This window comes from Agathobaculum hominis (genome assembly GCF_014288055.1).
Lineage (GTDB): Bacteria > Bacillota > Clostridia > Oscillospirales > Butyricicoccaceae > Agathobaculum > Agathobaculum hominis.
Genome location: NZ_JACOPK010000009.1, coordinates 56,064 through 111,948, shown reverse-complemented (window position 1 = coordinate 111,948; position 55,885 = coordinate 56,064). Strand labels below are relative to the sequence as shown.

Here is a 55,885-nt window from a genome sequence, read left to right as displayed (position 1 = left end):
GCGGATACGGTCCGCTTCCGCATGAAAAAAGGCGACGAGGCCGACATCAGCGGCAACTATAACGTCTATGCTGTCAAGAAAACGCTGACCGCAGGCGATACTACGGTTAATGCTGAGGGCAATGAGAGCATCAGCAAGGCAACCTGGACGAAGAGCGGCTTTGCGTTCTCGCTGACATCGGAAAAGGGCCTGACCGACGCAGCTGTCATCGCGGCCGTCAAGTAAAGCTGCGCACTTGACATCCGGCCCCGCGCGCTTTATCATAAAGGATAAAGTAACTTGCGGGAGGCAGCTATGGTACGGGAAATCATGAAGGACGAGGTGTTCCTCGCGGAGGCGTCGGAAAAGGCGACGGCGGAGGACACGGAGATCGCGCGCGATCTGCTGGAGACGCTCGAAGCACACAAGGCAGGCTGCGTCGGCATGGCGGCGAATATGATCGGCGTGCACAAACGAATCATCGCGTTCGATAATGAGGGCAGCTATATGGTGATGTTCAACCCCGAGATCGTCAAAAAATCGGGCGCATACGAGACTGAGGAAGGCTGCCTTTCGCTCACGGGCACGCGGAAAACCCGCCGCTGGCAGTCGATCAAGGTGCAGTATCAGAACGAGAAAATGCAGATACGGCTCAAGACCTTCACCGGCTGGACCGCGCAGATCATCCAGCATGAAATCGATCACTGCAACGGCATCATCATATAAAAGGAAATGAAAAAAGCAGAAGAAAATGAAAAGGCACGCCAAAGGCGTGCCTTTTCGCGCCCTTCGGGCGCAGTCTCCTGCCGAATTTTGCCTTCGGCAAAACAGGCAGGACAGGCGCTCCGCAGAGCGCCGCATAAAAATCTCCAAGAAAGTCGGGGCGTGTACCTGACTTTCTTACCTCTGCCCGCGCCGTGGCGGCGCGGCCTCGTCCGCCGTGCGGACGAGAGGGGGTTATCGCCCCTGGTTTCTCCGGAACCGGGGGCGTATCTAAGGGGGACAGCGTCCCCCTTAGAAAGCGCGTCCGCGCACCTTAGCCCGGCGGCCAGGTCATATCACGGCCGGAGAGCACGTGAAAATGCAGGTGGAATACGCTCTGACCCGCCTGTTCTCCGATGTTGGAGACCACGCGGAAGCTGTCCATGCCCTTTTCCTTTGCAACTCGGGCAATGACCTCAAAGCAGTGCGCAACGATAGCACTGTTGGTCTCGTCTACCGCAGCGACAGACTTGATGTGCTGCTTCGGGATGACGAGAAAGTGGGTCGGCGCCTGCGGATCAATGTCGTTGAAGGCGTAGCAGATATCATCCTCATACACCTTGCTCGACGGGATCTCGCCGGCTGCGATTTTACAGAACAGACAATCCTCCATAGATGATCGCTCCTTTCTGAAAGTTCGGCATTGCCGCAGAAAAGCCTGCGGCAATGCCTGTTGATTTATGCCTTAGAGCAGCGCGTCAACGATGTTGTTGACCGCCTCGAGTGCTTCCTCGAGCTTTGCCGGATTCTTGCCGCCGGCAGTTGCGCTGTCCGGACGGCCGCCGCCGCCGCCGCCAACGATCTTCGCGACTTCCTTGATGATCTTGCCGGCGTGTGCGCCCTTCTTGACGGCCTCAGCGCCGCAGACGCAGAGCAGGCTGACCTTGTCGCCGTTTACAGCGGACAGAACAGCTACCATGTTGTCCTTCTTGCCCTTGATGTCGTCGCCCATCGTGCGCAGCATCTCCGGGGAGGCATCATCCAGCTTGGTCGCAACGACTTCAACACCCTTGACATCGCGCGAAACGTTGAACAGATCGACCATCTGCATCGCAGCGACCTTTGCGCCCATCTTTTCGAGCTTCTTGTTCAGGGCGCGCATATCGTTGATCTGCTGCTCGACCTTGACGACAAGCTCGTTCGGGTTGGTCTTGAGGGCGGCAGCCGCCTCGTTCAGAACAGCCTGACGCTCGTTCATCATCTGGAGGACAGCCTTGCCGGTAACGGCCTCGATACGGCGGACGCCGGCAGCAACGGAAGCCTCGCCGATGATCTTGAGCGAGCCGGCCTTTGCGGTGTTGTCGAGGTGAGTACCGCCGCACAGCTCGATGGAGTCGCCGGCCTGTACCACGCGGACGGTCTGGCCGTACTTCTCGCCGAACAGCGCCATAGCACCCTTCTTCTTTGCCTCGTCGATGGACATTTCCTCGGTAATGACCGGGCTGCCTGCCAGAATGGCATCGTTTACGAGCTCCTCGACCTTCGCCAGCTCCTCGGGAGTCAGCGCGGCGAAGTGGGTGAAGTCAAAGCGGATGTGATCGTTTGCGGTGTAGGAGCCTGCCTGCTCAACGTGGTCGCCAAGAACCTTGCGGAGCGCTTTCTGAAGCAGGTGGGTGGAGGTGTGCGCACGGCAGATCGCCTGACGGTAAGCCGCATCGACAGAAGCGGTAACCTCGTCCTCAACGGAGAGCTCGCCCTCGGTGACAACACCGATGTGCATATACTTGCCGTCCTTGGTCTTCTGAACGTCGGAAACGGTCATTGCGCCGTTCTTGCCGGTGATAACGCCGTGGTCGCCGATCTGGCCGCCCATTTCTGCATAAAACGGGGTGCGGTCGAGCACAACGGTGATCTTCTCTCCCTTGGCGGCCGCGCCGGAAACCTCGCCCTCGTTTACGATGGCAAGGATCTTTGCGGACTCCTCAAGGGTGTCGTAGCCGTCGAATGCGGTCTTGATGGACTTGTCGAGACCGAGATCCTCGCTCTGCCAGCCGAGGTCGCCCATCTTCTTGCGGTCCTCACGGGCACGCTCGCGCTGCTCGTTCATCAGGCGGTCGAATTCCTCGCGGCTGGTGGTCATGCCATGCTCCTCGAGAACCTCGAGCGTCAGGTCGATCGGGAAGCCGTAGGTGTCGTACAGCTGGAATGCGTCGGCGGCGGACAGCTCCTTGCCGTCGGAAGCCGCGATCTTGTCGTTCAGGATAGCAAGACCGCTGTCGATGGTCTTGTTGAAGCTTGCTTCCTCGTTCTCGATGACCTTGTGGATATACTTCTGCTTCTCGACCAGCTCGGGATAAGCGCCGCCGGACTCCTTGATAACGGTGGAGGCGACGTCGGACATGAACGGCTTGTCGATGCCGAGCAGCTTGCCGTGACGAACGGCGCGGCGCAGCAGGCGGCGCAGAACGTAGCCGCGGCCCTCGTTGGACGGGATAACGCCGTCGCAGATCATCATAACGGTGGAGCGGATGTGATCGGTGATAACGCGCAGGGAAATATCGGTCTTGTCGCTCTCGCCGTAGTGCTTGCCGGCGATCTCGGAAACCTTGTTCGTGATGTTGCGCACGGTATCAACGTCGAACAGGGAGCCGACGCCCTGTACTACGCAGGCCAGACGCTCGAGGCCCATGCCGGTATCGATGTTCTTCTGCTTCAGCTCGGTGTAGTTGCCGTTGCCGTCGTTGTCGAACTGGGAGAATACGTTGTTCCAGACCTCCATGTAGCGGTCGCAGTCGCAGCCGACGGTGCAGCCCGGCTTGCCGCAGCCGAACTCGGGGCCGCGGTCGTAGTAGATCTCAGAGCACGGACCGCACGGACCGGAGCCATGCTCCCAGAAGTTGTCCTCCTTGCCGAAGCGGAAGATGCGCTCGGGCGCGATGCCGATCTCCTTGTTCCAGATCTCGAACGCCTCGTCGTCGTCAACGTAGATGGACGGGTACAGGCGGTCCGGGTCGATGCCGACCCAGTCCGGGCTCGTCAGAAACTCCCAGCTCCAGTGGATCGCTTCGCGCTTGAAGTAATCGCCGAAGGAGAAGTTGCCCAGCATCTCGAAGAAGGTGCCGTGGCGCGCGGTCTTGCCGACGTTTTCGATGTCGCCGGTGCGGATGCACTTCTGGCAGGTGGTGACGCGGTGGCGCGGCGGCTCCTGCTCGCCGGTGAAATACGGCTTCATCGGCGCCATGCCGGAGTTGATGAGCAGAAGCGACGGGTCGTTCTGCGGGATGAGCGAAAAGCTCGGCAGGCGAAGATGACCCTTGGTCTCGAAGAAACTGAGGTACATCTCGCGCAGCTCATTTAAGCCTCTGTACTGCATAGGATTTATTCCTCCAAAAATGAATTAACGAAACTGAAAATGTATGAAAAACAAAAAAAGCCTCCGCCCGAATGTCAAGGGCGAAAGCATGCTTCCACGGTACCACCTTGATCTGCGCGCAGCAGCGCCGCGTGCATCTCAGCAATCCGGTATCGAGGATCAGACGGCCGGTTCAGCGCCGGCTGCTCGGAAGTGGCTGCTTTCCGCGCCGGACAAGGACTTGCACCGAATGTCCTCTCTCTATGGAACGGCGGATGGAAAACTCGTTTCCTCATAGCATTTTCGATATTGCATATCTATTATGACACCGAAATTTCGTATTGTCAACAGAAAAAACGAAAATCCGGCGTCCGAAACAGAGCTGGAAAATGAAAATTTTCCATTCCGCTTGACCGTTTGAGGTCAATTTTCGCCCCGAACCGGCATATATATGCAGGGGTATTTTCCTGCGGAAAGGAAGGAACTGAAGCATGAACACACAGTTCAAGGCGGCGCGGGCAGAAAATTACCGTGTTTCCGACCGCTCGGCGGCGGATATCCGCTATCTCGTCATCCATTTTACGGCGAACGACGGCGATACCGCGAAAAACAACGCGGATTACTTCGCAAGGGAAGCGCCGGGCGTGTCCGCGCACTTTTTCGTGGATGAGAAGGAGATCTGGCAGTCGGTGCGCGAAAAGGACATCGCGTGGCACTGCGGTACGAGAGGGATGTATTTCCATCCGTACTGCCGCAATGCGAACAGCCTCGGCATCGAGCTTTGCAGCCGAAAACAGGGCGAAAAGTATTATTTTGCGCCTGAGACCGTGAAAAACGCGCGGAATTTTGTGCGTTATCTCATGAAAAAGTACGATATTCCTCTCGCAAACGTCGTGCGGCATTATGATGTGACACACAAAAACTGCCCTGCGCCGTTCGTCGAGGACGCGGCAGCATGGCAGTCGTTCAAGGCAGGTTTGATCCAGCTCACAAAGGAGAAAAATATGACCGAAAAACAGGTAAAACAGCTGATCGCACAGGCGAAAACGGTTTACGATACCGCGGAAAGCGTCCCTGAATGGGGCAGAGGGACGGTGGATAAGCTGCTTTCGGGCGATTTTCTGCGCGGCACAGACGGGAAGCTCGCCCTCAGCGAGGAAATGCTGCGCGTGCTTGTCGTGCTCGATCGAGCGGGTGCGTTCGACCGCTGATCACGGCGTGTTGAGATCCCAGTCGATGGGCGTGAGACCGCAGCTTTTCAGATAGTCGTTGCACATGGAGAAGTGATGACAGCCGAAAAAGCCGTTGTACGCGGAGAGCGGGGAGGGGTGCGCCGCCTCGAGCACAAGATGCTGCGGCGCGGTGATGAGCCTGGCCTTGCTGCGCGCGTTGCCGCCCCAGAGCAGGAAAACGATCGGCTTTTCGTGATCGTTCAGCTTTTCGATGACATGGTCGGTGAACGTCGTCCAGCCGAGATTTTTATGGCTGTTCGCCTGTCCGGCGCGGACGGTGAGCGTGGTGTTGAGCATCAGAACGCCCTGCTTCGCCCATTTGGTGAGCGTGCCGTCCTTTGGCGGCTCGATGCCGAGGTCGCTCTTGAGCTCCTTGTAGATGTTCTGAAGGCTGGGCGGAACCTTGACGCCCGGCTGAACGGAAAAGCACAGACCGTGCGCTTGACCGGGGCCGTGGTAGGGATCCTGGCCGAGAATGACCGCCTTGACCGAGGAGTAGGGGGTCAGACGCAGTGCGTTAAAGATGTATTCCATCGGGGGATAGACGGTCTGCTCGGCGTATTCCTGCTTGAGGAAATAGCGGATGCGCTTGTAGTATTCCTGATCGAATTCACCGGCGAGGACCTCGTCCCAGTCGTTGTTAAAATGAACCATGGTAAAAATGTCTCCTGCTCTTTTTCTTTGCTTTAATGATAAAGCGGAAAGCATTGCTTGTCAAGAAAGACCGCCGCAAAGCGCCTTTTACTATACCGTCAGCAGAGGGTAAACCTTTCCGCCGATACAGCGGCTTGCCGCTGGAGGCGACTTTACGCTCAAAGTGAGCGTGGACAGTGTCCGCCTTCGGCGGCCGGGGGACGCCGTGCCCACGGCGGGGGGCAAAAGGGGGCAAGGGCACCGTATGGTTCCCTTGCCCCCTCTTGACTCCCCCAAACCCTCCTTTAAGCCGCGACGCCCTTCGGTTGCGCGGCTAAATGCGAGGGGCCCACAGGGGCGTTTGTTGCTCCAAGGGTATATCCTTGATGGAAGCGGAGCTTTTCGCAGCGCCAATCTAACGCCCTGCACTGTCTGGCCGCGCACTGTTATGCGCGGCGGATAACGCAAGTTAACCTCAGGGCATAACAGCGTTCCAAAATCTGCCCGACGCACGGAACCGAGCCCCCGTAACCCCCGTTTCGCTGCACATCTCCGATGTGTCAGCGCAAAGGAAGGTAAGGGGAGTCAAGAGGGGACAGGAAACCATGCCTGGTGTCCTGTCCCCTTTTGCCCCTGTCGGTGGGTACCGACAATCCCTCGCCGCCGAAGGCGGCCACTCTTCGCACCCTGAGATAGGGCGTTTTTCGCCTCCACCGGCTTCGCCGCTGTATCGGCGGAACCGCTTACTCTCGGCAGAGGGTGAAAATTTTCAAATTCTGCTTGACAAGGGGCGCGGTGTATGATATATTCTAACTGTACTAAGACACACAGTACAGTTAATACACCGCTTCGGCGATGAAAGGAAGGAGGCGCGCAGAATGGTAAAAATCGACTATCGGGACGGACGGCCTATCTACGAACAGGTGGCGGACGGCATCGAAGAGCTGGCATTGCGTGGGGCTTTGCCGGCAGAAACGCAGCTGCCCAGTGTGCGGCAGTTTGCGATGGAGCTTTCGATCAACCCGAATACGATCCAGCGCGCATATGGAGAGCTCGAACGGCGCGGCGTGATCTACGCCGCCAAGGGACGGGGAAACTTCGTCTCGGACGTGGGGGACAGACGCGAGGAGCGGCTGCGCGAGGTGAGGGCCGAAATGACGGCTCTCGCCGGCAAGGCCCGCTCGCTCGGTGCGGATGACGCGCAGCTGACTGCGTGGGTGACGCAGAAAGGAGAGGATAGCAAATGATCAAAGCGGATAACGCAACCAAGCGTTTTGACGACATCACGGCGGTCGATCACATCTGCGCGGAGGTTCAGAACGGCTCGGTCTACGGACTGATCGGCTCGAACGGCGCCGGCAAATCGACCTTCCTGCGCATGCTCGCGGGCATTCTGGCGCCGGATGAGGGCGAGGTCTGGATCGACGGAGAGAAGGTCTTTGAGAACACCGCGGTAAAGAACCGTTGTTTTTTCATCTCGGATGAGCAGTTCTTTTTCCCGAACAGCACGCCGCAGGACATGAAAAACTACTACCGTCGCTTTTACGACAAATTCGACGAGCAGCGCTACTTCAAGCTGATGAGCGCCTTCGGACTCGACGAGACGCGCAAGATCCGCACGTTCTCCAAGGGCATGAAAAAGCAGGTCTCGGTCATCTGCGGCGTGTGCAGCGGAACGGATTACCTGTTCTGCGACGAAACGTTCGACGGACTCGACCCGGTCGTGCGTCAGGCGGTCAAGAGCCTGTTCGCGGAGGACGTCGCGGAGCGCGGTCTGACGCCGGTCATCGCGAGCCACAACCTGCGCGAGCTGGAGGACATCTGCGACCATGTGGGTCTGCTGCATCGCGGCGGCATCCTGTTCTCGCGCGACCTCGACGAGATGAAGCTCGGTATGTATAAGGTACAGTGCATCTTCGGCGCACCGCTGCCCGAGGACGCATGGAACGGCTTCGACCTGCTCAAGAAGGAGCAGCGCGGCTCGCTCTACACCATTACCGCACGCGGCGAACGCGACGAGCTGATGGCGAAGATCAACAAGATGAACCCGACGTTCTGCGAGCTTCTGCCGCTGACGCTCGAGGAAATCTTTATCAATGAAACGGAGGTGGCAGGCTATGATGTCAAGAAGCTCCTCTTCTAAGGGACTGGTGCGCGACGGCGTGCGCCGCAGCCTGTGGGCGGTCGTTCTCTCGACGCTCGCATTCGTGGTTTCCATGCTCCTGCCCTCGCTGATGAATATGCAGCAGGCGCTGGAGAACCGCAAGGGTATGATTGTCGATGGCGCGAGAGCGTCTGAGCTTGCGCAGAGCTGGAAATCCAGTCTGGCGGACGCAGCGATTTACATCGGCGGCGAGAACGCGCTCGTAAAGCTCGCCGTTATCCTGCTTGCCGTTGTGGCCGGCACGGCGATGTTCGCCTATCTGCACGACAAGCGCAAGGTGGACTTTTACCACAGCCTGCCGGTTTCGCGCGAAAAGCTGTATCTTGTGAATTTCGTAACCGGTGCGGTGTGCGTTATCGCGCCGTATCTGGTGCTCCGCGTGCTGACGCTCGTGTGTGCGCACGCGATGGGCTTCGGAGAAGCGGTTTCTGTCGGTACGTACCTCGGTGTCATACTCTGCGACATCCTCTTTTTCCTGCTGATGTACGCGATGAGCGCACTTTCGACCATCCTCTGCGGCAACACGATTATCGCGCTGCTGCTTCAGCTGTGGGTCTATCTCGCGCCGCTCGCGATTCAGATGATGCACGAGGGTCTGCTGAGCCTGTACTGCAAGACCTACGACAGCATAAGCTACAGCGACCTGTTTAATCATCTGCGTCTCAGCCCGGCCGCCACCTATTTTATGGTCAACGGCGCGAACTACGGCTCCGGTCTTGCGGATAACTTCATCCGCGCCGGTAAGCCTGCGTATATGCTGCTCGCGGAGTACGCCGCGGCGGCGCTCTTTATCATTGCGCTCGGCGTCTTTGCCTTCCGCCGCAGAAAGAGCGAACGCGCGGGCACGGCGCTGGCGTTCCGTCCGCTCCGTCTGCCGGTCAAGGCGTTCATGTGCATCGTCATGGGCACGGCGTTCGCCATCGGCTTCCGCCTGATCGGCGGCAAGTTCTGGCTGTGGCCGGGACTGGTGTTCGGCACGGTGCTGTTCCACTGCATCATCGAGGTCATCTATGCGTTCGACCTCCGTGCGCTCGTCAAGCATCCGGTGCAGATGCTCGCCATCCTTGCGGTGACGGCGCTGCTCATGGTCGGCATGCAGAAGGACGTTCTCGGCTACGACCGCTGGCTCCCGGACGAGAGCAAGGTCGCGTCCGCCGGTCTGATCGACTACGGCGACTCCGCGGCGGAACTGACCGAAAAGGAAAATATCGCGGCGCTCTGCCGTCTGGCGGAAATCGGCCGCGAGGCGACGCTGAACGCGGACTCGAACGATACCGGAACCGCATTTCTGGAGAGCCATTCGCTGCAGTTTGCCATGCAGAACGGCACGGTCAAGACGCGCAGCTACAAGCTGCCGGTAAGCGAAGAGGTGCGCAGCCTGCTGAACAAGGTCTACGGCTCGTCCGAGTACAAGCTCAAATCCAGCTCGCTGTACGACCTCGACCTCGATAACGCCCGTGTCACCGACATGACCTTCTGCGTCAATCAGCTGAAGTACAACAGCGAGACCATCACCGACGGCGAAAAGGCCGCCGAAATCGTAAAGACGCTGCGCGAGGAGCGCCTGACCTACACCGAGCTTGCCAAGCCAGTCATGTCGTTCAACATTACGACCGACGCCGAAGCGAACAACTACGCGAACGGCATTGTGACCGACCGCGACGTCAAGACGCTTGCGCTCATCAAGAAGTATTTCGGCCTTGAGCCGCAGTCCATCGCCCCGGATACCGTGTCGCAGGTTGAACTGGACTTCTACGTTCCCGGCGAGGATACGTGGGTCGGCCTCAACGTGACCGACCGCGCGGACATCGCGGCGCTCCTCAAGGACGCGGTAGCGACCGGTACGATGCGGATGTATGGTAACAGCGACTTCTACGACCTGATTTCCTTCAAGGACAACGCCCGCGTAAACGTCACCCCGGCGGTGGGGGACGGCTGTAACTACTATGAGATATCCTACCCGTACGACAGCTTCCCGACGAGCATCGTTGAGAAGTACCGCCCGGCGGCGGAGAAGCTGGCAGCCGACCCCTACGCGAACGCCGCGACCGCAGACGGCGACATCATGGTGACGCGCTCGGACTCTCTCGGCTGATACTTCGTCAGAGTAACCAAACTGGAAGAAACCTGTTTGTAGAAAGTGCATAATAAAATCGGAGAGAGAAAAGATTTCGGTTCGGAAATGCTGAAAATACACGGATTTTCGAAAAACCACTTTTCTTTCTCCGGTTTTATGCTATAATGTAATCAGCAAAAAGGGGACTGCGGTATGGCAGTCTGTGAAAGAACTTCCCAGATTTACATTCAGGAGGAAATTACAATGACCAGAGGCATTCGCGTAAAGAATACGGACGACATTCAGAAGATCAACAAGATCGTTACCAAGTACGGCTTCGACATCTGGATTCACGGCAAGAGCGGCATGGTAGACGCCAAGAGCCTGCTCGGCATGTTCCTGCTCAGCCTGAACGAGCCGCTTCAGATCGTTCTCGAGGACGACGAGGATCCGGCAGCAGTCAAGGCTCTGTTCAAGGACCTGGCTGAGTACCTCGAGATCGACGACGAGGACTGATCCGGTTCCGCTGAAAGGCGAAATTTTCCCCCTGCTTTCCTGACGAAGGCAGGGGGTTTTCTTTTTCGCCGGAATGCGGTATAATAAAGGATAACAGCCGAAGGGGATCGCCTGCGGTGAACTCGGAAACGTGAGGACTTAAATGCATGAAAATCATGGTGATAGACGGAAACAGCATAATCAACCGTGCCTACCACGGCATCCGGCCGCTCTCCAATCATGAGGGCACGCCGACCAACGCGGTCTACGGTTTTCTCTCGACGCTCTTCAAGCAGCAGGACGAGGAACGGCCCGACCGCACGGTCGTATGCTTCGACGTAAAGGAAAAGACCTTCCGCCATCTGAAATTCGATACCTACAAGGCGACGCGCAAGCCGATGGACGAGGAGCTTGCCGTGCAGATGCCCATCGTCAAGGAGGTGCTCGACGCGCTCGGCATCGTGCGCTGCGAGCTGGCGGGCTATGAGGCGGACGATCTGCTCGGCACGATCAGCCGCCGCGCAAACGAAAACGGCGACGAATGCGTCATCCTCACCGGCGACCGTGACTCGCTTCAGCTGGTCGGCGGCGGAACGGTCGTGCGCCTGGTCAAGAGCGCCCTCGGCAAGACGACGTATACGAGCTACACGCCCGAGAAATTCCGCGAGGAATACGGCTTTGACCCCATCCGACTCATCGACCTCAAGGCGCTCATGGGCGACTCGTCGGACAACATCCCCGGCGTCAAGGGCGTGGGCGAGAAGAGCGCCAAGCAGCTGCTCGCGGACTTCGGCACGCTCGACGGTATCTATGAGCATATCGACGACGAGCGCATCAAAAAGGGCGTGCGCACCAAATTACAGGCGGACGAGCAGGGAGCGCGCGACAGCTACTGGCTCGCCACCATCGACCGGAATGTACCGCTCGAGCTGGACGTTGCGCATCTGCCCGAACAGAAGATCGACCGCGAGGCGCTGTACAGCCTGCTGACAAGGCTGGAGTTCGACCAGTTCATCCGAAAGCTCGGTCTGACGGAGGGTGAGGAGGCCGCCGCGCCGCGCCTGCCTGCACTGGAGCGCTGCACCATCGCCTCGGCGTTCGAGGCGTTCGGTCTCGTCGACTCGCTGACCGAGGCGGACCGCGTTTTTGTCCTTGCAGGGAAAACACTCGGTGCGCTCTGCCTGCTTTCCGGGGACACGGCGTATTTTCTGTATGCGGACGATATGGGGGACGCATGGAACGATGTGCTCGCGCGTCTGTTTGACGGCAGCGTGAACCTCGCGCTGCACGACGCGAAGGACATCATCAAAAATCTGCTGCTCCGCGGCATTGATCCGCGCGGCATCACGTTCGACACCGCTCTCGCGGCCTACCTCATCGACCCGGCGCAGTCGAGCTACGACCTGCCGCGGCTCGCGCTCGCCTGCGTGAACGAAATGCTTCCCGCGCTCGATCTGGACGATCCGGCGGCGCTTTCGCCGCTCGGCGGACGCGAGGAGACCGGCCGCTCTGCGGCGCAGTATCTCGCCGCGATGCGCGAGATCTTCCGCGAGATGAACGATAAGATCGAGCAGTTCGGCATGCGCCGGCTGTATTACGAAATTGAGCTGCCGCTCGAGCGGGTGCTCGCGGAGATGGAGAACGCAGGCTGCGCTGTCGCGCCCGATGCGCTGCGCACGTTCGGCGAACGTCTGGAAACGCGCATCCGCGATCTTGTGGATCAGATCTATCTGGATGCCGGCGCGGAGTTCAACCTGAACAGCACCCGTCAGCTGGGCGAAATCCTGTTCGAGCGGCTCGGACTGCCGGCTCCGAAAAAGACCAAGACCGGCTATTCGACGAGTGCAGAGGTGCTCGAGCGCCTGCGCGAGGACCATCCCATCATCGCACACATTCTGGAATACCGCCGCCTGACCAAGCTCAAGAGCACCTATGTGGACGGCCTGCTTTCCGTTGCGGACCCGAAGGACAACCGTATCCACACGCATTTTCAGCAGATGGTCACGGCGACCGGCCGCCTGTCCTCGACCGACCCGAACCTGCAGAACATTCCGGTGCGCACCGAGCTCGGGCGAGAGCTGCGCCGCATGTTCGTCGCGCCGGACAAGGATCATATCCTCATCGACGCCGACTATTCGCAGATCGAGCTGCGCGTGCTCGCGCATATCTCGGGCGACAGGCACATGATCGGCGCGTTCCGCACGGGACAGGACATTCATGCCGCGACCGCGTCCAAGGTATACCATCTGCCGATCGAGGAGATCACGAGCGCGATGCGCTCGTCCTGCAAGGCGGTCAACTTCGGCATCGTCTACGGCATTTCGGATTTCTCGCTCGCGCAGGACATCGGCGTGAGCCGAAAGGAGGCTGCGGCCTTCATCCGCTCGTATCTGGACAGCTATCCGGGCGTGGAGAACTATATGGAAACCATCAAGGAGACGGCACGCGAGCAGGGCTATGTAACGACGCTGTTCGGCCGCCGCCGTGCGCTGTCTGACATCAACAGCAAAAACTTCAACGTCCGCTCGGCCGCCGAGCGGATCGCGATGAACACGCCCATTCAGGGCACGGCTGCGGACATCATCAAGATCGCGATGGTGCGTGTGCGCGACCGCCTGAGGCGTGAAGGGCTGGAAAGCCATCTGATTTTGCAGGTGCACGACGAGCTGATTATCGAAGCGCCCCTCAAGGAGAAGGACATCGCCGCGCGCATCCTCACCGAGGAGATGGAGAACGCCTTTCAGATGGACGCGCCGCTCGTGGCGGAAGCCAAAAGCGGCATGAGCTGGTACGACGCGAAATAACAACGGACAAATATTTAGAAGGTAAGCAATATGGATCAGATCGTTTTTATCTGCACGGGCAACACGTGCCGCTCGCCGATGGCGGAAGGGTTCTTCCGCGCGCTGGGCGGCGAGGAAAAGACCGGACTTGCGGCGCTGAGCGCCGGAATGTACACCTCGGACGGTCTTCCGGCGAGCGGGAACGCGGTCACGGCCGCAGCTGAGCTTGGCGCAGACATCACCTCGCACCGCTCGCGCATGCTGACGCCCGAGCTTGCACGCGAGGCGAAATATCTCGTCTGCATGACGGGCGCACAGTATGACAACCTGTGCGCGGCGTTCCCGGACTGCGCGGACAAGGTGTTCACGCTCACGCCGGCCGATGTTTCCGACCCGTTCGGCGGCGATCTCGAAATCTACCGCCGCGCGGCGGCTGAGATCAAATCCGGCGTGCAGAGCATCATCGGGAGACTGGCAGGATGAACATAACGGAAATGCAGGAGAAGCATCTTCCTGCGCTTGCGGCGCTTGAAAAACAGTGCTTTCACGCGCCGTGGAGCGAGAAAATGCTGCGCGAGGAGCTTGGCGGCGGGATCTTCCTCGTCGCGGAGCAGGACGGGGAGGTGCAGGGCTATGTCGGCTGTCAGACCGTCCTGGACGAAGGTTATATCACCAACGTTGCCGTGTCGCCGGATTTTCGGCGGCGGGGCGCTGCGCGGCTGCTCATTGCGGAGCTGATCGCGCGGGCGAAGGAGAAGGGACTTGCGTTCGTCACCCTCGAGGTGCGCGAGAGCAACGCGCCTGCCATCGCGCTGTATGCCGGGGCGGGCTTTGCCCCGGTCGGGACCCGAAAAAATTTTTACAGCAATCCTGCCGAAAACGCGCTTTTAATGACGATAAACTTTGGATAACAGGAGGAATTGCCATGATGGAGCTTCGCTTTGTTGACGCAGAGAACACAGATTTTCACAGCCTGACCGCCAGACTGGATGAGTACTATTTTATGCTCGTCGGTGATGTGGAAAAACGCTACGCCAAATACAACCTGCCGCATCTGTTTAACTGCCGCATCGTTGCATACAAGGACGGTGCGCCTGCGGGATGCGGCGCGTGGAAGCAGATCGATGAAACGACCTTCGAGGTCAAGCGCATCTTCATCGCGCCGGAGTTCCGGCGGCAGGGTGTCGCGAGCGCGATCATTGCGGCGCTCGAACAGGACGCACGGGCGAACGGCTTCACGCACGCCATTCTGGAGACCGCGCGCACGACTGCGGACAGCGCCGCACTCTACACAAAAAACGGCTATCATGTGATCGACTACTACGGAAGCCCGGCAGGCGCTGAAAACTGCCTCTGCTTTGAGAAAAACCTGTAAACTGGAGTGAAAACCTTGAGAATACTTGCAATCGAGTCCTCCTGCGACGAGACGGCGGCCGCCGTCATCGAGGACGGACGGAAAATGCTGTCGAACGTTGTCGACACGCAGATCGCGACGCACGCGCTTTACGGCGGCGTCGTGCCCGAGATCGCCTCGCGCCGCCACATGGAGGCGGTCGTCCGCGTGACCGAGCAGGCGCTCGCGGACGCGGAGATGGATAAGCATGAGGTGGATGCAGTCGCTGCGACCTGCGCGCCGGGACTGATCGGTGCGCTGCTCGTCGGCGCAAACTTCGGCAAGTCGCTCGCGTTCGCGATGAACAAGCCGTTCATCCCGGTGCATCACATCCGCGGCCATATCGCCGCGACCTATCTGGCATATCCCGAGCTCAAGCCGCCGTTCCTGACGCTCATCGCCTCGGGCGGCCACAGCGAGATCGTCATGGTCAAGGACTATACCGAGTTCGAGATCCTCGGCGGCACGCGCGACGACGCCGCGGGCGAGGCGTTCGACAAGGTGGCGCGCGTGCTCGGCGTCGGCTATCCCGGCGGCCCGAAGATCGACGCGCTCGCGCAGAACGGCGACCCGAAGCGCTATAAGCTGCCCGACAGCCGCATCAAGGATGCGCCGCTCGATTTTTCGTTCTCCGGGCTCAAGACGGCGGTCATCAACCTCGCGCACAACGCCGAGCAGAAGGGCGAAACGCTCGACCGGGAGGGCCTTGCGGCCTCGTTCTGCACGGCGGTCGTGCATACGCTCGTGCCGCGCCTCGAGGAGGCGGTACATCAGACGCACGCGCGCAATGTGGTCTGCGCAGGCGGCGTCGCGGCGAATTCCTTCCTGCGCGCAGCGCTCTGCGACATGGCGAAGCGCACGCACACGCGGCTGTTCCTGCCGCCGCTTAAGCTCTGCGGCGACAACGCCGCCATGATCGGCGCGCAGGCGTACTATGAGTATCTCGCCGGCAACCTCGGCCACACGCTTCAGAACGCCTATCCGACCGCCGATATCGGACGCAATATCTGCGACCCGGCGTAGCTCCCGGATGACGGAACGCCCGGAAAACGGCGCAGCCGGAATGCGGACTGTCGGAAAAACGAAGTTTTTCGATAGACTAAAAGCGGATTTGTGAAATACGCCCGTAAATTAGGGTTTGCAAAAATCATAAAATGATGTAAAATAGAAGTGGTTTACGTCCTGTGCTTTGCCGCAGGGCGCGACCACTTCTGTTTTTTCATATTAAACTTTTGGGCACGGTGCGCCGCGGCGCATCGTGGAGAAGGCTGTGGAAGCCGCAACGACTGCCCTGAGATGAGAGGGCGGGGCGCAGAGCGAGGTTTCGTGCTGCGTCGGGACAAAAAGGAGCAATAGTACACATGGGTATGACAATCGCGCAGAAAATCTTAAAGGCGCATCTGGTAGACGGCGAGATGGTCGTGGGGCAGGAGATCGGCCTCAGGATCGACCAGACGCTCACGCAGGATGCGACCGGTACGATGGCTTATCTCCAGTTTGAGGCGATGGGCGTCGATCAGGTCAAGACCGAGCGTTCGGTCGCCTACATTGACCACAATACCCTGCAGTCCGGCTTCGAGAATGCGGATGACCACAAATACATCGGTTCTGTAGCCAGAAAGCACGGCATTTATTATTCCAAGGCAGGCAACGGCATCTGCCATCAGGTTCACCTGGAGCGCTTCGGCGCGCCGGGCAAGACGCTGATCGGCTCGGACAGCCATACCCCGACCGGCGGCGGCATCGGCATGCTCGCCTTCGGCGCGGGCGGTCTGGATGTTGCGGTCGCGATGGGCGGCGGCGCATATTACATTCCGATGCCGAAGATGGTCCGCGTCACGCTGACCGGCAAGCTGTCTCCGTGGGTCTCCGCAAAGGACGTTATTCTTGACGTTCTGCGCCAGATGACCGTCAAGGGCGGCGTCGGCAAGATCGTTGAGTATGCGGGCGAGGGCGTTAAGACCTTGTCCGTGCCGGAGCGCGCGACTATCACCAACATGGGCGCCGAGCTGGGCGCTACCACCTCGATCTTCCCGTCCGACGAGGCCACCAGGAAGTTCCTCGAGGCGCAGGGCCGCGGCGACGTATGGGTTCCGCTGGCTTCCGACCCGGACGCAGAGTACGACGAGGAGTACACCGTCGATCTGTCCGCACTCGAGCCGCTCGCAGCGATGCCGCATATGCCGGACAACGTAAAGAAGGTCACGGAGATCGGTGAGATCCCGATCAACCAGTGCTGCATCGGCTCGTGCACCAACTCTTCCTATTATGATATGATGAAGGTCGCGGCGATCCTCAAGGGCAAGACCGTCGACCCGAACGTTTCCCTGACCATCAGCCCGGGCTCCAAGCAGGTATTCAACATGCTCGCGCAGAACGGCGCGCTTTCCGACATCATTTCCGCCGGTGCGCGTATTCTCGAGTGTGCCTGCGGCCCCTGCATCGGCATGGGTCAGTCCCCGGAGTCCGCAGGCGTTTCCCTGCGTACCTTCAACCGCAACTTTGAGGGCCGCTCCGGCACGCAGGACGCGAAGATCTATCTCGTCTCCCCGGAGGTCGCGGCGGCGTCCGCTCTGGCAGGTCATCTGGTCGATCCGCGCACGCTCGGCGAGATGCCGGAGATCGAGATGCCTGAGCATTTCGTCATCAACGACAACATGATCGTAAAGCCGGCGGAAAATCCGGCTGAGGTCGAGGTCGTCCGCGGCCCGAACATCAAGCCGTTCCCGCTCGGCAAGGCGCTCGAGGCGTCCTATACCGGCAAGGTCGTGCTCAAGACCGAGGACAACATCACCACCGACCATATCCTTCCGGCCGGCGCGAAGCTGCTCCCGTACCGCTCGAACGTCCCGTTCTACTCCAACTACTGCTTCATCAACGTGGACAAGGATTTCCCGTCCCGCTGCAAGGAGCAGGGCGGCGGCATCATCGTCGGCGGCGCAAACTACGGTCAGGGCTCGTCCCGTGAGCATGCGGCGCTCGTTCCGCTGTATCTGGGCGTCAAGGCTGTCCTGTGCAAGTCCTTCGCGCGCATCCACAAGGCAAATCTGGTCAACTCCGGCATTATTCCGCTGACCTTCGCAGATCCGGCGGATTACGATGCGATCAATCTGCTCGACGAGATCTCTCTGCCGAACGTTCTCGAGGAAGTAAAGAACGGCGAGCAGGTCACGGTCGTCTGCGGCGGCAGGACCTTCAAGGCAGACTGCGAGGTCTCCGAGCGTCAGCGCCATGCGCTGCTCGCGGGCGGCACGCTGCTCTACGCGCGTCAGCAGGCGAACAAGTAAGAGCTGAAACCGGGGCGGCGGACAGGAGAGAATGTCTGTCCGGTCCGCCTTGACAGAATGACGTTAATTTGTTAAAATAATATCAATGCGACAGGAGGACAACCCAATGTCTATCGACCAGTCTGTTCTGGATAAATTTGAAGCAGTAGTAGAGAGCCAGCGCAAGCGTATCATGGATATGAAGGCGCAGGACGATTTTATTGATTATTCCAAGCTCGACAAGCTCATCATCGGCGTGTGCGGCGGCGACGGCATCGGCCCGATGATCACCGGCATGGCGCAGCACGCACTTGAGGTTCTGCTCGCAGACAAGGTAAAGGCCGGCAAGGTCGAGTTCCGCGTCATCGACGGCCTGACCATCGAGCGCCGCGCCGAGCTCGGCTGTGCGATTCCGCCCGACGTCATGGAGCAGCTCAAGCAGTGCCATGTTATCCTGAAGGGCCCCACCACGACCCCGCGCAAGGGCGATCCGTGGCCGAACGTTGAGTCCGCGAACGTTGCCATGCGCAAGGGTCTCGACCTGTTCGCGAACGTCCGTCCGGTAAAGGTTCCGGAGCTCGGCATCGACTGGACGTTCTACCGCGAGAACACCGAGGGCGGCTACGCTGTCGGCTCGCAGGGCGTGCAGATCGACGACGATCTGTTCATCGACTTCACCGTTGCGACCTCGCAGGGCTGCGAGCGCATCGCGCGTCTGGCCTTTGATTATGCGCGCAAGACCGGCAAGAACCGCGTTTCCTGCGTCACCAAGGCGAATATCATCAAGACCACCGACGGCAAGTTCCTTGATACCTGCCAGAAGGTTGCCGCAGAGTACCCGGAGGTTGTTTTTGACGACTGGTACATCGACATCATGACCGCAAAGCTGCTCGACGACAAGCGCCGCCGCGACTTCAAGGTCGTTGTCCTGCCCAATCTGTACGGCGACATCATCACCGACGAGGCAGCTGAGATCCAGGGCGGCGTCGGTACCGCAGGCTCGGCGAATATCGGCAAGCGCTACGCAATGTTCGAGGCCATCCACGGCTCTGCACCGCGCATGGTCAAGGAAGGCCGCGCAAAGTATGCCGACCCGTCCTCCGTGCTGCGTGCAGCCGTCATGCTGCTCGAGCATATCGGTGAGATCGAGCTGGCGAAAAAGCTCGACCGTGCGCTCGACATCTGCATGGTTGAGGAGCGCAAGGTCGTTGTGACCGGCCGCGATACCGGTGCGACCGCACAGGAGTTCACGGATTACGTTCTCGAGACGATCGCAAAGCTTTAATCCAAGTTGATAACAGTGGTGCGTGCCTTGCGGAGGGAGTTTGCAGGGCACGTGCGCATTCTCGGAAGCAAAGGAAGAAAATAACGAAGAGAGGGGAGAGACGGTGGAACACAGGCAAGAGGTATCTAAAGCGGTAATTCAGCGTTTACCGCGATATTATCGCAACATCTGCGAGCTGAAAGCCGAAGGCGCGCAGCGCATCTCCTCGCGCGCACTGGCCGAGCGGATGGGGCTGACGGCGTCGCAGATCCGGCAGGATTTCAACTGCTTCGGCGGCTTCGGTCAGCAGGGCTACGGCTACAATATCGAAAAGCTGCAGGAGGAGCTCGGCGCGATCCTGGGCCTGCGCGCAGGACGCACGGCGATTCTTCTGGGCGCCGGCAACCTCGGCCGCGCCTTGCTCAACAACTTCAATTTCTCTGCGAGCGGCTTTGAGCTGCTGTGTGCATTCGACGCCAGTCCGGAGCTGATCGGCCGCAGCTTTGGCGGCTATGAGGTGAGGGACGCAAAAGAGCTTGACCACTATATCGACGAACTCCACCCGGATGTTGCGGTGCTGACCATCCCGCGCGGCAACGCGCCGGCGATCGCGCGCAGTCTGGTCGAGCGCGGCATCCGCGGCCTGTGGAACTTCACGGGCGAGGATCTGCATCTGGAGGGACTCGGTGTTCCGGTCGAGAATGTACATCTGTCGGACAGCCTTATGACGCTGTGCCAGCTTGTCGGCATGGCTGAGGAGAACGAGGACTGAGACCATAAAACGAAAGGGAGAGCACGGAAATAGCTGTGCTCTCCCTTTCTTTTGCAGTTTACAGCAGATTGTTTCGAAACTGGGTGGGGGACTGGCCGGTTTTCGAGCGGAATGCCGCGATAAAATTGACCTCGCTCCGAAATCCCACGCGGAACGCGATCTCGCTGACCGAAAGGCCGGTCGAGTGCAGCAGCGATTTCGCCTCGTCGATACGGTGGAGCATGATATACTCATGCGGCGAAAAGCCGGTCGAGGCGCGGAAAATGCGCGAGAAATGCGATGTACTGAGGTTGACGTGCGCGGCGATGCTGCGGACCGGGAGCTCCTCGGTCAGATGGCTGTCGATGAAGCGCACAGCCTGCGCGACTGCGTCGTTTTCTGCGGGACTGTGCGCGCGCTGCGGCAGGAGCAGGCCGCACAGAATGCGGTACAGGGCCTGCGAGCGCTCGACCTCACTGGTTTCGCCGGTCCGCAGGCCGAGGATGAGCTGCGCAAGCTCCTGCTCGAGATGCAGCGCGGCGGCAGGCGTGAACACCTGTCTGCCACCGTGAAAGGCGATGATCTGCTCGAAAAATGCGCCCGAGTTCGCTCCGTCGAAGTGCAGCCAGAGCGCTTCTGCGTCACTGTGCGTGAAAAAGCGGTGAGGTCTGCGGCAGTCCACGAGCGCAGCCTGTCCGCGCTCGACCGAAAATTCGTGGTCGGTGCGGACGTACATCGTCCCGGCGCGCACATAGAGCAGATAGAAGTTGCGGTGGCTTTCGAGATGCGCGATCTCGCAGTTGTCGCGGAAATCATAATTTTCATCGTAGTAATAATGCCCGGCGCGCGTGATGTAGTAGAACAGTCCGCGCGCGACCGTGCCGGGGGTGGCAAAGAAGCGCTCTGAACGCGCGAGCACCCCGGCTTCTTCTGTGACCTTCATGACGGCAGCCTCCTTTTTGTGATTGCTGTCATTATAGCACAAAATATAAATAGATTGCAGTGTTTTGTTATTGTCAATGGCATGAATTTTCGGTAATATCTTAATAAGGAAACATCCGAAGGAGAATACGAGGGGTGCAGAAAGAAAAATCCTGCAAAACCCGTTCTTTCGCCGGATGGTTTGGGGGAATATGCTATGATAAAGGAAAAGACGTTTTATAAGTCGTTTATGATTTTAGCGCTGTCTCTGGCGCTGCAGAATCTGCTGACCTACGGCGTCAACATGATGGATACGCTCATGCTCGGACGTTACAGCCAGAACGCGATGGGCGGCGTCAGTCTGTGCAACCAGATCCAGTTCCTGCTCCAGATGCTGGTCGTCGGCGCGGGCGAGGGCGCGGTCGTTATGGGCTCGCAGTACTGGGGCAGGAAAAAGCTCGAGCCCATTCCGCACATCATCGGTGTGGCGCTGCGCTTCGGCGGCGCGCTCGCAGTGCTGCTGTTCATCCTCGTATTCGGCTGGCCGAACCAGATCCTGAGCCTGCTCTCGAACGACCCGGCAGTCATCGCGGAGGGCGCGAAATATTTCAGCATCATCCGCTATACCTACGTCATCTTCACCATCACGAATATCCTTGTCGCGTCGCTGCGTTCGATCGGCGTGGTCAGGATCGGCTACATGATCTCCGGCTCGACGCTCGTCATCAACGTATGCCTGAACTATCTGCTGATCTACGGCAATCTCGGCTTTCCGGAGATGGGCGTGCGCGGCGCGGCGTGCGCAACGCTGATCGCGCGCTGTGTCGAGCTGATCATCGTTATCTGGTTCCTCAAGTACAGGGAAAACGTGCTCAATCTCAATCTCCGCAAGCTGCTGCACATCGACACGAGCTATGTGCACGATTACATGAAGGTCTCGCTCCCGGTACTCATCAATCAGGCGCTCTGGGGCGTGGCGCAGATGGTTCAGACCGGTATTCTGGGTCATCTCGGCGGCGACGTTACGGCGGCGAACGCGATCTCGGTACAGGTCTATCAGGTGCTCTCGGTCGTCTGCTACGGCGCGGCGAGTGCGGCGGGCATTGTGGTCGGCCGCACGATCGGTGAGGACAACGAGAAAAAGCTGCATCCGCTCGTCACAACGCTCCAGGTACTGTTCATTTCCATCGGACTGTGCTCGGGACTTGCGATTTTCCTGCTGCGCGGCCCCATCCTTGCGGCCTTCGGCGGCACTCTGACCGAAAACGCCTACCGCCTGTCCCGTCAGTTCATGCTCGTGCTCGCCATCACCACGGTCGGCACCTCCTATCAGATGGCGTGCGATAACGGCATCATCCGCGGCGGCGGCGACACCGCGTTCAGCGCGAAGATGAACCTCGTCAGCATGTGGTGCATCATCGTGCCGTTCTCCGCGATGGCGGCGTTCTGGTGGAAGTGCCCTCCGGTCGCCGTGTTCTTCCTGCTGAAATGGGATCAGCTTTACAAGGCTATCCCGGTCGGCATCCGCCTGCACAGCTGGAAATGGGTCAAAAAAGTCACAAGAGTATAAAACCTTTGCAGGAGAGAGTGCAGACGCACATTTTCTCTGTGCTCTCTCCTGTCTCTCCTTAAACCTTTTTCGAAGACGCCCCAATGAATGCGGGCGTTTTTTATTTGCGCGTTTTTATCTTTACAAGATGGAAAAAATGGGGTAAGCTGAATACAGCCTGTCGATAAAGCCTTCAGTCGCGCAAGAAAAGCAGCAGCTTCGCGGCTGCATAAAAACCGGAGGCGTGTGCCTCAGTGTTTATACTTTCGGACGATTCGTGTCCTGCGTTCGTCAGAACACAGACTGACGAAAAAAAGAAGCTTTTCGACAGCATTAGGATGGATACTGCATAAAACTGCTGATGCGTTTTTGTGAAAAGGACTGAAAATTATGCTTGCATTGCGGCGCCGGTGGGCCGGCCTTTCCATACTGAACAAGGCGATCGTGCTCAGCTGCACGTTCGTCATCCCGATCCTGCTTGTAGTGGGTCTGCTCCTGAACGATTTTTACGCCTACCGCAAGGAAAGCGACCGCATTCTCTCGGAATATGTGCTGTGTACCGACTACATGGACGCGGTCGAAAACGAAATGTCGCTGCTCGGCGAAATGACGTTTGCGGCGCCCGGCTCGGTGGAGCTCGAGGACTACGCGGACGCGGTGCAGAACACGTCGCTCGTGTGGGAGCGGCTGCGGACAACGGCGAGCGCCGGAGGACGGGACGGCGAGGTGCTGCGGCAGGTCATCGGCCGCATGATGAAGAGCTACCGCGCGCGGCAGAAGATCTTCCTGACCGGCCTGCGCGGCGGAACGTTTGACGCGGACGAATATGAGCAGCTGCGCGCGCAGGGCGAATACCTCACGCAGTACGCCGACCGTCTGATGGATGACTTCCTCATGGAAGGCCGCGACAGCTATCTGAACCTCGGCAAGCGCTCGTCTTCGCAGAATATTGTGTTCACCATCGCGGCGGCGCTCGGCAGCGTGCTGTTCGCGGCGGCAATGTTGTACTATGCGCGCAGCCTGCTGCTGCCGGTACAGCAGATGAGCCGCGGCGCGCGGCGCGTTGCGGAGGGCGAATACGACATGGGCGATTTTCATTATGCACGAACGGACGAGATCGGCATGCTGGCGGATTCGTTCAACCACCTCAAGCATCAGGTCGCGCGGACCATCCATGCGCTCGAGGGCGAGGCGCAGCTGGAAAAATCGCTCCGCCATCAGGAGAGCGAGGCGGCGCGTCTGCGCCAGCTGATCGAGCAGAGCCGCTTCGCGCAGCTCCAGAGTCAGATCAATCCGCATTTTCTGTTCAACACGCTGCAAAGCATCTCAAACGTTGCCGGTATCGAACGGGCGAGCGTGACGGGCGATATGGTCGTGCGTCTTGCAAACTTCTTCCGCTATACGCTCGACCACGACGACAGCGTCGTAACGCTCGCACGCGAGGTCGACTTGCTGCGCGACTATATTTCGCTCCAGGAGCTTCGCTTCGGTGAACGAATTTCGTTCGAAATGGACTGCGACGCACGCTGCGACAGCTGCATGATACCGAAATTCACCTTGCAGCCGCTGGTGGAGAACTCGATCGTGCACGGCATGCGCTCGCGCGGCGAGGGCGGCCGCATCCGCATCGTGACACAGTGCGAGGGTGACCGCTGCGTCATCCGCATCACGGACAACGGCGGCGGCTTCCGGACGGGGAGCGCGGTTTCCGAGTCGGAAAAGAAGGGCAGACCGTCCATCGGTCTGAAAAACATCGCGGGGCGCATCGAGCTTTCGGGCGGCGCGTTCCGTATTGCAAGCTGCATCGGTCTGGGTACGACCGCCCGCATTATCCTGTCCATGAAGGGAGACGACCAAACATGATAAAGGTACTGATCGCGGAGGACGAGCCGCTCAGCTTACAGAATCTGACCGGCCATCTGCGCCGGCTGCTCGGTGCGGACGCCCTCATCGAGGGCGCGGCGAACGGAAGGGAAGCGGTGGACATGGCGCGGCGCATCCGTCCGCAGCTGGTGCTGATGGACATCGAAATGCCGGTAATGACCGGTCTGGATGCCGCGGCGATCATCCATGAGGCGCTGCCGGAGACGCATATCGTCTTTCTGACCGCGTTCGACCGCTTTGACTATGCGGTGGGCGCGATGCGCGCGGGCGGCGCAGATTATCTGCTCAAGCCGTTTGACTCCGCGCAGATCAACGCCTGCCTGCAAAAGCTCGGCCTGCTGACCGAAAAGCAGGAGCACAGGGAGGAGCGCTCGGAAAATCCGTTCTGCGCGCAGTTTTCGGTCTGGCTCGCCAATCATTACATGCAGGACATTTCGCTCGAGGAGGCGGCGGAGGCGATGGGCATGAGCTCGTTTTACTTCTCGCGCTTTTTCCGCACGGCCTACAACCGCACCTTCCTCGAATATCTGACTTCCTACCGCATCGAGAGAGCGGAGGAGCTGCTGCGGCAGACGGATATTCCGGTGCGCGAGATCGCGCCGCGTGTCGGCTACACGGACGCGAATTACTTCACCAAGGTGTTCAAGCGTCACTGCGGCTGTACGCCGACCGATTACCGGAGCCGGCTGTGATTGCCTCGGAAGGTTAAAATAACGGAAAAACATTGTGCAGAATACACAAAAAGACGGACGCAAATTTTTCGCTTGCCGTCTTTTTCCCTGTCATACTGCAAATATTTACGATACTACCCGTTTTGTCCTTTGATTTATAATAGGAGATGGAAAGATGAATAACAGCCTTCGGCGCGTGCCGGCGCTCCTGCTGCTCCTGCTGCTCTGCGGCTGCGGACGCGGCGGGGAGACGGCAGAAATCCGGTATTACCGCCTTGCGAGCGGCCAGAGCGCGAACCACCTCGCCAATCAGGCGTGCGAGCGGTTCTGTTCGCTGGTCGAAAAGGAAAGCGGCGGCGCGATACAGATCATCCCGAGCTTTGAAAACGAGCTCGGCACGGATGCTTCGGCGCTCGAGCAGTGCGTTTACGGCGGCATCGACTTCGTGCGCACACCGCTCTCGGCGGCCGCAGCCTATGCGCCGCAGCTTTCGGCGCTTCAGCTGCCTTATGAGTACACCTCGGATGAGCATCTGTTCCGCGTCCTCGACGGGGATGTGGGGGCGGATGCGATGGACTCGCTTGAGGAGCAGGGCCTGACCGGTCTGAGCTATTTCTACGCCGGATACCGCTGCTTCTTCACGACGGACAAGCCGATCACCGGACTCGACGACATGCAGGGCCTGCGGCTCGGCACGGAGGATTCCTCGCAGATGCAGCAGATCATCCCGCAGTGGGGCGCGGTGGCGGTAACGCTGCCGCCGGACGAGTTTGCGCTCGCCCTGCGCACCCACCGCATCGACGGCGCGGAAAGCACGCTCCCTACCTACGTGGACAGCGGCTATTACCTGCTCGCACCGTACTGGACCTACGACCGTCATTCGTACAATGCGGATGTGCTCGTGGCGTCCTCGGAGACATGGGCGGAGTTCTCGCCCGAGGAACAGCAGCTGCTCCTGCAGTGTGCGGCCGAGGCGGCCTCGTGGCAGCGCGCTCACTGGCAGGGTGCGGAGGTCAAGGCAATGCTGCGTGCCTCGCGCAGCGGCTGCTACATGGCTCTGCTCAGCGAAGAGCAGACCGAGCTGTTCCGCGATGCGGCGCAGCCGCTCTATGAACACCTTTCCGAGACACAGAAGGAGGTCGTGCGCCGGGTGCGCGCGCTCTCGGACGAATCCGACTGAGAAAACGCCTCTTTGTGTCCTACCTCTGTTCGATAACGCCCGAAGGGGAGGCGTTTCGATAGATATTCGAGGGGATGACCCCTCGGGGAAAAAGTGCAAGGAGGCTAAAAAAGATGAAAGTCAAGAGATTGATGGCAAGCCTGCTCTGCGGTGCGATCGGCGCAGCAACGCTCGGTCTGTCCGGCTGCGGCAGCGCGGCAGACAGCGGCATGATGGATGCGGCCAACGCCAACGCGGTAGCAGGAGGCAGCAGCGATCTGCCGGTCGTTACCTGGAAGATGGGTTCCACCTGGGGCGACGGCAACATCCACTTTACCTGTGACGAGCGCTTCTCCGAACTGGTAAGCCAGCTGACCGACGGCCGATTCACCATCACGAACTATCCGGAGGGCTCGCTGTGCGCAGCAAATCAGCTGTTCGATTACGTTCAGAACGGCACCATCCAGTGCGGCGGCGACTGGGGCGGCTACTGGAGCGGCAAGGATACCGCTTTTGAGCTGCTTTCCACCACGATGGATAACTTTACCGGCATGGACTACTATATCTGGATCACGCAGGGCGGCGGCCTTCAGTGCTATCAGGATATGTACGGCAAGTACAACATGACCTACTTCCCGATCATGATCAACCACGCTGAGTCCGGTATCCGCTCGACCAGGCCGATCACCTCGATCAAGGATATGCAGAGCATGAAGATCCGTCTGGGCGGCGTCATGGCAGGCCGCGCGGCGGAAAAGCTCGGCATCAACATCACCACCGTTGCGGCAAGCGAACTGTATGAGTCCCTGCAGCGCGGCGTTATCGACGGCGGCGAGTTCTCCACTCCGTGTTCGGACGACTCCCTCAAGCTGCAGGAGGTCGCAAAGTACTGGTGCTCGCCTGCATGGTATCAGTCCGGCGGCGTTAACGGCGTCATGATCAACAAGGATGCATGGAATCAGCTCCCCGAGGAGTATCAGAACGCTATCCAGATGGCAGCTGAGATCTGCACCAGCGAGCAGCTGTCCCGTTACCTGTGGATGGACTTCGAGAGCACCAAGAAGATGCTCGAGGAGGACGGCTGCATCGTTACCGAGATGAATCAGGATGACTGGAACACCATCCGCAACACCTGCCGCGAGGTATACGAGGAAGAGGCCGCTCAGAACGAGAACTTCAACATGGTTTACAGCTCGATGAAGGATTATCGTGAAAAAGCCGATACCTACCGCGCAATGCTCGGTGACTACGGCTGGGGCTTCAACTACGACGATTCCGCAAAGTAACCGGTTATATGGTCCGCGCCTGACCCGAAAGCGCGGCGCGGACCATCAGTTCCAAGATGAGGTGTAAAGAAAAATGAAAGTGATCAAACGCATCTGCGACACGATCGACCTCGTCAATGACTGGATCGGCCGAATTGCTTCGTTCGCCGTTCTGGGCATTCTCGCCGTCATCGTGACCGAGGTCGTGCTGAGACGACTGTTCCATAGTCCGCAGATCTGGACGATGGACGTCATCTGCATGACGTTCGGCTGCTATATTATCATGGTCTGTGCTTATGGCTTCCAGAAAAAAGCCTTCGTTGCGGTCGATGTGCTTTATGCAAGGCTGAAGCCGCTCGCGCAGAACATCCTGCACCTGATTACCTATCTGGTGTTCTTCGTACCGTTCGTATTCGTTCTCGTGCCCGAGAGCTTCGGCTTCTTCATCCGCTCTTATGTATCCGGTGAGCGCGGCTACTCGGTCTGGGCGCCGCCGGCATGGCCGGTAAAGCTCGCTCTCTTTGTCGGCATGACGCTGCTCGCGCTGCAGGGCATCTCTGAAATGCTGAGGTGCGTAAACGGCATCATCGCGTCCGCAACCGGCGCGGAAGACACGAAGGGAGGCGACGCGGCATGATGGAAATGCTGACCAATCTTGTCACGCAGTCCGGCGTTGGTGCAACTCAGCTCAGCGCGATCCTGCTTGGCGTACTCTTTCTGATTATGATCATCGGTCTTGCGGCCGGTCAGGAGCTTGCGTTCGTCCTCGGCGGCGCCGGTGTTGTCATCGGCTATCTCGCCTGGGGCGGCCCGGGCATCACGATCGCCATGACCAAGGTCTACGACCAGATGCAGAGCTATTCCATGGTCGCGATCCCGATGTTCGTACTTATGGCTAACTTTTTGACACATTCCAAGGTTGCGGATGGTCTGTTCCTCTCCATTCGCTACCTGCTTGGTCCTCTGAAGGGCGGTCTCGGTCTGGCGGTCATCGTGGTTTCCACGGTGTTCGCCGCCACGACCGGCATCGTCGGCGCGTCCGTTGTTACGATGGGCATGCTGTCCGTACCGGTTCTGCTCAAGTGCGGCTACAAGCCGTCTCTGGCGTGCGGCATGGTCTGTGCCGGCGGCTCGCTCGGCATTCTCATTCCGCCGTCCATCATGCTCGTCTCGATGGGCTCCTACGCGAACGTATCTGTCGGCAAGATCTTCTTCGCCGCGATCGTTCCGGGTCTTGTCCTGTCGCTGTTCTACATGATCTATGTGTTCGTCATCTGCCACATCCATCCGGATTACGGTCCGGCGATGAGTGCAGAGGAGCTGGCAGCCATGCCGCTGGGGGAGCGCATTACCGGTTCGCTCGTCAACCTGATCCCGCCGGTCATCCTGATCGTCGGCGTACTGGGTTCGATCTTCACCGGCTGGGCGACCCCGACCGAGGCAGCAGGCGTCGGCGCGCTGTTCTCGCTCATCCTCGCGATCTTCTACAAGCAGTTCAGCTTCAAGATGCTGTATGATTCGCTCATCGACACTGCAAAGACCTCTGCGATGGTATTCATCATCCTGTTCGGCGCGTCGGCCTTCACCGGCATCTTCATGTCGCTCGACGGCGACCAGCTGATCGCGACCTGGATTTCCAGCGTCGGCATCGGCAAGTGGGGCGCGTTCGCGATCATGATGGCGATCGTATTCGTCATGGGCATGTTCCTCGACTGGCTCGGCATCGTTATGATCGTATTCCCGATCTTCCTGCCGATCATGGATATGTTCGGTTTCGACCGTCTGTGGATCGTAGCGGTTACGGCAGTCATGCTTCAGACCTGCTTCATGACGCCTCCGTTCGGCTTCGCGCTGTTCTACATCAAGGGCATCGTGCCGCCTGAGGTCAAGATACAGGAGATCTACAGGGGCGTTATCCCATTCATTCTGATCATCATTGCGGTTGTCGTTCTCGTAACGATCTTCCCGCAGGTCGTTTACTTCCTGCCGAACCTCGTTGCATCGTAAGCGAGCGGCGGACACAAATTCATCAGCTGTTTCCGGTTCGAAGAGCGGTTCTTCCCCTCTCTCCGTAAAAGTGTGTGCTCGAACCGCGGAACAATATCGGCCCCTGCAGTTCTCCCAAGCTGCAGGGGCTTTTTATCTCTATACCGTCTGCGGACGGCAGACCTTCCGCCGATACAGCGGTGCGCCGCTGGAGGCGACTTTACGCCCTCGGAGGGCGTGGTCAGTGGCCGCCTTCGGCGGCCGGGGGTGCCGCCGTCTGGCGGCGGAGACAAAAGGGGACAGGACACCAATGGTTTCCTGTCCCCTCTTGACTCCCCAGACCTTCCTTTGCGCTGACACATCGGAGATGTGCAGCGAAACGGGGGTTACGGGGGCTCGGTTCCGTGCGTCGGGCAGGTTTCGGGACGCTGTTATGCCCTGAATTTACTTTGCGTGATTTGCCGCGCATAACAGTGCGCGGCCAGACGGTGCAGGGCGTTCGGACTATCGCTGCGAAAAGCTCCGCTTCCATCAAGTGCTGTATCTTGGAGCACCAGACGCCCCTGTGGGCCCATCGCATTTAGACGCGCGACCGAAGGGAGTCGCGTCCTAAGGAAGATGAGGGGGAGTTAAGAGGGGGATAGTACTCATTTAATCCGCGCACGGCGCGGAAAAGAGGATAGTGGGCTACGGCCGAAACCATTTGGTGTCTTATCCCCCTCTTGCCCCAGCCGGTGGGCACCGGCCTTGACGCGGCAGCCGTTTTCCCCTATGATATAGATATCAACCTATCGGGAGGTCACACCCATGAACACATTATCCGTCGTGCACGATTTTCTTCGCCGCACAGTAAAGCCGGGCGCGTTCTGCATCGACGCAACAGCCGGCAGGGGCCGCGACACGGCGCTGCTCTGCGAACTTGCGGGGGAAGGCGGCCGCGTCCTCGCATTCGATGTGCAGGAGGATGCTGTCCGCCAGACAAATGAACTGCTCGCGCGGGAGGGAAAGCACGCCGAGGTCCATCTCGACAGCCACGCCCATATGGAAAGCTACGCCGCACCGGAAAGCGTGGACTGCATCGTTTTCAATTTCGGCCGCCTGCCGGGCGGCGACCCGCATATCTTCACGCACGCTGACTCGTCCATCGAAGCAGTAAACGCCGGCCTGCGCCTGCTGAAGCCCGGCGGCGTGATGGCGCTCGCAATCTATTACGGCGGCGAGAACGGCTACGGCGAGCGCGATGCGCTGCTTGCACACCTGAAAACACTCGATGACCGCAAATACAGCGTGCTCGTCTGCGACTGGGCGAACCGCAGAAACGACCCGCCTATCCCGGCGTTTATCTTTAAGGACTGATGGCGTTTTCTGCGGATACGTGGTATAATAGCCGCGAAATGGCTATTATACAAACTATTTAACGATTATACCATAAGCGGCGTAAAATGGATGTCATGTGTTGGCGTTTTCGGTGCCGCTGTGGTATAATATAAACACAGGATAGAAACCTTGCTGCATTGCAAAGGGAGGCGTTCGTATGAAGAAAAACACAAAAATCATTGTGGCGGTCGTGGTCATTCTGCTGATGGTCATCGGCGGCTGCATCTATGGCTTCGTGCTCGAGAAAAACGAGGTCGGCACTCCTTCTCAGGATAACACGCAGACCGAGCCGGTCACGCCGTCCAAGCCGGAAAAACCGGATGACACCCAGCAGGAAACGCCTGCGGTACAGCCGGAGAATCCCAATCCGACGGGCGGTGAGTCCGCTGTGATCTATGTGCCGGACGAGCAGAGCGAGTCGCTTACTCCGGTCGGTACAGACGTTGCAGACGACTCGGATAAGGCGCTTGTTGATGCGCTCATCAAGGCCGGGGCACTCCCGGAGGGCGCGGAGGTCGTTTCCTCCTCGCTCGCGGACGGCGTACTCACGCTCGACATGAACGACGTTTATGCCGATGCGGTTCGCGCTTCCGGCACGGCAGGCGAGGAAATGCTCGTCTACTCGCTCGTCAACACCTTCGCGTCCGCGCGGAATGCAGAAAGCGTCATGCTGACGGTCGGCGGCAAGCCTCTCCAGAGCGGTCATAATATTTATGATTACGCGCTGACCCCGACGAACTGAGAAAGAAACGGGGCCGGAGGGCGAAGCATTCCGTGCGGGGGGCTTTAAACAACCTGTGCTCCGCGAAAACCGAATACGGCCTGACGAAGGCCGACTGCTTCACGGCAGGATCAGTCCGCGTATTTTTCATGCGCGGACTCTTTCTTTTTATGTGCGGCTGTGGTATGATATAAAGCAGAAAACATGAAAGGGATGGAGTTCTCCATGCGTCATATTATCGATCTGAGCGATCTGACCGACAAGGAATTCAACGATCTGTACAAACTCACCACTAACATCATCGACCGGCCTGAGGGCTATGTAGACGCCTGCCGCGGCAAGGTGCTCGGCAGTCTGTTCTATGAGCCGTCGACCCGAACCAATCTGTCGTTCTCGACTGCGATGATGCGTCTCGGAGGCAGCGTTGTCGGCTTCTCCGATCCGCGTTCCTCCTCGACGACCAAGGGCGAGACGCTCAAGGACACGATCAACATGGTGTCCTGCTACGCGGACATGATCGTCATGCGCAATCCGCGCGAGGGCGCAGCCAAGGCGGCAAGTCTGTATTCTTCCGTTCCGGTCATCAATGCGGGCGACGGCGGCCATCTCCATCCGACCCAGACGCTGGCCGACATGGTCACGATCCTGCGCATGCGCGGTTCGGCGGATGACATGAAGATCGGTCTGTGCGGCGACCTGAAGTACGGCCGCACCGTACACTCTCTGCTGCATTTCCTCGAGCGCTTCCATAACGTGCAGGTCTATCTGATCGCGCCCGACGCGCTCAAACTGCCGGATTACATGATCAGCTTCCTCAAGGAGCACAACATGCCCTACTGCGAGGTCAACAGCATCGACGAGGTTCTGCCCGAGCTGGATGTGCTGTACATGACCCGTATTCAGCGCGAGCGTTTTACGAGCGCGCAGGAATATGAAAATCTGGAGGGCAGCTATCAGCTGACCGCGGAAAAGATGAAGCGCGCGAAAAAGGACATGCTCGTGCTGCATCCGCTGCCGCGCGTCGACGAGATCGCGCAGGATGTTGACGACGACCCGCGTGCGGTCTACTTCCGTCAGGCGCGCTTCGGCATGTTCGGCCGCATGGCGCTGCTGCTGACCCTGTCCAAGCTGCCGTTCGAGCGTGCGGGCCATCAGGACATCGGCCACGAGCCGGGCGTCCGCTGCTCCAACCACAAGTGCATCACCCGTACCGAGCTGTATGTACCGCTCCACGGCAAGATCGGCGACCGCTGCCCGTACTGCGACAAGCTGCTCGAGCTGGACATTTAAGGCAACAATATCATCTTTTTGACAGGAGACAGCCGGTATGGCAGACTGGAACGCGGAGCTTTACAGCAGGTTTGAGAAAGAGCGCACGATCCCGAGCTATGACCTCGTGCGCGCGGTCGAGGGCGAGCCGAAGACCGTTCTGGATATCGGCTGCGGCATCGGCAACAGCACACAGGTGGTCGCGGAGCATTTTCCGCACGCACGGGTTGTCGGCGCGGATAATTCACCGGACATGCTGCGCTATTCGCGTGAAAAACATCCGGAGCTGGAATTTATCACGCTCGATGCGGCGCACGACCTCGGAAAAGTGCAGGAGCGGTACGACCTTGTGTTCTCGAATGCCTGTCTGCAATGGCTGCCCGGCCATGAGCAGCGCATCAGGGAGATGCTGGGACTGCTGAACGAGGGCGGAACGCTCGCCGTGCAGATCCCGTCGCAGGGAAAACACCCGATGCACAGGCTGCTGAACGAGGTCGCGCACCGGGCGCACTGGACAGACAGAATTCTCTCACACCGTCCGTACAACGAGCTGACGGAGGAGGAATACTTCGATATTCTGAGCGAAAATGCGAGCGATTTCCGTATGTGGGAGATCATGTATTTTCTTCGCATGCCCTCCTGCGAGAGCATTCTGGAGTGGTACCGGGGAACCAGCCTGCGGCCGTATCTTGCGCAGCTTTCGGACGAGGATAAGCGGGAATTCGAGGCGGAAATCCTGGAGGGGATTCGTGAAATCTATCCGGTGCAGAGAAGCGGCGAGATCATTTTCCGCTTCCCGCGTCTGTTCTTTACCGCGAAAAAGTGAATATCCGTCTGAAAAGACAAAATGAGAGGAAGGAAACCACATGGCTGCCTTCCTCTTTTTGCTTTGTCCGGGTTATTTTCTCATTGCTTCGATGGGGTCCATCGAGGCGGCGCGTACCGCAGGGAGCAGTCCGGCGATCCCTCCGCAGAGCGCTGCGATGAGCGGGAGCGCGGCCGTCAGCCGCCATCCCGGCAGCAGCAGCGCGGCGCCGAGCCGCAGCGCGGTCCACGCGAGCGCAAGACCGGCGGCTCCGCCGGCTGCGCAGAGCAGCACCGCTTCGCTCAGAAAGATCCGCCGGATGTCGCGTTTTCGTGCGCCGAGGGCAAGCAGAATGCCGATCTCGTTCGTTCGCTCGTGCGCGGCGGACAGCATGCTGCTGAACACGCCGAGCAGGGAAACGAGCAGCGCAATGCCGCCGACAGCGAAGAAGAGCAGCGTGCCGAGTGACGCGAGGTGCTGCACGGTCTCGACCGCGCCCGAAATGCTCCGCACATAAACCGTGCCAGTGACCTGACCGCGCGTTTCGAGATAGCGCGAGATACTGCGTCCGACCGCATCCGGATCGGCGTCCGCAGCGCACGATACGAAAACCTGATCGGCGCGCTCTCCGCTCTCTGCGAGCAGTCCGTAGGGCACGTATACCAGCTCGGGGGCGATGGCGGAAAGCGCGCCGCCGAGCGCGCCGGTCTGTGCGCGCATTACACCGCAGACCGTGAAGATCTGCTCGCGGCCGTTCCGGTTGATGCGGATTTCGCGGCCGGTAATATTGACGCGTCCGTACAGGCGTTCCGCGAGTTCATCCCCCACGACCGCGACCGCGGCACGGGCTTCGACCTGTGCCTGAGAGGGGAGCGCACCGGCGAGCAGCTCGACCTGCATGACCTCACCGAGATTTTCATCTGCACCGAGCAGCACCACGCCGGATGTGCGATGTCCGGCGCGGACCGTGCCGCCGACCGCACGGACGGGGCTTGCGGCTTTGATGCCGGGGACGGCCTGCGCCATCCGCTCCGCGAGGGCCGCGGAGAGCGGCGTGCCGGCGCCGCCCTCGTCTGTGCTCACCGCAAGGCCGCTCACGCCGATGCGTGCAAGACCGTTTTCGATCTGCGTGCGGCCGAACAGACCGAGCGAGGCGATGATGAGCAGCGCACCTGTGCCGACCGCGACCGAGAGCGCTGAGAGCGCCGAGCGCAGCGGACTCGTTCGGATGCCGCGCAGGGAAAAGCGAAGAACGTCCCGGTATTTCATGGCTGAACCTCGAGCTTTGCTCCGTTTTCCAGTTCATCGGAGGGGGAGAGGATGACGGTCTCACCGCCCTCGAGACCGCTGCGCACCTCGATCACGCGCTCGAGCAGATAGCCTGTCGTGACCGGATTCTGCACGGCGCGGCCGTTTTTGAGGGTGAAAACATATTCCTGTTCGCCCCTCTGGCATACCGCCTCATACGGTACGACGACCGCATTTTTTCGATGGTCGGTGAAGATTTTCACCGTTGCGCTGCTTCCCGGACGCAGACCGGTCATGTCGCCCTCGAGGTCGAGCATGGTCTCGACGGTAACACTGCCGCTGTCGCCGGCAAGGCTGACGGCCTGCACCGCGACGGGCGCGAGCGACGCGACACGCGCGGCATACATGCGGTCGGCGGCGGCAAGGGTGATGTTGGCCTTCTGTCCGGCACGCAGCTCGTCCGCATACAGCTCAGGCGTTTCTGCGCGGACGCGCAGCGAGGAAAGATCTGCGATGACCGCACAGGGAAAGCCGCCGCGGACGGTCTGCCCGGCGCGCGGCACACTGAGGACTGTGCCGGGGAAGGGCGAGGTGACCGCGTTTCCGGCCACGGTCTCGGTTTCATCCGGGTCCGCCTGCACCGCTGAGACAGCCGCCTGCACATCGGCGGCGGACAGCGGCGGGGTCGCAGCGGCTTTAAGCGTGCAGAGCGGCTGTCCTTTTTCGACCGTATCCCCCTCGCGCACGAAAACCTCGGTCACGACGCTGCTGTTTTCGGGGACGAGCGATACCGTGCGCGAGGGAACGACCGAGCCGAATACGGTGACGCTGTTGTAAATGTCCTGCGTTTTCGCCTGCGCTGTTCGCACGGAAAACGCTTTTTCCCTTTCGGAAAGGGCAAATACAGCCGCAAAAATACCTATGATAACGGCGGAGATCAGACAGACCCACCGAGCCTTTCTTTCCATGCAAAGCACCTCCGGGAAATAGCTTGCCCGGAAAAAACAAAAAAATCCGCCCCGAAGGACGGATTTGAGACTGCTGTCTCTATTACAGCACGGCCTTGATGGCGTCGCCGACCGTTTTGACACGCACGAGGTTCATCTTCCCCGCAAGCTCCTCGTCGACCTCCTGGTCGGGCATGACGCAGGTATGAAAACCGAGCCGGTACGCTTCGTTGATGCGCTGACCGGCGTTGGAGACGGCGCGCAGCTCACCCGTCAGACCGACCTCGCCGAAGCTCATGACGCCCTCGGGGAGCGGCTTGTCGCGAAAGCTCGACGTAATGGCGAGCAGCATGGGCAGGTCGACCGCAGGCTCGTCCAGTCTCATGCCGCCGACGACATTGACGTACACGTCGGAGGAGGAAAGGAACAGACCGCAGCGCTTTTCCAGAATGGCGAGCAGCAGCACCATGCGGTTGTAGTCCACGCCTGCCGCCGTGCGGCGTGGTACGCCGAACTGCGTCTTGGCAGCGAGTGCCTGCACCTCTGCGAGCAGCGGACGGCTGCCCTCCATGACGCAGGCGATGCAGTTGCCGGAGGCGCCCTGCGGATGCCCGGCGAGCATGGCGGCAGAGGGGTTTGCGACCTCTACAAGACCGTGCTCGCTCATTTCGAACACGCCGATCTCGTTGGTCGAGCCGAAGCGGTTTTTGGCTGCACGCAGACAGCGGAACGGCCCGGCCGATTCGCCCTCGAAATACAGCACGCAGTCTACCATATGCTCGAGGATCTTCGGTCCGGCGAGCGTACCCTCCTTGTTTACATGCCCGACGATGAAAATGGTCACGTTTTTGTTTTTCGCATACTGCATCAGACTCATCGCGCATTCCTTGATCTGCGTCGTGCCGCCGGGCGCGGCGGTCAGATCGCGCTTGTAGACCGTCTGGATCGAGTCGACGATGAGAATATCGGGCGCCATAAGCTCGGTCTCGTTGATGATCTGATCCATGTCGGTCTCCGAGAGGATATACAGCTCGGGAGAGGAGATGTGCAGACGGGCCGCGCGGAGCTTGATCTGCCGGAGCGACTCCTCGCCGGAAACATACAGCACGCGGGCGTTCCGGCACATTTCCTGACACATCTGGAGCAGGAGCGTAGATTTGCCGATGCCGGGCTCGCCGCCGACGAGCACGAACGAGCCGTGCACCGCGCCGCCGCCGAGAACGCGGTCAAGCTCCCCGATGCCGGACAGAAAACGCGCCTCGTCGCCGGTCTCGATGTCGCCGAGCAGGGTCGGCCGCGATGTGCCGCGCACGAAGCTCGTCGTGCCGCGCGCGGCGGACGGGGCGGCAGGCTTGAATTCGCTCATGGTGTTCCATGCGCCGCAGGACGGGCATTTTCCGTACCATTTCGGCGACTCATAGCCGCAGTCGCTGCATAAAAACACGGTTTTCTGTTTCATGTTATCCTCCATGGCCGTCTGTGTACCGGAGATAGCCGGTCACGATGCAGACAGCAAGTTTTTTGTGATAATTTTCGTCTGCGAGCCGCGTCTCTTCGTCCGGATTGGACAGAAAACCGCACTCGACGATGACGGCGGGGCAGGTGAGGACCCGCATGAGGTAGACGGAGCTTTCAGCCTGCTTTGCCTGTCTGCGGTTTTCCGGATCGCAGCCGGAGATGAGCGCAGACTGGAGCGCCTCAGCGAGCGGCTTTCCGAATGCGCTGTTCGCGGAGTAAAACACCTGTGCGCCGTGGTACTGCGGATCGCTGAATTTGTTGAGATGAATGCTGACAAAAACGGGCGAGGAGATGCTCTGCACGATGCGTTCGCGCGCGTGAATATCCGCGACCTTGTTTTCGCGCACCGACCGCGACGGGTCGTAGTCGAGTGCGCCCTCGTCCGCGCGCGTCATGGCGGTTTGAACGCCGAAAAAGCAGGCGAGAGCCCGGACTCGCTGGGCGACCGACAGGTTGATCGCCTGTTCGCTGACACCGCGTTCGGAAACCGCGCCGCCGTCAAAGCCGCCGTGCCCGGCATCAATGACGAGCGTCGCGGACGCCGTATTCTCCAAAACTGTCCGCAGCACCGCAGTGCAGGGTGATGCTGCGAGCGTGAAAAGCGCGATGGCGAGCACTGCTCCCACCGCAGACAAACATCTTCCGCGCATGTGCCCCCTCCTTCGGGAAAACATACGCGGAAGAAAGTGCGTTTATGTCAGCGTGGCTGCAAAATCAGTTGCTCCCGCTGCTCGGGATGAACGGCGCGACGGACTGCGCGATTCCGGAGATCGGCATGGTCTGGAGCCAGACGCGGCCGGGGCCGGTCAGCGTAGTATTGAACAGACCTTCGCCGCCGAACAGCTTGTTCTTGAGGCCGGGAACCTGCTGAATGTCGATGTCGACGGTCGTGTCAAAGCCGGCAACGTTGCCGGTGTCCACGATGAGCTTCTGACCCGGTTCGAGCGTGTACTCGACCAGCTCGCCATCGATCTCGACGAACGCCATGCCCGAGCCGGACAGACGCTGCATGATAAAGCCCTCGCCGCCGAAAAAGCCCGCGCCGAGCTTTTTGTTGAAGTGGATCGACAGCTCTACGCCGTCAGTCGAGGCGAGGAACGCGCTCTTCTGGAGCACGAATTCGCGTCCCGGCGCAATTTCGAGGGGGACGATGCGGCCGGGAAAGCAGGAGCCGAATGTGATCATGCCGTCGCCGCGGGCGGTGTAGATGTTCTGAAACATGCTTTCGCCGGAGAATGCCTTGGAGAACATTCGTCCGAGACCGCCGCCGACCGTGCTCATCTCCATGTTCGGACTCATCCAGACCATCGCACCCTTTTCGGTAATCATGCGTTCGCCGTTCGCGAGCTTGCAGATCACGACCGGAAACGGCGTGCCTTTGATCTCATAATTCATATGCAGTTCCTCCTTTTATTGAAAAAAACGCAGTCTACATCATCCCCTGCAGGGTGAAGACCGCTGCGAGCGCGAGCAAGACAGCGATGAGCGCGCGCAGGATGCGCAGCACGCGCTCGCGCGGAAAGAAGCGGCGGATGCCGGTCGGACGGGGCGCCTGCTCGACCGGAAAAATCTCGCTTCCGTCCGGCTTGTGGTCGATGAGCCGCAGACCGCAGTCCGCGCATTTTTTGATATCGTCTCGATATTCTGAGCCGCATTTGGGACACCAGGGCATAGTTATCTCTCCTTATCGCGTGACAAAATACAGCACGACGAGCGCGAGCACGAGAACGCCTGCGATGACGGGCAGCAGGCGGAAGGACGCATTGTCCTGCATCTCTGCCGGGGGCTCCTGCTCAGCCTGTTCCTCAGCCAGACGGGCGAGGTCGTCCTCGGAAAGCTCGTTTTCGGCAAGCTCAGCCTGCATCTGCTCGATGAGCTGACGGGCGCGCGAGGTCTGGGAGGCATCGACGACCAGCTCTACGCCGAAGCGCGCGTCCGCGCCGCTGTAGGACTGGATCTGGCGGAAAGCCGCCGGACGGTCAAATACCGGAATATCGTTGTCGCGCAGCATTTCCTCAATGGACTCGGCCTCCAGACGGTTTTTCGCGGTGTAGACCGCGATCGGACTGCTCATGCCCTCGGGGAGCACCATTTTATCACATTCACGCTCGGTCTCCGACTTGTTTGCCTCTTTTGACTGTTCGTCGGTGAGGCGGTCGACGAGCGGCACATCACAGGACGCGCAGCGGGTAAAGCCGTCGCGGTATTCTGCGCCGCATTTCGGGCACCATGGCATAGTGTGTTACCTCCTGTTGCAGGGCGGCTGCCGCCGCCGGGGTTTCTTTTTATTATTATATCATAATAGAGAGGGGAGGGATAGAGAGAATTCTCTAATCTCAGCAGAGATGCCGTTCTTTCTTTCCTCTCAGCAGAGGGTAAGCGGTTCCGCCGTTCCGGCGGCTTGCCGCCGCAGGCGATGAGCGCCCTTTTCTGCTATACCATCAGCAGACGCAAAATTTTCCGCTGATACAGCGGTGCGCCGCTGGAGGCGAGAGAGGCCCTCCCGGGACGGGGGATGTTCGCCATGATATGGCGTGTGCATTGCCGCCGCCCGGCGGCGGGGGCAAAAGGGGCAGGGACACCAAGGTTTCCCTGCCCCTCTTGACTCCCCAACCTTTCCTTAGGACGCGACTCCCTTCGGTCGCGCGTCTAAAAGCGAGGGGCCCACAGGGGCGTTTGGTGCTCCAAGAGTACACCATTGATAGAAGCGGAGCGGTTCGCAGCGGAAAGCGGCCGCCTTGCACCGGATGGCCGCGCACTGTTATGCGCGGCGGATCACGCAAGGGAAACTCAGGGCATAACAGCGTCCCATAAGCGAAACGACGCACGGAACCGAGCTCCCGTAACCCCGTTTCGCTGCACATCTTCGATGTGTCAGCGCCAAAAGGAAGGTTTGGGGTGTCAAGAGGGGACAGGAAACCATACTTGGTGTCCTGTCCCCTTTTGTCTCCGCCGCCAGACGGCGGCAATTTTCCCGAGAGCTTTATAAAAGCTCTCCCTGAACAGAGACCGTGTGCACCTGCCACGGAATCAGCTTTCCGCAGTTTTGCAGCGCAGTTCTTACTGCGTGTTCCAGTCCGCCGCAGCACGGCACCTCCATGCGCACGATGGTGACGCTCTTAATATCGTTTCGGCGCAGGATTTCGGTCAGTTTTTCACTGTAATCCACCGGGTCGAGCTTGGGACAGCCGACAAGCGCGATGCGGTTCCGGATGAAATCCCTATGGAAATCCGCATAGGCGTAGGCCGTGCAGTCGGCCGCGACGAGCAGGTTTGCACCATCGAAATACGGCGCGTTCACGGGCACGAGCTGAATTTGCACCGGCCACTGGCGCAGCTCAGAGACCGCGGGAGCAAAGGATGCCGGGGAGGGAGTGCGCGGCGCAAACGCCTGTGCACGGCTGCCCGGACAGCCGGAATGCGGCGCGCTCTGCGCCTTTTTCATGTTCTCCTGCACGGCTTTTTCATCGTATGCCGCCGCTTCGCGTTCGATAAAGCGGATCGCGCCCGTCGGGCAGACCGGCAGACAGTTTCCGAGACCGTCGCAGTAGTCATCGCGCAGAAGCTGCGCCTTGCCGTCGACCATGCCGATCGCGCCCTCGTGGCAGGCCGATGCGCACAGACCGCAGCCGTTGCATTTTTCTCTGTCGATTTCAATGATCTTTCGTACCATGCTGTATTCCTCCATATATCAAATGTGCGTTTTCTGCTTGACTTTGTGAATACAGCTTACTATACTTTGTTTAGAATGTCTGTTGTCACGGCAACGAAACGAAAATTTTTCTGCGAAAAACGGGAGGAAACCAGAATGGATTTCAAACGATATATTCATGCGCACAGCGACGAACTGCTTGCGTCTCTTGCGGCGCTCGTGCGCATTCCGAGCGTGGAGGGCGAGCCGGAGGAGGGCGCTCCGTTCGGCAAGGAACCGGCGCGCTGCCTGCACGAAATGCTTGCTCTGTGTGAAAAACTCGGCTTTCCGACGGAAAACATGGACGACCGTGTCGGCTGGTGCGAGTACGGCGAGGGAGAAGAGATGGTCGCGGTGCTCGGTCATCTTGATGTGGTTCCGGCCGGCGACGGCTGGACGGAGAGTGAGCCGTTTTCGGGTGAGATCAAAAACGGCCGCATCTACGGCCGCGGCACGATGGATGACAAGGGGCCGATGGTCGCGGCGGTCTACGCGCTCGCAACGCTGAAGCAGAGCGGCTTTCAGCCGTCCCGGCGCATCCGCGTGATCTTCGGCACGAACGAGGAGACCGGCTGCGGCGATATGGCGTGGTACGCCTCTCATGGAGGGGAGATGCCGGTCATGGGCTTCACGCCGGACGGCGAATATCCGCTCATCAACGGCGAAAAGGGCATCCTGAACGGCACGTACACGCGCACGCTGCATCAGACAGGCGACTATATTCTGACGCGCTTTGAGGGCGGCGAGGCGAGCAACATCTCCCCGGCGTATGCTGTGGCGGAGGTGAAATGTCCGACGGAGGCAGCCTCGAAGATCGCGGCGGAAAAGGTGACGGTGACGCCGATCGACGGCGGCATTCGCGTGGAGGCGGAGGGTGTCGCGGTGCACGGCTCGACGCCGGAGCTTGGCGAAAACGCGATCGGACGGCTCGCCATGGCGCTCGCGCAGCTGCCGTTCACGGGCGAGACCGGAGAGTGCCTCGCGTTCGTTTCCGAGCGTCTCGGCATGGAAACGCACGGCGAGTCGCTCGGTCTGGCGATGCGCGACGGCGTTTCCGGTGATCTGACGATGAATGTCGGCGTGGCATCGTTCGAAAACGAGACGCTGTCGCTCACGTTCAGCGTTCGCTATCCGGTGACGCTGCCGTATGAGCTGGTCTATCCGAGACTGAAGCGCGGCTTCACGCTCGGCGGCTTCACCGAAACGGAGATGACGCACGCAGCGGCGCTGTATATTCCGAAGGACAGCGAGCTCATTCGCCGCCTGCTCGGCGTGTACGAGGCGGAGACCGGCGAAAAGGCTGAGCCGAAGTGCATCGGCGGCGGCACTTATGCGAAGTCCATGCCGAATATCGTGGCGTTCGGCCCGATTTTCCCCGGGGACGAGGTGCGCGAGCACAAGCCGGATGAATACATGGAGACGCGCCGCGTTATTCAGAACGCGGAGATCATCGCATCGGCCATGAAGGCGCTCGCAGAGTGAAAATAGAGCAAAAGAAAACGGAGAGCACAGGTTTCAGTCTGTGCTCTCCGTTTTTTGTGTCTGATTTATTTAATGCACGAGGTGTGCGGCGTGTAGCCTTCCTTTTCAAGCTCGGCCTGCGTTCCGGTGAAGTCCCTGCGGTTTTTCTCCGACATCTTGCCTACGGCGGAACAGCTCGGGTCGTGGTACTTCTTCGAGCTGGTGTTCAGCACGTAATGCGCCGATGCGGTATCGGTACTGGTGCTGCTGTCCGTCTGAGCGTCCTTATCGCTCAGATGGTTTGTGCCGTCAGCGTAGTCGATGGTGACGCCCGGCTGCACGTTGTAGCAGAACACGTTGAAGCAGATGCCGTCACCGTCATCCTCGACCGAGTACGCCTCCATCTGAACGCCCTGAGCGACAAGATCGTCGCCGCTGAAAACCGGGGTGACACGGTACATGACATGGCTGCCGGTTTCCTTGATGTAGTCCGCGACCATGTTCTCGAAGGGAAGCATGCCGTCAACATTCATGTAGCGCGTGCCGGTGATGAGATTGCTGCGGTTCGCATTTTCGGCGGTCAGCTGCCAGCCGATGAGATGGCAACGGTTGTACAGGTACTTTCCGTCGACGAAATCATACTTTGCCGTGACCCATCCGGACGGCTTGATCTCGCTGATCGAGCCGCGCTTTTCGCCGTCCGCCGGCATCAGATCGGTCGAGATGCAGGCATAGGCAACACCGCAGCGGCCGAGGCTGTCGAGCGGCGCATAGCTTTCGAACGAGCTTGTTGTAAGCTCGGATGCGGTGAAGGACGGCTGATTGTCGTCGATAACGACATAGGGCTCGCCGCTGAACGCCGGGATGTTATCGAGCGATGCGGCAGTTTCTGAGGCGGTCGATGTGCTGCCGGACTGGGAGCCGGAAGGACCCGGTGCAGGCTGAGCACAGCCGCCCAGCAGCAGACTGAGCGTTAAGATAAGCAGCGCAAGCGTTTGCGTCAATTTTCGCATTTTACATAATCCTCCTGTGTGATGGTGGGGTGGGAGGAGCCTTCGAACTCGGTTTCACGCACTTTTTTCCAGCCTTCCGGCACGGAAAAATGCAGGTCGGCGGGATAGCGGCGGTTCCAGCGGAACACTGTCAGGCACGAGGCAAGGCCGAGATACGGCGTGGGGTCTGTGCACTCCAAAAAGCAGAAATCGTCCGGCTGTGCATGCTGCATGAAATCGTCCTCAGCGCAGATATTCGGGGCGTTTATTCCGGAAAAAAGCGAGAAAGATGAGGTATTCATGCGTAAAACGCCTTTTTGTGAGAGCGCGGCGATGTGCTCGCAGAGAATTCGGTCGCGGCTCTGACGGCGGTGGTTGAACGCGAGACCGTCCGCGTCATCCAGACAGATGAAAATCGTCATAAAGCGAAGCTCCTTTTTTATGGCTCTGACAATTATAGCATATTGACAAGCACCGTGCAAATGATTTGGTAAATATGACGAAACGCGAAAAATATTCTTACGAAAAGGTTTGCATTCTGAAAAATATGCGTTATAATGTCTTTAGAGTAATGGAAAAGGTCTGCACGCAAATGGCGGGCAGAGAAAGAAACCGGAGAAAGAGCAGAAATGAAAGTAACACTCAAGCAGATTGCGGAGCGGACAGGCGTGTCGATCAACACAGTGTCCATGGTGCTGCGCGGCATGAGCGGTATCAGCGCGCCGACGCGAGAGCGCGTCCGCAGGGCAGCGGAGGAGATGGGCTACCGTCGGCAGCTCAAGCCTGCCGCAACCAAGCAGAGCCTGTGTCTGGTCTCGGCAGAGCGGCACAGACGCGACAGCTATTCCTACACCGAATTCAATCGTATTTTTATGAGCTATGCGGCCGCGCACGAATTCAGCGTGGTCACGGCCGAGGCGGAGCAGTTCCGCGATGACCCGGAAGGCGCACAGCGGCGCATTGAGGAGGCGGGCGTCGGCGGGATCCTGACGCTCGGCGACATCGACGAGACGCTGTTCAGCCGCCTGCGGCGGTGCGGTCTGCCGATCGTATCGGTCGGCGCACGCTATTACCGCGAGCCGGTCTGCACCTTCACCGAGGATAACGAAATGGCGGCGCATCAGGTCGTTCACGCACTGATGGAGCGCGGCTTCACGCGCATCGGTTTCGCCGGAAGTCCGTTGTTCAGTGCGGCCTTTTCTGAGCGGTATTTCGGTTTTCGGCAGTCCTGCTACCGCGCCGGTCTTGCCGTGCAGGAGGGAGACGAATGGCTTGATCTGCTTCCGGGCATCGACAGCGAGGAGACGGAAAACAGCATCCTGCGGCATCTGGAGCAGAACAAAAGCCTGCCGGAGGTGTTCTTCTGCGGAAACGACCTGCTTGCGGTGACGCTTGCAAAGGTGCTGCGGCGGGCAGGCGTGCGCGTGCCCGAGGATATTTCGCTCATCGGAGTGGATTTTAATCAGCTCGGTCAGCTCGCCGAGCCGAGACTTACGACGGTGGACATCGGGTGCAGCCGGCAGGTTGAGGCCGCTGTAGAGCAGCTTGCCTCGTTCATTGAAACGGGAACCTACAAGCCGGCGCGCATTCTGATGCCGACCACGCTGCGGTGGGGCGACAGCGTAGCGTACAAAAAGGCGCATTAAAAAGGCGAGCACAGAGTAAATCTGTGCTCGCCTTAATTTTTTGTGCTCTTACAGTATCATCAGACGCGGCTCGCTCTCGCTCAGATCCCTGACGCAGACGGCAAGCCTGTACGCTTTGTCCGCCGGAAAATCCAGCTCGAACAGCTTGTACTGTCCCTCAATATTGCCGCAGTCGATCTGCGGACGGCCGCGCCGGATGTCTATCCAGAATGAGCGGAGCGGCAGGTCGAGACCACGGCCGGTCGCCTTGACAAAGCTCTCCTTGAGTGTCCAGAGACGGTAAAAGCCCTCGTCTCGGCGGAACTGCGGCAGACTGTCCAGATAGCGGATCTCCTCGCGGTGGAAAAAGCGGCTGGCTACATCGCGCCGGCCCTCATCGCAGTGCTGGATGTCGATGCCGACCGGACTGCTGCTGATGGCGCAGACGGCCCATTCGCCCGAATGCGACAGGTTGAAGTGGATGTCCGGCTCTTTGGCGAGGTACGGCTTGCCGCCCTGCGCGATCGCGACCTCGAGCGGATGCTCCGCTTTGGGAAACAGGCGCTTTACCACATATTCAAGCAGCAGCGCCGCCGCGAAGCTCTGCTGGCGGCCCTCGCCATTCAGCTGGTCGATCGCATAGAGCCTTTCCTTTGTGAGCAGCACGCGCTGCGAAATGTTCTCCGGGTCAAATGCGGAGATTTTTGTCGCAAAAACCGCAGTCATGTTCAATATCCCCCTGGAAACGGGCGTATTCGTCCCGCAAAATCATGAAAGGACCGCCGCGCGGCAGTCCTTCCGGCAAGAGATATTATAACAGAACGCCCGGATCAAATCAAGATTTCCGGGCGTTTCTTGTCATTTTTTGCAGCATTCGGACAGTGCATCCGGCATGATCGCGCGCACGGCGGAAATATCGGGGATGATGATGAGCTAGCCGGAAAGAAAGAATGCGTGCCAGGCCGGCATTTCAGTATAGGGAACAGCCTGCAGATTGTCGATCTGCGGCATAACACCTTCGGCGCACCATTCGTTGGTATTTCTGTATATGCCGTTCTTCTCAAGAAAGACAAAAAGATAGGCGCGGTCTGCGTGCGTGTAGTCGCCCATGCAGCACAGCAGCTCGTCGATCGCACGGTTCAGCTCCTCCGGGCCGTCCGCGCGGTCGAGCACGGTCAGCTGATGCAGCATGCGTTCAAGTTCGTCAAGCTGATGCTTCAGACGGGCTTCTGGTTCGGTTTCAGCTGTCAAGATCATTGACAGCCCCTCCTTTCTGTCCGCCTGCGGGCAGAAGGCTGTCCGGCGGCAGGATGATGCAGATCTTTTACCATAAAGTCAGATGTTTGCATGGAAAATCTGGTGGATTTTGGAGAGGGCTTCGGAAAAACACCGGAAATTTTCAATATTCTCTTGACAAGTTACCAATCGGTCACTACAATAAAGTTACCGAATGGTTACTCTGGAGGGATGACATGGCAGGGGAGACAAAAAAGCGTATCATTGAGACTGCGCTCGCGCTGTTTTCGCAGAGCGGCTATCTCGCGACCTCGATGAACGACATCGCACAGCAGGTCGGCCTTACCAAGGCTGCGCTGTACAAGCATTTTTCGGGCAAGCAGGAGATACTGGACTGCATCATCGCGCAGATGGAGCGCATGGATCTGGAGCGGGCGCAGGAATACGAGATGCCCGAGACCGAACCGGACGGCTTCGCTGAAGCCTATCAGCATATTCCGGCTGAACAGATCTACGCATACAGCCTCGCGCAGTTTCGCCACTGGACCGAGGAGGAGTTCCCGGCGCGCTTCCGCAGGATGCTGACGCTCGAGCAGTACCGCGACCCGGAAATGGGGCGGCTGTACCGCGATTACCTCGCCGGAGGCCCGGTGGAGTATATGGCGGCGATCTTTCGGAAGATGGCGGACTCGGACGCACAGGCAATGCAGCTCGCGCTGCGGTTTTATGGACCGATGTTTCTGCTGTACAGCGTGTATGATGAGAGCGAGGACAGGAAATCGGTCATCGAGGCGCTCGATACGCACATTCGAACGTTTATCGAGCAGCTCGAAGCAGAGAAGCGCAGACGGAAATGAAAGGGGAGAGCCGAGTGGAAGCAATCGTTTATGCGACGAATACCGGGAGTGCGGCGCAGTATGCGGAAATGCTTGCAAAGGAGACCGGTCTCGCGGCGTATTCGCTCGATGAAGCAAGGGGAAAAGTTCCAGCAGACAGCGAGGTCATCTATCTCGGCTGGGTGATGGCCGGTACGGTCAAGGGGTACGCCGCAGCGGCGAAGCGGTACATCGTCCGCGCGGTCTGCGCGGTGGGCATGGCGCAGCCGGGCGCACAGGGAAAAATCCTGCGCGAGCGCAATAAGCTGCCGGAGAGCGTGCCGCTGTTCCAGTTACAGGGGAATTTCGACGTAAAAAAGCTGCACGGCATGTATCGGCTGATGATGGAGGTCATGGTCAAAACGGCGGGGAAGGCGCTCGCGTCAAAGTCCGGCCGCACCGCCGAAGAGGACGACATGCTGGACATGATGACAAACGGCGGCGAGCGGGTGCGGGTGGAAAATCTGCACGCAGTGCTCGCATGGTACAGGGGGAGATGATGAGATGATACCGGCATGGAAGATCTATCCGAGCAGTCAGAGACGCAGCACGGTCTATCTGAAGAATGTGGTGAAAAATCCGTTCATCGAGGTCGGGGATTATACGGTTTACGATGATTTCGTGAACGATCCGCGCGATTTCGAACGGAATAACGTGCTGTATCACTATCCGGAGTGCAATCATGACAGACTGAGGATCGGCAGATTCTGCTCGATCGCGTGCGGCGCGAAATTCATTTTCAATGCCGCTAATCATGCAATGGACAGTCTTTCGACCTACACGTTCCCGCTGTTTTTCGAGGAATGGGATCTGCCGACGGATACGGCGTCCATCGCTGAAACATGGGACAGCAGGGGTGACATCGTGGTCGGAAACGATGTCTGGATCGGCTATGAAGCTATCATTCTCGCCGGTGTCACTATCGGAGACGGCGCGATCATCGGCAGCCGTGCGCTCGTGACGAAGGATGTGCCGCCGTATACGATCGTCGGCGGCCTGCCTGCGAAACCCATCCGAAAACGCTTCGACGAGGAAACCATCGCGCGTTTGGAGGCGCTGCGCTGGTGGGACTGGGATAGAGAGAAAATCAAGCGGAGCATTGACGCGATCCGCCACGGTGATATAGATGCGCTGGAGAAGAACGCTTAAGGCAGCACCGCACAATGAAACCTGCGGCGGTATTGCCTTGAATCATTTGGAAAGGATATGCTTGTTGAAATTTAAACTGATCAGATCGGCTGTATTGGAGCTTGTGGACTGACCGGGAGGGCCGGAAAATCCACAAACGCCTGTCCTCCCGCAGAAACCTGCATTCTACCGGAGGAGATCACAATGAACCGAGAAAATAAACGAAAAACCTTTGAAAAGGGATATTACAGGACACACGCCTGCAGCGACAGCTTTACCTGCCGTGTCTGCGGACGGCTCGTCACGCCGCAGTCTGCCGGAACCGATCACCGCAACCACTGCCCGAACTGTCTGTCCAGTCTGCATGTTGACATTGAGCCGGGCGACCGTGCATCCGACTGCGGCGGCATTATGGAGCCGGCAGCGGTCTGGGTGCGCAGGGGCGGAGAATGGGCGATCATTCACCGCTGCCGCCGCTGCGGCGGGCTTTCGTCCAACCGCATTGCGGCCGACGATAATCCGATGAAGCTGATGAGCATCGCCATGCGTCCGCTGAGTGCGCCGCCGTTTCCTATCGAGCGCATCGAGGAAATGACGCGCCGCATGGGCGGTGACGGCGAGATGAACTGGTAGGAAAGACGGCTCGGATGGGTCGGAAAAAGACATGAAAACAGCCGGAGCAGAGGATAAGTCTGCTCCGGCTGGCACATATTCACGGCATTCGCCGATCTTTTTCAGCTCTGGTTTTTGTCTCGGCCGCCTTTCCTGTGCAGGAACGACTGAACAGCTTCGCGGATCACGTTATTGTTCTGGATTTTCACAACCGCATAGAACATATCCGGGGTGGGGAATTTCGGCAGATAGATATAGTAAGCCGGGATCCACTCGGTCGGGCTGTATTTTTCCTTTGCGCGGTATAGATCTTTGAAGCCGTAGCATTCATTCAGATGATCGTATACGAAGTGAAGGAGCTTTTCAACCGGCTCTGCCTTTTCGTCATCCAGTCCGGCGAGCGGAGCAACGCCAAGGCTGCCGTAATGAATCCCCTCGTTTTTGAATACCTGAAAGGCTTCGTAGATGATGGTTTCCATGACGCCGCCCGGCGCGCCATTGCCGTGGCGGGTGACATCGGCCATGTAGCCGTCTTTGCCGAGAAACGGCACAAAAACGATAAAAGCGACGATTTGATTATCCTTGTCGCGTGCGTAAAAATACCGCTTGTCCATCGGGTTTTCCAGACCGGCCGTACCCATTGTGAACGAAAGCAGCGAGCTTTTCTTCTGTCCGAGCCATTCGTCTGTCACGCGGTCAAACGCCTGCTCGATCTCGGGATCACGTTTTTCCAGCGGCCTGTACTCGGATACCGTAACGCCTGCTTTGGTCGCATGGTTGATGTTCATGCGCATTTTAGCGCCCTTTTTGCCGCTGATTTCGTAATCCGCCAGAGCAAACCGCGCCTCTTCGCCGCATTGGCCAGTACGCCGAGCACGCTCAGCAGAAGGACATACAGACTGCGTTTTCGGTCTTTTGGTGCGGCCGGGCAGCAGAAATCCCTGCGGAAGCAAAGAAAGGCGGCCAGCAGGAGCAAATCGATCACAGAAATCAGAACAGATGCCGGGGTCAGCTGCCGTACACCGCGCAGCAGGCTCAGCAGGAGAAGCAGCAGCGTAATACCATATGCCGCGCGTTTTCTCTTTTTCAGCTGATTGACAAGACAGAACAGAAGAACGGATACCGCTCGCTGCACCATCCAGCCCATTTCGGTCGATACCAGAACCACCGCCTCCGCAGAGGACCGATGGAAGAAGTTCAGGGCGAAAAGCATCAGAGAAAACAGAAAGATGATACCGATGCACAGGTTTTCGATACGGATACGCATGGATACGGTTGACTGCTTCATGGTCATTCTTCTTTCTTGCTGTCGGGGGATAGGGGAGAATCTGCTTTGCAATACACGATACTGGTTTTTATTATAGCAGAAATTTCGGGGAGATCCATAGCATAGAGCGTTTCCCACAAAACAGACCGTATGACTGTTATTTTTTCAGAATTACGGTTGCGAATTTTACGCATCATCGTTAAAATAGAAAGTACATGAAACAGGAAAGAAAGGAAGGGGCGTCACGATGAAGAACAGGGGCAGGTTTCGCAAATATGTGCCGTCCATCCTGCTGCTCCTGCTGTTTGAAGCAGTAGCGGTCGTGCTGTGGCTTGTCAGGGACAACCTGTTTTATCTGCTGAATTTCAGTTACATAGGCTGTTGTCTTGCATTGGGGACGGCGCTGTTCGCCGCCGGGAAACGATACACCCGGCATTTTGTGCAGCTGGCGGTGGGATGCTACATGCTGCTGTATCTCGGCGTGATCTCCCGCGAGAATATGCAGATCGAGGGCTTCTGGTACTATCTGTTCCTCGGTGCTTTTGAAGCGGCGACCATCCACTATGCGGTGGCAAAAATCTTCGGGCCGCTGCTGTTCGGGCGCGGCTGGTGCGGCTATGCCTGCTGGACGGCGATGGTGCTCGACTTTTTACCTTACAGGCAGCCGCAGAAGCCGCGCAGGGAAAAGCTGGGCGTTCTGCGATATGTGATGTTCGCATTATCTCTGGCGCTGGTGTCCGGGCTGTTTTTGATGAAGGCCGCCGATCTGGAGCAGATTATGTTCCGGATGTTCCTTGCGGGAAATGCGCTTTACTATATCGCGGGAATTGCACTCGCCTTTGCGTTCAAGGATAACCGCGCATTCTGCAAATATCTGTGCCCGATTACAGTGTTTCTCGCGCCCGCGAGCTATTTTTCGCTGCTGCGCGTCCACTGCGATGAAAGCAAATGCATCCACTGCGGGAAATGCCTGCGTGTCTGCCCCATGAACGTAGAGGTCAACAAGGGGTCCCGCAGACGGAAAAACGGAACGGAGTGCATCCTCTGCTGCGAGTGTACGAAGGTCTGTCCCACAAAGGCGCTGCATTAGAATGAAGCAGAGGGAATGCCGCTCGTCGAGGAATTGCTTATAGCGAGCGCTTTCTCAATCCTTTCAATCAGGCCTAAATCAGCCGGAAGCCATTCTACGCTTTTCAGAGTTTCCTTGGTCAGCCATCGCGCCTCAGCGGCCTCTAACAGCTCAAGATCACCGCGAATCAGCTGACACCAGAAGCAATCCATTGAAAGGTGAAAGGTCGGATAATCAAATTCGACGGTATCAATCAACTCACCAACCGAAATCTCGGAGGCCAATTCCTCTCGGATTTCTCTTTTTAGGGCCTCCTGCGGCGTTTCGCCGGGCTCGATTTTTCCGCCGGGAAACTCCCACAGACCCTTAAAGTCACCATAGCCGCGCATGGTGGCAAAGATCTTTTCGCCATCGCGAATAACTGCGGCGACGACTCGAATTGTTTTCATAAAATGCCTTTCTTTATCCGACTACCAGCTTGTTCGTCTTGCGAAGATACTTCGCCGGGATAGGCTGGTCCAGATGCCATGTAATATTCATCGGCCTGCTGCCGGTATGCTTCACATAGGCTGCTGTTCCGAGACAGGTATACGGTGCAGCGCCAATGCTGTCCTGCTTGAACTCCCGCACGAAGAGAACGACCCTGCTGCCGCGCTGCCGGTGGTTGATATAACGCTGACCGGTGCCTGCCATATCGGAGGTCGTGCTCTGACTTTGCCAATGGAACAGGCTTTCGTTGATCGAATAGTCGTTGTACATGGTAGTCGGTGAGTAGTCCTTGTCCGCCTTGTTGAGCGTGATAAAGAATACATCGACCTGCTTGTCCGGCAGCCATTTGACACCTTCCCGCACATTTTTCGGCGTCATGTAGTCCATTGCAATCAGAATTTGATCTCTGGTATAGGTGCAATGCAGATCCAGCGGACAATCAAAGCCAAGCGGGACAGGCTGATCGATGAAGTCAATGCGCTCCAGATTGAGTGCCAGAAGCCCATACAGTTCGTGCATCATTATCGGGCTGTCCGCGAGCAGCTGCATGTTGGCTTGCGCAGTATGGGAACGCCAGTCTGCCGCTTCTTGAAATACGGTGATGTAAAACATTTGCAGCATGCGTTTTTCAAAATCGGAAAGCGAAGCCGCAAGTTCACAGGAGAAGTGCGGAAGAATATCCGTCAGAAACTTAATCCAGCGCCGGGAATCCACGGCAACCAGCTTGCTGAACGCCTTTGTCAGAATGCTTTCGGCAGGCTCGGCAAAATCGTCGCAGACGCCTGCATCTGCGCAGAGACGGGAGAAGGAGAACTTGCCGTAGATAGAACGCGGGTCGAGGTGATAATAGCCGATGAAATTCTTCAAGGAAAGGGGAAGGCCGCTGTCCTGTGTGAAGGTTTCGATACGTGCAATCAGACCGGCACGGTCGCCGAAGGAGCGGCGGATATTCGCCAGAATGACTTCGGAAGCCTTCTTTTCCAGCTGGATATAGCAGCCCTTCGGCAGTGATACAAAGCCCTTTTTCACCTCGTACTGCATGCTGTGATTGCTGTGAGAGAGCAGTGCAGCAAACTTTTCTTCAAAATTGTATTTTTTATTTGCCTGACCGATAAAGTCCAAAACGGTCAGGCATTCTTTTCCTTCCGAGAGGCGCAGACCGCGGCCAAGCTGCTGTAGGAAAATCGTGAGCGACTCGGTAGGGCGCAGGAAGAGAATGGTGTCGACTTCCGGAATATCAACGCCCTCGTTATACAAATCTACAACAAAGATAAAGCGGATTTCTCCGGAGACCAGACGCTGTCTGGCTTCATTTCGTTCCTTATCGCTGGAATTAGCTGTAAGGGACATGCAGGGGATGCCCTTCGATGAGAAATATTCCTCCATGAATTCAGCATGCTCGACAGAGACGCAGAATCCAAGACCGCGAACCGTATTGATGTCGGTTACGTACCGATAGAGAGAATTGACAATATGGCCGGCGCGCTTTTCGGCGACAGCACGGTTCAGAGAAAATACTTTGTTAAGCTCAGCTTTATCATAACCGCCGCGCGTCCAGCGAATATTGGACAGGTCAACATCATCGGAAACGCCGAAGTATTGGAACGGGCAGAGCAGCTTGCGCTCGATCGCCTCCGGCAGTCGGATTTCCGATGCAATGCGGCCGTTGAAGTAATCCAGAACGTTTTTTCCATCCATGCGTTCCGGCGTTGCAGTCAGACCCAATAATATTTTCGGCTTAAAGTGGTTCAGCAGTCCTTGATAGGTGGGCGCTGCTGCGTGATGGAACTCGTCCACAATGATGAAATCGTAATAGTCCTCCGGGAGAACGTCATACAGCTTCTGGGAGGCTACTGTCTGCACCGAAATAAATAGATGCTCCAGACTGCTCGGCTTGAAGCTGCCCACAAAAAGCTCTCCAAAATTGGGATCTTTCAACACAGCACGGAAAGCACTTCGGCTCTGTTTCAGAATTTCCTCTCGATGAACGACAAACAGCAGACGAGGCTTCGAACCGGAGAAGGCTTTGCAGAACCGTCGGTAATCAAAGGCAGAGATTAAGGTTTTGCCGGTACCGGTTGCAGCAACGACAAGATTGCGGTAATAGCCGCGAACCTCGCGCTCTGCCTGCAGGCGATCCAAAATCTCCTGCTGATAGGGGTAGGGCTGAATATCGAAAACGAACTGCATTTCGCTCGTTGGATTGGCCTTGCCGTTTGTCGACAGTGCACGCTCCAGCCTTTCTTTGCACCCGTCCTCATAGACTTCAAAGCTGGCGGTGTTCCAATAACTATCGAAGGTTGCCTCCATCTTCTGAATGGTCGGCAGCATATCCTTGGTTGTCAGCTTAACATTCCATTCCAGTCCGCTGGACATAGCCGGATTGGAGAGGTTGGAAGAACCAACGTACGCCGTGGTAAAGCCGGTTTCACGATAGAACATATACGCCTTTGCATGAAGCCGGGTACGCTCGGTATCGTAGGACACACGAATTTCCGTGTTGGGGAGCTTGCGAAGCGCCTCCACCGCCTTCACGTCCGTTGCGCCCATATATGTTGTCGTAATAACGCGGAGCCTGCCGCCGCGTTCCGCAAAATGCTGAAGATCATCGATGATTAAACGAAGACCGCTCCATTTGACAAACGAAACCAGCATATCAATGCGGTCGGCGGAGACGATTTCTTTCTTCAGCTCGGAAAACATCTGCGGCTCGTGAACCGCTCCGGTAAATAAGCTGCTTTGAGCAATCGATGTTTCAGGGCGGGGGAGATCCTTTGCTTTTTTCCGGCCGATGCGCATCATAGGATCATCGCGGGACAGCAATGCGAATAGCTGTTCGCCTTCATCGTCCACGGTAAAATCGCGCAGGTCGTCCTGCGCTGTCTCCTGTGAAATCAGATCAACAATTTTGTTGACCAGATTTAACTGCGCAGAAATATCGTCACCGGCAATGCGGTCAAGACCTTTATGAACGACCTCGGACAGGTACTGCGTTAAGACAGAGGAGGACTCGGCTGCGTCAATTTTTTCGATGTGTTTGCTGTCTTCCGGCAGCTGACGCAGCTCATCTTTGATTTCGGTATTCACCACTTGCTCGTAAAGGCCTTGTTTAAGCATGAAAGAAGTCTCCTGTGTGGTATCGTAATTCGTAATAGGTAGTATTCCTTGAACTGTTTTGAGCAATTTCGACAATTTTATTGTACTCTAAACCTTGAGGAAAATCAATCCGTTTATCAGCGCTCAGCCTCCAATCTCTTGTAATTGCCCATGGTTTTAGGCATAAAAAAGAGCGCCTATCCATCCCCGATGCGGGAAAAATAGACGCTCTATGTACATACCAATATTCAAATTTATCTCATACAGTGAAAGAGCTTTTTCGTACCTTTTTATATATGCAACGCCGAGAATAAAGATTTTCGGCGTTGCTGGCTGGCGTCCCAGAGAGGATTTGAACCTCCGGCCCCATGCTTAGGAGAAGCCCCCCGCCGGTTTCGCCCGTGTTCACCCGAGTTCGTGGAAGTGGGTCGATGCGTGAAGTCCCGTGATGTAGAGTCGCTGTATGTTCACCACGGTTCATGGAAGATACAGGCAAATTAGACGTTTATTAGACGTTTTCTAATACGGGGGAAGATGCGTATTTTTTTCGCGCGCCAATATTAGACGTTTTTACATGAAAACAGAGTTGATTTTTCACAGCAATACTGTCCCGATACTATATTAAATATACCACAACGATTAGCAAATGAAAAGAGAGCACTTGATCACGGGTGCTCTCTTAGATGGGGAGGTTATCAAAGACTGCCGGCTATCGCACTCAGAATTTTGAGCAGGTCGGGATTATCGGAGATTTTTTTCAAAAGAGACGGATCGATGCCGGAAGGGAGAGTGGGGTTAACAGTAGGGGATGCTTCTTGCGAAGTCGGATCTTTGCCGCGGTAAAAAGCTTCTTCGAACAGCGCGGCGTTGTTTTTTCGGTTTTTGTCCATGATGTGGGCGTACTGGTCGGTTACCATCTGGGCTTGCGCGTGACCGGAGTCTCCCTGGACCGAC

Annotated in this window: 55 protein-coding genes (2 of these 55 only partly in view); 34 read left to right on the top strand and 21 right to left on the bottom strand. The window is 58.3% G+C overall.

Going from position 1 to position 55,885, the window contains the following annotated elements; translation table 11 throughout:
- Window positions 1–225 carry the final stretch of a copper amine oxidase N-terminal domain-containing protein gene (locus H8S02_RS10320; RefSeq protein WP_186970439.1) on the top strand. The gene continues 672 nt to the left of window position 1, outside the view, so only the last 225 of its 897 coding nucleotides appear in the window; the start codon falls outside the window, past its left edge; the stop codon is at window positions 223–225.
- Window positions 226–294: 69 nt separating this feature from the next.
- Complete coding sequence (locus H8S02_RS10315; protein WP_186970438.1) at window positions 295–705, top strand: peptide deformylase; 411 nt, start codon at window positions 295–297, stop codon at window positions 703–705.
- A 310-nt stretch (window positions 706–1,015) separates the two neighbouring features.
- On the opposite strand, the gene H8S02_RS10310 is transcribed toward H8S02_RS10315, so the two are convergent.
- Window positions 1,016–1,354 (bottom strand): histidine triad nucleotide-binding protein, encoded by a 339-nt coding sequence (locus tag H8S02_RS10310; protein ID WP_186970437.1) that lies wholly within the window; start codon window positions 1,352–1,354, stop codon window positions 1,016–1,018.
- Window positions 1,355–1,426: 72 nt separating this feature from the next.
- Window positions 1,427–4,054 carry an alanine--tRNA ligase gene (gene alaS, locus H8S02_RS10305; protein ID WP_186970436.1) on the bottom strand — a complete coding sequence of 876 codons (2,628 nt, stop codon included), beginning with the start codon at window positions 4,052–4,054 and terminating at the stop codon, window positions 1,427–1,429.
- A 43-nt stretch (window positions 4,055–4,097) separates the two neighbouring features.
- On the opposite strand from alaS, the gene H8S02_RS10300 reads away from it, so the two are divergent.
- Both H8S02_RS10300 and H8S02_RS10295 read left to right on the top strand, forming a co-directional pair.
- Window positions 4,098–4,331 carry a hypothetical protein gene (locus tag H8S02_RS10300; RefSeq protein WP_186970435.1) on the top strand — a complete coding sequence of 78 codons (234 nt, stop codon included), beginning with the start codon at window positions 4,098–4,100 and terminating at the stop codon, window positions 4,329–4,331.
- Between the two features lie 193 nt (window positions 4,332–4,524).
- Window positions 4,525–5,244: a peptidoglycan recognition protein family protein gene (locus H8S02_RS10295; protein ID WP_186970434.1), complete on the top strand. Its 720-nt coding sequence runs from the start codon at window positions 4,525–4,527 to the stop codon at window positions 5,242–5,244.
- Here H8S02_RS10295 and ung read toward each other — a convergent pair whose 3' ends face one another.
- Complete coding sequence (ung, locus tag H8S02_RS10290; protein ID WP_186970433.1) at window positions 5,245–5,919, bottom strand: uracil-DNA glycosylase; 675 nt, start codon at window positions 5,917–5,919, stop codon at window positions 5,245–5,247. It lies immediately after the preceding gene.
- An 857-nt stretch (window positions 5,920–6,776) separates the two neighbouring features.
- Here ung and H8S02_RS10285 point away from each other — a divergent pair.
- The 12 genes from H8S02_RS10285 (at window position 6,777) to H8S02_RS10230 (ending at window position 20,091) form a co-directional block, all read left to right on the top strand.
- Complete coding sequence (locus tag H8S02_RS10285) at window positions 6,777–7,145, top strand: GntR family transcriptional regulator (RefSeq protein WP_118686415.1); 369 nt, start codon at window positions 6,777–6,779, stop codon at window positions 7,143–7,145.
- Window positions 7,142–8,041 carry an ABC transporter ATP-binding protein gene (locus tag H8S02_RS10280; RefSeq protein WP_186970432.1) on the top strand — a complete coding sequence of 300 codons (900 nt, stop codon included), beginning with the start codon at window positions 7,142–7,144 and terminating at the stop codon, window positions 8,039–8,041. Before H8S02_RS10285 ends, H8S02_RS10280 begins: the two co-directional genes overlap by 4 nt.
- A complete protein-coding gene (locus H8S02_RS10275; RefSeq protein ID WP_186970431.1) occupies window positions 8,016–10,157 on the top strand; it encodes a hypothetical protein in 2,142 nt (713 codons plus the stop codon). Before H8S02_RS10280 ends, H8S02_RS10275 begins: the two co-directional genes overlap by 26 nt.
- A gap of 225 nt (window positions 10,158–10,382) precedes the next feature.
- The gene (locus H8S02_RS10270) at window positions 10,383–10,634 is read left to right on the top strand and encodes an HPr family phosphocarrier protein (RefSeq protein ID WP_118686412.1); all 252 of its coding nucleotides are present in this window, start codon (window positions 10,383–10,385) and stop codon (window positions 10,632–10,634) included.
- A 146-nt stretch (window positions 10,635–10,780) separates the two neighbouring features.
- Entirely contained in the window at window positions 10,781–13,417 is a 2,637-nt protein-coding gene (polA, locus tag H8S02_RS10265; protein WP_186970430.1) for a DNA polymerase I, read from the top strand.
- Between the two features lie 30 nt (window positions 13,418–13,447).
- Entirely contained in the window at window positions 13,448–13,879 is a 432-nt protein-coding gene (locus H8S02_RS10260) for a low molecular weight protein arginine phosphatase (RefSeq protein ID WP_186970429.1), read from the top strand.
- Window positions 13,876–14,307 carry a ribosomal protein S18-alanine N-acetyltransferase gene (rimI, locus tag H8S02_RS10255; RefSeq protein ID WP_243166494.1) on the top strand — a complete coding sequence of 144 codons (432 nt, stop codon included), beginning with the start codon at window positions 13,876–13,878 and terminating at the stop codon, window positions 14,305–14,307. Before H8S02_RS10260 ends, rimI begins: the two co-directional genes overlap by 4 nt.
- Before the next feature lie 14 nt (window positions 14,308–14,321).
- Entirely contained in the window at window positions 14,322–14,771 is a 450-nt protein-coding gene (locus tag H8S02_RS10250) for a GNAT family N-acetyltransferase (RefSeq protein WP_186970428.1), read from the top strand.
- 15 nt (window positions 14,772–14,786) lie between these two features.
- Window positions 14,787–15,812 (top strand): tRNA (adenosine(37)-N6)-threonylcarbamoyltransferase complex transferase subunit TsaD, encoded by a 1,026-nt coding sequence (tsaD, locus tag H8S02_RS10245; protein ID WP_186970427.1) that lies wholly within the window; start codon window positions 14,787–14,789, stop codon window positions 15,810–15,812.
- A gap of 338 nt (window positions 15,813–16,150) precedes the next feature.
- On the top strand, window positions 16,151–18,076 hold the full coding sequence (locus H8S02_RS10240; RefSeq protein ID WP_186970426.1) for an aconitate hydratase: 1,926 nt from the start codon (window positions 16,151–16,153) through the stop codon (window positions 18,074–18,076).
- A 106-nt stretch (window positions 18,077–18,182) separates the two neighbouring features.
- On the top strand, window positions 18,183–19,340 hold the full coding sequence (locus tag H8S02_RS10235; protein ID WP_118686405.1) for an isocitrate/isopropylmalate family dehydrogenase: 1,158 nt from the start codon (window positions 18,183–18,185) through the stop codon (window positions 19,338–19,340).
- 103 nt (window positions 19,341–19,443) lie between these two features.
- Window positions 19,444–20,091: a redox-sensing transcriptional repressor Rex gene (locus tag H8S02_RS10230; protein WP_186970425.1), complete on the top strand. Its 648-nt coding sequence runs from the start codon at window positions 19,444–19,446 to the stop codon at window positions 20,089–20,091.
- Window positions 20,092–20,149: 58 nt separating this feature from the next.
- On the opposite strand, the gene H8S02_RS10225 is transcribed toward H8S02_RS10230, so the two are convergent.
- Window positions 20,150–21,013: an AraC family transcriptional regulator gene (locus tag H8S02_RS10225; RefSeq protein WP_186970424.1), complete on the bottom strand. Its 864-nt coding sequence runs from the start codon at window positions 21,011–21,013 to the stop codon at window positions 20,150–20,152.
- A gap of 195 nt (window positions 21,014–21,208) precedes the next feature.
- Between H8S02_RS10225 and H8S02_RS10220 the strand changes: the two genes are divergently transcribed.
- The 11 genes from H8S02_RS10220 (at window position 21,209) to H8S02_RS10170 (ending at window position 33,698) form a co-directional block, all read left to right on the top strand.
- On the top strand, window positions 21,209–22,561 hold the full coding sequence (locus tag H8S02_RS10220; protein ID WP_186970423.1) for an MATE family efflux transporter: 1,353 nt from the start codon (window positions 21,209–21,211) through the stop codon (window positions 22,559–22,561).
- Between the two features lie 369 nt (window positions 22,562–22,930).
- Window positions 22,931–24,403 (top strand): sensor histidine kinase, encoded by a 1,473-nt coding sequence (locus H8S02_RS10215; RefSeq protein WP_186970422.1) that lies wholly within the window; start codon window positions 22,931–22,933, stop codon window positions 24,401–24,403.
- On the top strand, window positions 24,400–25,116 hold the full coding sequence (locus H8S02_RS10210; protein WP_186970421.1) for a response regulator transcription factor: 717 nt from the start codon (window positions 24,400–24,402) through the stop codon (window positions 25,114–25,116). Before H8S02_RS10215 ends, H8S02_RS10210 begins: the two co-directional genes overlap by 4 nt.
- Window positions 25,117–25,270: 154 nt before the next feature.
- On the top strand, window positions 25,271–26,275 hold the full coding sequence (gene dctP / locus H8S02_RS10205; protein ID WP_186970420.1) for a TRAP transporter substrate-binding protein DctP: 1,005 nt from the start codon (window positions 25,271–25,273) through the stop codon (window positions 26,273–26,275).
- Window positions 26,276–26,388: 113 nt separating this feature from the next.
- Window positions 26,389–27,540, top strand: a complete 1,152-nt coding sequence (locus H8S02_RS10200) for a TRAP transporter substrate-binding protein (RefSeq protein ID WP_186970419.1) — start codon at window positions 26,389–26,391, stop codon at window positions 27,538–27,540.
- Window positions 27,541–27,613: 73 nt separating this feature from the next.
- The gene (locus H8S02_RS10195; protein WP_186970418.1) at window positions 27,614–28,156 is read left to right on the top strand and encodes a TRAP transporter small permease subunit; all 543 of its coding nucleotides are present in this window, start codon (window positions 27,614–27,616) and stop codon (window positions 28,154–28,156) included.
- The gene (locus tag H8S02_RS10190) at window positions 28,153–29,526 is read left to right on the top strand and encodes a TRAP transporter large permease (RefSeq protein ID WP_207722110.1); all 1,374 of its coding nucleotides are present in this window, start codon (window positions 28,153–28,155) and stop codon (window positions 29,524–29,526) included. Before H8S02_RS10195 ends, H8S02_RS10190 begins: the two co-directional genes overlap by 4 nt.
- A gap of 786 nt (window positions 29,527–30,312) precedes the next feature.
- Window positions 30,313–30,861 carry a tRNA (mnm(5)s(2)U34)-methyltransferase gene (locus H8S02_RS10185; RefSeq protein ID WP_186970417.1) on the top strand — a complete coding sequence of 183 codons (549 nt, stop codon included), beginning with the start codon at window positions 30,313–30,315 and terminating at the stop codon, window positions 30,859–30,861.
- A gap of 178 nt (window positions 30,862–31,039) precedes the next feature.
- Window positions 31,040–31,624 (top strand): GerMN domain-containing protein, encoded by a 585-nt coding sequence (locus H8S02_RS10180; RefSeq protein WP_186970416.1) that lies wholly within the window; start codon window positions 31,040–31,042, stop codon window positions 31,622–31,624.
- 204 nt (window positions 31,625–31,828) lie between these two features.
- Complete coding sequence (gene pyrB, locus H8S02_RS10175) at window positions 31,829–32,893, top strand: aspartate carbamoyltransferase (protein ID WP_186970462.1); 1,065 nt, start codon at window positions 31,829–31,831, stop codon at window positions 32,891–32,893.
- A gap of 37 nt (window positions 32,894–32,930) precedes the next feature.
- Window positions 32,931–33,698 carry a methyltransferase domain-containing protein gene (locus tag H8S02_RS10170; protein WP_186970415.1) on the top strand — a complete coding sequence of 256 codons (768 nt, stop codon included), beginning with the start codon at window positions 32,931–32,933 and terminating at the stop codon, window positions 33,696–33,698.
- Window positions 33,699–33,770: 72 nt separating this feature from the next.
- On the opposite strand, the gene H8S02_RS10165 is transcribed toward H8S02_RS10170, so the two are convergent.
- The 8 genes from H8S02_RS10165 to H8S02_RS10130 form a co-directional block, all read right to left on the bottom strand.
- Entirely contained in the window at window positions 33,771–34,946 is a 1,176-nt protein-coding gene (locus H8S02_RS10165) for an ABC transporter permease (protein ID WP_186970414.1), read from the bottom strand.
- A complete protein-coding gene (locus H8S02_RS10160) occupies window positions 34,943–35,893 on the bottom strand; it encodes an efflux RND transporter periplasmic adaptor subunit (protein WP_186970413.1) in 951 nt (316 codons plus the stop codon). The genes H8S02_RS10165 and H8S02_RS10160 overlap by 4 nt, the downstream gene beginning before the upstream one ends.
- An 82-nt stretch (window positions 35,894–35,975) precedes the next feature.
- Window positions 35,976–37,331, bottom strand: coding sequence for a DNA repair protein RadA (gene radA / locus H8S02_RS10155; protein ID WP_186970412.1), 1,356 nt, complete (start codon window positions 37,329–37,331; stop codon window positions 35,976–35,978).
- Window position 37,332: 1 nt separating this feature from the next.
- Complete coding sequence (locus H8S02_RS10150) at window positions 37,333–38,040, bottom strand: N-acetylmuramoyl-L-alanine amidase (RefSeq protein ID WP_186970411.1); 708 nt, start codon at window positions 38,038–38,040, stop codon at window positions 37,333–37,335.
- Between the two features lie 64 nt (window positions 38,041–38,104).
- Window positions 38,105–38,785, bottom strand: a complete 681-nt coding sequence (locus H8S02_RS10145) for a TIGR00266 family protein (protein WP_186970410.1) — start codon at window positions 38,783–38,785, stop codon at window positions 38,105–38,107.
- Window positions 38,786–38,819: 34 nt separating this feature from the next.
- Window positions 38,820–39,062, bottom strand: a complete 243-nt coding sequence (locus H8S02_RS10140) for a hypothetical protein (protein WP_186970409.1) — start codon at window positions 39,060–39,062, stop codon at window positions 38,820–38,822.
- A gap of 12 nt (window positions 39,063–39,074) precedes the next feature.
- Window positions 39,075–39,626 carry a putative signal transducing protein gene (locus H8S02_RS10135; RefSeq protein ID WP_186970408.1) on the bottom strand — a complete coding sequence of 184 codons (552 nt, stop codon included), beginning with the start codon at window positions 39,624–39,626 and terminating at the stop codon, window positions 39,075–39,077.
- 747 nt (window positions 39,627–40,373) lie between these two features.
- The gene (locus H8S02_RS10130; RefSeq protein ID WP_186970407.1) at window positions 40,374–41,063 is read right to left on the bottom strand and encodes a 4Fe-4S binding protein; all 690 of its coding nucleotides are present in this window, start codon (window positions 41,061–41,063) and stop codon (window positions 40,374–40,376) included.
- A gap of 135 nt (window positions 41,064–41,198) precedes the next feature.
- On the opposite strand from H8S02_RS10130, the gene pepV reads away from it, so the two are divergent.
- Complete coding sequence (gene pepV, locus H8S02_RS10125; RefSeq protein WP_186970406.1) at window positions 41,199–42,563, top strand: dipeptidase PepV; 1,365 nt, start codon at window positions 41,199–41,201, stop codon at window positions 42,561–42,563.
- A gap of 65 nt (window positions 42,564–42,628) precedes the next feature.
- On the opposite strand, the gene H8S02_RS10120 is transcribed toward pepV, so the two are convergent.
- Both H8S02_RS10120 and H8S02_RS10115 read right to left on the bottom strand, forming a co-directional pair.
- Window positions 42,629–43,555 (bottom strand): DNA/RNA non-specific endonuclease, encoded by a 927-nt coding sequence (locus H8S02_RS10120; protein ID WP_186970405.1) that lies wholly within the window; start codon window positions 43,553–43,555, stop codon window positions 42,629–42,631.
- On the bottom strand, window positions 43,543–43,956 hold the full coding sequence (locus H8S02_RS10115) for a ribonuclease Z (protein ID WP_186970404.1): 414 nt from the start codon (window positions 43,954–43,956) through the stop codon (window positions 43,543–43,545). Before H8S02_RS10115 ends, H8S02_RS10120 begins: the two co-directional genes overlap by 13 nt.
- 207 nt (window positions 43,957–44,163) lie before the next feature.
- On the opposite strand from H8S02_RS10115, the gene H8S02_RS10110 reads away from it, so the two are divergent.
- A complete protein-coding gene (locus H8S02_RS10110; RefSeq protein ID WP_186970403.1) occupies window positions 44,164–45,180 on the top strand; it encodes a LacI family DNA-binding transcriptional regulator in 1,017 nt (338 codons plus the stop codon).
- A gap of 48 nt (window positions 45,181–45,228) precedes the next feature.
- Here the strand turns inward: H8S02_RS10110 and H8S02_RS10105 are convergent, their stop codons facing one another.
- Window positions 45,229–45,885, bottom strand: coding sequence for a 4'-phosphopantetheinyl transferase family protein (locus H8S02_RS10105; RefSeq protein WP_186970402.1), 657 nt, complete (start codon window positions 45,883–45,885; stop codon window positions 45,229–45,231).
- Window positions 45,886–46,092: 207 nt separating this feature from the next.
- Window positions 46,093–46,416 carry a hypothetical protein gene (locus H8S02_RS10100; RefSeq protein WP_186970401.1) on the bottom strand — a complete coding sequence of 108 codons (324 nt, stop codon included), beginning with the start codon at window positions 46,414–46,416 and terminating at the stop codon, window positions 46,093–46,095.
- Window positions 46,417–46,631: 215 nt separating this feature from the next.
- Here H8S02_RS10100 and H8S02_RS10095 point away from each other — a divergent pair, with 215 nt between their 5' ends.
- From H8S02_RS10095 to H8S02_RS10080, 4 genes are all read left to right on the top strand, one after another.
- A complete protein-coding gene (locus tag H8S02_RS10095; RefSeq protein WP_186970400.1) occupies window positions 46,632–47,252 on the top strand; it encodes a TetR/AcrR family transcriptional regulator in 621 nt (206 codons plus the stop codon).
- Window positions 47,253–47,266: 14 nt separating this feature from the next.
- On the top strand, window positions 47,267–47,770 hold the full coding sequence (locus H8S02_RS10090) for a hypothetical protein (protein WP_186970399.1): 504 nt from the start codon (window positions 47,267–47,269) through the stop codon (window positions 47,768–47,770).
- Window positions 47,771–47,774: 4 nt separating this feature from the next.
- A complete protein-coding gene (locus H8S02_RS10085; RefSeq protein WP_186970398.1) occupies window positions 47,775–48,419 on the top strand; it encodes a CatB-related O-acetyltransferase in 645 nt (214 codons plus the stop codon).
- A gap of 183 nt (window positions 48,420–48,602) precedes the next feature.
- Window positions 48,603–49,031: an RNHCP domain-containing protein gene (locus tag H8S02_RS10080; protein ID WP_186970397.1), complete on the top strand. Its 429-nt coding sequence runs from the start codon at window positions 48,603–48,605 to the stop codon at window positions 49,029–49,031.
- 101 nt (window positions 49,032–49,132) lie between these two features.
- Here H8S02_RS10080 and H8S02_RS12615 read toward each other — a convergent pair whose 3' ends face one another.
- The gene (locus tag H8S02_RS12615) at window positions 49,133–49,828 is read right to left on the bottom strand and encodes a DUF2156 domain-containing protein (RefSeq protein WP_330601946.1); all 696 of its coding nucleotides are present in this window, start codon (window positions 49,826–49,828) and stop codon (window positions 49,133–49,135) included.
- Window positions 49,795–50,298, bottom strand: a complete 504-nt coding sequence (locus tag H8S02_RS12610) for a hypothetical protein (RefSeq protein ID WP_243166493.1) — start codon at window positions 50,296–50,298, stop codon at window positions 49,795–49,797. Before H8S02_RS12610 ends, H8S02_RS12615 begins: the two co-directional genes overlap by 34 nt.
- Window positions 50,299–50,524: 226 nt before the next feature.
- Between H8S02_RS12610 and H8S02_RS10070 the strand changes: the two genes are divergently transcribed.
- Complete coding sequence (locus H8S02_RS10070; RefSeq protein ID WP_186970396.1) at window positions 50,525–51,367, top strand: 4Fe-4S binding protein; 843 nt, start codon at window positions 50,525–50,527, stop codon at window positions 51,365–51,367.
- Here the strand turns inward: H8S02_RS10070 and H8S02_RS10065 are convergent.
- From H8S02_RS10065 to H8S02_RS10055, 3 genes are all read right to left on the bottom strand, one after another.
- Window positions 51,364–51,795, bottom strand: coding sequence for a (deoxy)nucleoside triphosphate pyrophosphohydrolase (locus H8S02_RS10065; RefSeq protein ID WP_186970395.1), 432 nt, complete (start codon window positions 51,793–51,795; stop codon window positions 51,364–51,366). The genes H8S02_RS10070 and H8S02_RS10065 overlap by 4 nt on opposite strands.
- Before the next feature lie 13 nt (window positions 51,796–51,808).
- Window positions 51,809–54,952 carry a DEAD/DEAH box helicase gene (locus H8S02_RS10060; protein WP_186970394.1) on the bottom strand — a complete coding sequence of 1,048 codons (3,144 nt, stop codon included), beginning with the start codon at window positions 54,950–54,952 and terminating at the stop codon, window positions 51,809–51,811.
- A gap of 674 nt (window positions 54,953–55,626) precedes the next feature.
- A protein-coding gene (locus H8S02_RS10055; protein ID WP_456236876.1) for a tyrosine-type recombinase/integrase crosses the window boundary here: on the bottom strand, window positions 55,627–55,885 show its final stretch. The gene runs 1,154 nt beyond the window's last position; only the last 259 of its 1,413 coding nucleotides appear in the window; the start codon falls outside the window, past its right edge — the gene reads right to left on this strand; its stop codon occupies window positions 55,627–55,629.

What these genes read in the sequence shown, in the direction of transcription:
- H8S02_RS10315 (WP_186970438.1), top strand. Translation starts at nt 295, where the DNA reads ATGGTACGGGAAATCATGAAGGACGAGGTGTTCCTCGCGGAGGCGTCG.
- H8S02_RS10310 (WP_186970437.1), bottom strand. Translation starts at nt 1,354, where the DNA reads ATGGAGGATTGTCTGTTCTGTAAAATCGCAGCCGGCGAGATCCCGTCG.
- alaS (WP_186970436.1), bottom strand. Translation starts at nt 4,054, where the DNA reads ATGCAGTACAGAGGCTTAAATGAGCTGCGCGAGATGTACCTCAGTTTC.
- H8S02_RS10300 (WP_186970435.1), top strand. Translation starts at nt 4,098, where the DNA reads ATGAAAAACAAAAAAAGCCTCCGCCCGAATGTCAAGGGCGAAAGCATG.
- H8S02_RS10295 (WP_186970434.1), top strand. Translation starts at nt 4,525, where the DNA reads ATGAACACACAGTTCAAGGCGGCGCGGGCAGAAAATTACCGTGTTTCC.
- ung (WP_186970433.1), bottom strand. Translation starts at nt 5,919, where the DNA reads ATGGTTCATTTTAACAACGACTGGGACGAGGTCCTCGCCGGTGAATTC.
- H8S02_RS10285 (WP_118686415.1), top strand. Translation starts at nt 6,777, where the DNA reads ATGGTAAAAATCGACTATCGGGACGGACGGCCTATCTACGAACAGGTG.
- H8S02_RS10280 (WP_186970432.1), top strand. Translation starts at nt 7,142, where the DNA reads ATGATCAAAGCGGATAACGCAACCAAGCGTTTTGACGACATCACGGCG.
- H8S02_RS10275 (WP_186970431.1), top strand. Translation starts at nt 8,016, where the DNA reads ATGATGTCAAGAAGCTCCTCTTCTAAGGGACTGGTGCGCGACGGCGTG.
- H8S02_RS10270 (WP_118686412.1), top strand. Translation starts at nt 10,383, where the DNA reads ATGACCAGAGGCATTCGCGTAAAGAATACGGACGACATTCAGAAGATC.
- polA (WP_186970430.1), top strand. Translation starts at nt 10,781, where the DNA reads ATGAAAATCATGGTGATAGACGGAAACAGCATAATCAACCGTGCCTAC.
- H8S02_RS10260 (WP_186970429.1), top strand. Translation starts at nt 13,448, where the DNA reads ATGGATCAGATCGTTTTTATCTGCACGGGCAACACGTGCCGCTCGCCG.
- rimI (WP_243166494.1), top strand. Translation starts at nt 13,876, where the DNA reads ATGAACATAACGGAAATGCAGGAGAAGCATCTTCCTGCGCTTGCGGCG.
- H8S02_RS10250 (WP_186970428.1), top strand. Translation starts at nt 14,322, where the DNA reads ATGATGGAGCTTCGCTTTGTTGACGCAGAGAACACAGATTTTCACAGC.
- H8S02_RS10240 (WP_186970426.1), top strand. Translation starts at nt 16,151, where the DNA reads ATGGGTATGACAATCGCGCAGAAAATCTTAAAGGCGCATCTGGTAGAC.
- H8S02_RS10235 (WP_118686405.1), top strand. Translation starts at nt 18,183, where the DNA reads ATGTCTATCGACCAGTCTGTTCTGGATAAATTTGAAGCAGTAGTAGAG.
- H8S02_RS10225 (WP_186970424.1), bottom strand. Translation starts at nt 21,013, where the DNA reads ATGAAGGTCACAGAAGAAGCCGGGGTGCTCGCGCGTTCAGAGCGCTTC.
- H8S02_RS10220 (WP_186970423.1), top strand. Translation starts at nt 21,209, where the DNA reads ATGATAAAGGAAAAGACGTTTTATAAGTCGTTTATGATTTTAGCGCTG.
- H8S02_RS10215 (WP_186970422.1), top strand. Translation starts at nt 22,931, where the DNA reads ATGCTTGCATTGCGGCGCCGGTGGGCCGGCCTTTCCATACTGAACAAG.
- H8S02_RS10210 (WP_186970421.1), top strand. Translation starts at nt 24,400, where the DNA reads ATGATAAAGGTACTGATCGCGGAGGACGAGCCGCTCAGCTTACAGAAT.
- dctP (WP_186970420.1), top strand. Translation starts at nt 25,271, where the DNA reads ATGAATAACAGCCTTCGGCGCGTGCCGGCGCTCCTGCTGCTCCTGCTG.
- H8S02_RS10200 (WP_186970419.1), top strand. Translation starts at nt 26,389, where the DNA reads ATGAAAGTCAAGAGATTGATGGCAAGCCTGCTCTGCGGTGCGATCGGC.
- H8S02_RS10195 (WP_186970418.1), top strand. Translation starts at nt 27,614, where the DNA reads ATGAAAGTGATCAAACGCATCTGCGACACGATCGACCTCGTCAATGAC.
- H8S02_RS10190 (WP_207722110.1), top strand. Translation starts at nt 28,153, where the DNA reads ATGATGGAAATGCTGACCAATCTTGTCACGCAGTCCGGCGTTGGTGCA.
- H8S02_RS10185 (WP_186970417.1), top strand. Translation starts at nt 30,313, where the DNA reads ATGAACACATTATCCGTCGTGCACGATTTTCTTCGCCGCACAGTAAAG.
- H8S02_RS10180 (WP_186970416.1), top strand. Translation starts at nt 31,040, where the DNA reads ATGAAGAAAAACACAAAAATCATTGTGGCGGTCGTGGTCATTCTGCTG.
- pyrB (WP_186970462.1), top strand. Translation starts at nt 31,829, where the DNA reads ATGCGTCATATTATCGATCTGAGCGATCTGACCGACAAGGAATTCAAC.
- H8S02_RS10170 (WP_186970415.1), top strand. Translation starts at nt 32,931, where the DNA reads ATGGCAGACTGGAACGCGGAGCTTTACAGCAGGTTTGAGAAAGAGCGC.
- H8S02_RS10165 (WP_186970414.1), bottom strand. Translation starts at nt 34,946, where the DNA reads ATGAAATACCGGGACGTTCTTCGCTTTTCCCTGCGCGGCATCCGAACG.
- H8S02_RS10160 (WP_186970413.1), bottom strand. Translation starts at nt 35,893, where the DNA reads ATGGAAAGAAAGGCTCGGTGGGTCTGTCTGATCTCCGCCGTTATCATA.
- radA (WP_186970412.1), bottom strand. Translation starts at nt 37,331, where the DNA reads ATGAAACAGAAAACCGTGTTTTTATGCAGCGACTGCGGCTATGAGTCG.
- H8S02_RS10150 (WP_186970411.1), bottom strand. Translation starts at nt 38,040, where the DNA reads ATGCGCGGAAGATGTTTGTCTGCGGTGGGAGCAGTGCTCGCCATCGCG.
- H8S02_RS10145 (WP_186970410.1), bottom strand. Translation starts at nt 38,785, where the DNA reads ATGAATTATGAGATCAAAGGCACGCCGTTTCCGGTCGTGATCTGCAAG.
- H8S02_RS10140 (WP_186970409.1), bottom strand. Translation starts at nt 39,062, where the DNA reads ATGCCCTGGTGTCCCAAATGCGGCTCAGAATATCGAGACGATATCAAA.
- H8S02_RS10135 (WP_186970408.1), bottom strand. Translation starts at nt 39,626, where the DNA reads ATGCCATGGTGCCCGAAATGCGGCGCAGAATACCGCGACGGCTTTACC.
- H8S02_RS10130 (WP_186970407.1), bottom strand. Translation starts at nt 41,063, where the DNA reads ATGGTACGAAAGATCATTGAAATCGACAGAGAAAAATGCAACGGCTGC.
- pepV (WP_186970406.1), top strand. Translation starts at nt 41,199, where the DNA reads ATGGATTTCAAACGATATATTCATGCGCACAGCGACGAACTGCTTGCG.
- H8S02_RS10120 (WP_186970405.1), bottom strand. Translation starts at nt 43,555, where the DNA reads ATGCGAAAATTGACGCAAACGCTTGCGCTGCTTATCTTAACGCTCAGT.
- H8S02_RS10115 (WP_186970404.1), bottom strand. Translation starts at nt 43,956, where the DNA reads ATGACGATTTTCATCTGTCTGGATGACGCGGACGGTCTCGCGTTCAAC.
- H8S02_RS10110 (WP_186970403.1), top strand. Translation starts at nt 44,164, where the DNA reads ATGAAAGTAACACTCAAGCAGATTGCGGAGCGGACAGGCGTGTCGATC.
- H8S02_RS10105 (WP_186970402.1), bottom strand. Translation starts at nt 45,885, where the DNA reads ATGACTGCGGTTTTTGCGACAAAAATCTCCGCATTTGACCCGGAGAAC.
- H8S02_RS10100 (WP_186970401.1), bottom strand. Translation starts at nt 46,416, where the DNA reads ATGATCTTGACAGCTGAAACCGAACCAGAAGCCCGTCTGAAGCATCAG.
- H8S02_RS10095 (WP_186970400.1), top strand. Translation starts at nt 46,632, where the DNA reads ATGGCAGGGGAGACAAAAAAGCGTATCATTGAGACTGCGCTCGCGCTG.
- H8S02_RS10085 (WP_186970398.1), top strand. Translation starts at nt 47,775, where the DNA reads ATGATACCGGCATGGAAGATCTATCCGAGCAGTCAGAGACGCAGCACG.
- H8S02_RS10080 (WP_186970397.1), top strand. Translation starts at nt 48,603, where the DNA reads ATGAACCGAGAAAATAAACGAAAAACCTTTGAAAAGGGATATTACAGG.
- H8S02_RS12610 (WP_243166493.1), bottom strand. Translation starts at nt 50,298, where the DNA reads ATGAAGCAGTCAACCGTATCCATGCGTATCCGTATCGAAAACCTGTGC.
- H8S02_RS10070 (WP_186970396.1), top strand. Translation starts at nt 50,525, where the DNA reads ATGAAGAACAGGGGCAGGTTTCGCAAATATGTGCCGTCCATCCTGCTG.
- H8S02_RS10065 (WP_186970395.1), bottom strand. Translation starts at nt 51,795, where the DNA reads ATGAAAACAATTCGAGTCGTCGCCGCAGTTATTCGCGATGGCGAAAAG.
- H8S02_RS10060 (WP_186970394.1), bottom strand. Translation starts at nt 54,952, where the DNA reads ATGCTTAAACAAGGCCTTTACGAGCAAGTGGTGAATACCGAAATCAAA.